Here is a 57,671-nt window from a genome sequence, read left to right on the forward strand (position 1 = left end):
TTTACAATAACCCAAGCTAATGTTGATGATAGAACGCCACTAAAAAAGAAGTCTTTTTTAGATAAAATTTATGGTAAATTATACGCAGACAAAGGTTATGTCGGAAAAGATTTAATGCAATTGCTTTTTGCCGATGGATTGCATTTAATTACGCATATCAAAAACAATATGAAAAATTATTTAATGACAATGAGTGATAAAATTTTACTCAGAAAACGTTCTGTTATTGAAACGGTAAATGATGAACTCAAAAATATTTGTCAAATTGAACACTCTAGACATAGAAGCTTTACTAATTTCTTATCAAATATAGTTGCAGGCCTTATCGCATATAGCTTTTTGCCTAAGAAACCTTCTATAAAATATCAGACTGTAAAGTCTAATCAGTTGACTCTTTATTAATCGAACTCAGGTTAACAGCAAAAATGTAATTACAATTGCTGAAAATAATCGGTTGGTTGTTTTCATAATCTGTTAAAAATTAAAGTTAATATATTGGTTTAATAAATACTACTTTTAAGATTTAAGGGCTAATGATTATGCTATAAATAATTTAGGAATTGAGAGATTATTTTTTGATGAATGAAGTTAAATATACAAAATATTTATTTGAATATTAACTTAATAGAGTTTATAATTGCTCTCGTAGTTTTTTAGGCAGGGTTTTCACAACCATATCATAAGAATGGTTGATAAGCTCCAAAACAAGTTTTGTTTCTAATTCACCTTCATCAATATATAAGGTGTTCCAGTGTTTTTTACTCATGTGATATCCTGGGCGAATGCTACTATATTCTGCTCGTAATTCTTCTGAATAGTCTGGATCTGCTTTTAAATTTACAGCTGCTTCACCTTTTTCCCAACTATCTAATCCTGTAAGCACAAACATTTTTCCTAGTACTTTAAATACCAAAACGTTTTCGTCAAAAGGAAATCCTTCAGAGGTACCTTTTTTACTTAAACAATATTCTCGGAGTTGTTCTATATTCATAAAAAATAATATATATTAATAATGGATTTCTGCCTTCTCAGGAATGACAAAAATTATTTTAAAAGTCGTTCCATTACTTTTTCTGGATGTTTTAAGTCTGTATATCCAAATTGTTTATATAGCTTATGAGCATCAGACGTTTTAAGCATCCATACTTTACACGATTGTAATTTGGGTTCTTCATTAATTGCTTTCATTAGTTGTTTTGAATAACCTTTGCCTCTATATTCAGGAAGTATAAATACATCCATTACATAAGCAAAAACAACATAATCTGTAGCTACTCTTGCGAAACCAATTTGCTTTTCCTCTATATAAACCCCAAAACAAAAGCTATGCGCTATTGATGCTTTTATTTCTTCAATAGTTCTTCCTTTTGCCCAATACGTTGTAGTTAAAAATCGATGAATGACATCAATTTGAAGCTTGTTTTTATCTGTAGATATATTAATCATTATTGCAGCTTCTTTGTTTTACCTTCTTCAATTTTTAATGCTGAATAGTCCAATTTCCAGCCAATAGTTTCAACAATGGTTTCCATAAGCAAAATAGTTTCTAAGGCTTCTTTTTGAGCGACTTGAATGAGTCCGCTTTCTGGAATTTTATCTTTAATGTGTTGCTTTGCTTCTGTATGTAAATCGGTTAAATCGTTTGCCTCAAACCTATTAAAGTAGCCATCGGTTTTATCATAATAATTCAAATTGGTTTCAATAGACAATACTTCGGGTTGCGGAAAATGTTCTAATATTATTTTCTTATTACCATTATCTGATTTAAGTTGAATCTTAGCCAAATCGTAACCCACATAAGCTTTAGCATTAATAACTACCAATGCCTTCTTTTTACTAGAAATAAGTTTCAGGAAACGTTGTTTTACATCTTCATAATGATAAATTTCGGCAAAATCACCTTCAACAGTTATGAATTTACAAACCGTTTTAATTTTATCTAAAAGCAATACAGATTGCGAATTAACCAATTGTTTTTTCTTAAGAGATTTTAAGTAAGTAACAACACCTAAGCTAACCAAAACACCAATAATGATTCCTAAAAATGATTCCATTTACTCAATAATTTTATATAAAATAGGTTTGCTTGGTGTTGCATCATTCTCGAAAGGGGCAATCATAAGATTCAATAAATATTCGCCATCATCAACAGAGTTGGGCACATAAATAAATTCTGTAATAGTGGCATCCATTCTAAGTTTTCCTTTGGTATTCCAAAAGGCATTATGAACCAACAATTTTCCATCATCCTTCTCTTTATCTACCGATGGCAAATCTATTAATAAGTGTTTAATGCCCTTTTCTATCAAATAAGTAGCGACTTCTTCTAATAAAAAAGGTGGGTTTGTATTAGAATATCGTTTGCTTTTTTTCTCCAATAAATTTGGCAAAGTCCTAATAATAATAGCATCTCTTTTTTTATTTCTTAAAGCTGTTTTAATCTGTTTTTTAGATATAAAAAAATCATCCCCATCGTTTTCTGGTGCAACGGTAACAACTTCTGCCACAAAAAAATAATGCTTTAAATTTTTGTTTACAGAATGTATTTCTTTTGTGATATGCCCAACACATTCGGTATGTGTTATATGCGAATGAGGGTTAAAATGGATACTGTTAAAATTGACAACGGCACCTTCTGAAACTTTAATTACCTTACCATCAGACTCTTCTGGAACAATCTGTGGGTCATCTATATACCAAGCATTTATGTTTTTTTTAGACATATCTATCGCTATAGAAATATCTATAGGTTTAGACACATCAATTTGTATTTTTCTTGAATTGTATTGTATTGTTGCGATCATATTCAAATATAATCAAATCATAAATAAATCGGCAGCAATACCATCAACTAAAAATTTTCCTTTTTGAGTTGTTGTTATTCTAATGTCATTACAAGGAGTCTCCGACGAAGTAATCTTTTCAAATAAAACAGATTGACGCACTTCGTTCTCAATGACAAGTAATTTTTTTTTTATAAATTTTTCAGAAGTCTTCTTTAAATGAGTTAAATATTCTTTACCAAAATCGGTTTCAACTTTATATAAAGAAACACCCCAAATGGTACGTAAACCTGTCATAATATATTCGTTATATTGGTCTTTTACAGAAAGTGTTTCAACCGTATTTGGAAGTTTATTATTTTGAATAGACTGAATGTATTTTGAATTATTTGATACATTCCAACTACGCCGTGTTTTACTAAATGAATGTGCCGAAGGTCCAATACCTATATATGGTTTTCCTTGCCAATAACTGGTATTGTGCTTTGAAAAACAGTTAGGTTTACCAAAATTAGAAATCTCGTAATGTACAAAACCTTGTTCGTTTGTTTTTTCTACTAAGTGATTAAAATGCTGTAATGCTAAATTCTCATCAATGGGCGGATAGGTTCCTTTTTTTATAAATGAATCTAATGCCGTTTTTGGCTCGACCGTTAAAGCATAACTTGAAATATGATTGACACCGAAACCAAAAGCTATTTCTAAATTTTCGTTCCATTTTTCTAAACTCATATTGGGAATGCCGTAAATTAAATCGATGGTTATATTATCGAAGTGTTTAGTTGCTTCTTGCAAACATGTTTTGGCTTCATGGGCGTTATGAGCGCGATTCATTTGTTTTAAATCATCTTCAAAAAACGATTGAATACCGATGCTTAAGCGGTTGATTTGTGTATTTGTTAATTCGTTTATTCGTTTATTCGAAAGGTCGTCTGGATTGGCTTCTAATGTTATTTCTGGGTTTTCAATTACTGAATAATTCTTGTAAACCGAATCAATCAATAATTGCAATTCGTCAATGGACAATAAGCTTGGTGTTCCGCCACCAAAATAAACGGTTTCAATGGATTGATTTTTGAGTTCCTCTTTTCGTAATTCTAACTCTTTTACTAGTGCTTGAATCAATTCATCTTTCTTTTTTAAAGAGGTTGAAAAATGAAAGTCGCAATAAAAACATGCTTGTTTGCAAAATGGGACGTGGATGTAGATGGCGCTCATTTAGTTTACAGTATTCAGTTGCAGTTTGCAGTCAGTTAAAAATTCCATATTATATTTAGTAAATCATATTAATAACTTAGAAATAGATCCCTGCCTACGAAGGCATGACAACTAAACGACTTAACAGATAAACAAATCAACTTTTTTTTACTCTTCCTTCGTTCTGCTTTACAAAAGCACTCCAGCCCGAATAACTTTTACCAACAGTAATTTTACCAGAGTTATAAAAATGGCAAACGGCAGCCGCTAAACCATCAGTCGCATCCAAATTCTTAGGCAACGTTTTTAATCCCAACAAACTTTGAAGCATTTTGGCTACTTGTTCTTTACTGGCATTTCCATTACCAGTAATGGCCATTTTTATTTTTTTAGGCAAATATTCTGTAATAGGTATTTCCCTACTTAAACCTGCTGCCATTGCCACACCTTGAGCCCTACCTAACTTAAGCATACTTTGCACATTTTTACCAAAAAACGGTGCTTCAATTGCTATTTCGTCTGGGTTATGGGTATCTATAAGCTCTATAGTGCGTTCAAAAATAAGTTTCAACTTTAAATAATGATCGCTATATTTTTTTAAATCGAGCTCATTAAGCTGCATAAACTCCATGTTTTTTCCAACTACTTTTATAAGTCCGAAACCCATAATAGTTGTTCCTGGGTCAATGCCTAAAATAATTCTTTCTTTACTCATTAATCACAATATTGACAACCACTAAGCGAAATAGAAGCGCCAATAGTTAATGTTAATAGATTTCCGTTAAACGATCCAAATCCATCCGAAATAGAATTAAAATCTTTACCAAATCCTAGTATATAAGAGGCATCAAAATACACCGAAAGTTTATCAGAAACACCATAATGAAACTCAATGCCTGCCATCGCATTTAAAAATGAGGTATCATTCTGAGTATAATTACCTAAAGGTTTAATAGTTGTTAACCCTGGACCAGCATGAACAAATGTAGCTATACGCTGTGGCAAAAAGCCAAACACACTTGTTGCATTATAAACCAATTGAGCATTGAGTCTTGTGTAATTAATTTTAAATTCTGGTGTGTTATTCAAATTTGAAAAACGGTTATAACCAAAATCTAATTTTGCCCCCAACTTAGGCTTAAACATATACTGAATTCCTAAATTAATACTCGGAAAATTTACAGATTTAGCTTCAAAATTAGCAACAAAACCATTTGCCGACGGACTATTAACACCTAACGCAAATTGCGCTTTAATCGTGTTTGTATCACTTTGTGAAAACACAAAAAAACTAAAACTAGTAAAAAGTATTGAAAATAATATCGGTTTAAATTTAAGAGGCATATAATAATATTGGTTTAATTTGCTGTACCCTTTTATAATTATGAATAAAACGTTGCCATACAAAACTAAGCAATTCTTTTTTGTGCTGATTAAATTAAGCATTGTTGTTAGCGCATTTTATTTTATTTATGAAAAACTAACAAATAACGATAGTTTACAATTTTCTGTTTTTGCTGATTTTCTATCAAAAAAGAACCTTTTTACACCAAAAAACATCATTTTATTATTTTTTTTAAGCTTTTTTAACTGGTTTTTAGAAATTTTAAAATGGAAAACCTTAGTATCTTTTGTTAAAAAAATCACTTTTAAAAATGCTCTTGAGCAAAGTTTAGGGGCGCTAACAGCATCATTATTTACTCCAAATAGAGTTGGTGAATATGGTGCTAAAGCAATGTGCTATCCATCAAATATTAGAAAACGTATCGTACTAATCAATCTGTTAAGCAACCTGTTGCAAATGACTGTAACTGTTACTTTAGGTGTTATTGGTTTTTATTTTCTAATAACAACCTATGAGGTGAATTTAGATTATTACAAACTAGCAAGCGTATTTGCAATTAGCTTAATGGTCGTGTTTTTAATAGGCTTTGGTATTAAAAAAAGCAAATTATCAATTAAAGGTTTTTCGTTAGAAAAAGTAAAGCAATTCATTTTAAAATTTCCTAGAGATAAAATCGTGTCTGGGTTTTTATTATCGCTATTACGATACGCTATTTTTTCATTTCAGTTTTACTTTTTATTACAAATTTTTGATATTAATATCACTTACAGAAGTGCGATGATGATGATTACGTCTATGTATTTATTGGCATCAATAATTCCGTCTATATTTATTTTCGATGTGGTTATAAAAGGAAGTGTAGCTCTATATTTATTCGCATTAATTGACGTAAACGAGCTTACTATTTTAAGTATCATTACCATTATGTGGCTATTTAATTTTGTGCTACCAAGTGTGTTTGGCAGTTTTTATGTCCTTAATTTCAATTTACCAAAAAGCGAAGATTAATTATGGTTTTAATTAGCATTATTATAACACTTCTATATTTGCTTTTAATAGGTAGTTTTATTTTTGGTTTTGATAAAGTATCGACTTTCAAATTGAAAAGCATTGAAGCTAAAACAACATTTTCTATAATTATTCCTTTTAGAAATGAAGCTGAAAATCTACCCCATTTGTTAGCTTCAATTAATGCCTTAGAATACCCAAATCATTTATACGAAATTTTTTTTGTTGATGATGATTCGGTTGATGATTCGGTTAAAATTATTAAAAAAGCTCTCGATACATCCCGACTACAACGAGACACTCGCACGGACATTTCGATTATTAAGAATGAAAGAACTTCAAATTCCCCAAAAAAAGATGCCATAACAACAGCGGTAAAACAAGCAAAACATAGTTGGATAATTACAACCGATGCCGATTGCACTTTGCCCAAATATTGGCTGGATAGTTTTGATGAGTTTATTCAAACCACAAACAGTAAATGTATAGTTGCTCCGGTAACTTATGTCTATGAAAATAGCTTGTTAAATCGCTTTCAATTACTCGATATTTTAAGTTTACAAGGCGCAACCATTGCCGGTTTTGGTATTAAAAAACCTTTTTTATGCAATGGTGCAAATTTTGCATATCAAAAAGCATTGTTTTTCGAATTAAACGGATTTGATGGTAATAACAATATAGCAAGTGGCGATGATATTTTCCTGTTAGAAAAAGCTGTTAAAACGTATCCCAAAAACGTAAACTATTTAAAATGCGAACAAGCTATTGTAAAAACGAAAGCACAACCAACTTGGAACACATTAAAAGAACAACGCATAAGATGGGCAGCTAAAACAAGTGCTTACAATAATGGATTTGGCAAACTAATAGGTTTCGTTGTTTTAGTAATGAATGCTTTAATCATTTCGCTTTTACTGCTATGCATATTAAGCATATTCAATATTAAAATTTTTATTTATATTTTAATTATTAAGTTTAATATCGATTTCTTTTTAATCTATAAATCGGCATTATTCTTTAATCAAAAACACATTTTAAGAACTTACATTTTCGGATTTCTAATATATCCTTTTTTTAGTGTTTACATTGCTGTTACTTCTACCTTTAAAGGTTATAAATGGAAAGGTCGAAATTTTGAAAAATAAATGGAATTGATTTATTTTTAGTAGCTTTACATAGAACCCAATATCTTAAAAATCATGAAAAAGATTCTTTTTTTACTTGTGCTTACCACTTGTTCTTTTTCGGTATCTGCACAACAACAATACACTGTTAACGGAAAAAACTATGAACTTAAAACCGCAGTTGAGGGTAATATAGATTTGCTTTGGAATAGTATTGATAAGCAATTTCGGTATTTTGTTAAAACGACTGATGGAAACATTTTTGAATTGATAAACACTAAAAATACAAATAATAAATACCAAGAGGAATACAAAACACAGCTTAGTGAGTTAACCAAAAACACTAGTATTTCGGCAGCCAATTTAAAATTCACATTAAATGACTTAACACAGTTTTTTAAACAGTATAATACGGCTATTGGAGATTCGGCTTACCTTGACGAAAGACCAATACTTAAATCGCGTTTAGGGCTTTTTGGCGGTATAACAAATCATCCTTTTGTTAACAATGAAAATAATTCAACAGTTCCTTTTTTTGGCGCAGAGTTAGAAGTCATTTCGTCTCTTAAAACCTCAAAACACGCTGGCTTTTTTAGCATTGAACACGCATTAGACAATGATGATTTTAAATATACTACAACCCAAATCGCTTTAGGTTACCGATATAGATTTATTAACAACCCATCGTTTAACTTCTATGTAAATACACATTTAGCGACATATAATTTCTCGAAAAACACCATTGCAATGATAGGCTTACCTAATGAAGTTGTAAAAAACTCAACTTTTAAAATTCCTTTTGCTTTTGGATTGGGTGCAGATATTAAAATAAGTAACAGTAGTTTTATGACTTTAGCTTACAACGAATTGTTCGCCATATTTGTAGATAGTAATAGTAATTTTCCAGTAGATTTTGCTATTGGTTATAAACTTAATTTATAACCTTAATTCACTTTAATGATTATAGGTAATTTAAATTCTGTAGTCACTTGTTGTCCGCGTTTTATAGCTGGAAAAATATTGGGGAGCGAATCTAAACTTTTAGTAAGTAAACTTTTAATATTTGGAATTTCGGCAATAGTTACCGAATCTATTTTTGCATCCATTAATTTTAAGTTTCCAGTTTCAGACACTTGAAAATCTAATACCATAGTATCGCTAATATCTTTAGTTACAATAATAATTTCATTTTGTAAAAATTCAGAAATATGTGAGGTTAAAAGGTGTTGAAAACATCCTTTTTTTTCTTCTTTAATAGTTAAAGAATCACAGATAGAAAAACTAGGATACTCATCAACATCGTTCCAATTAAAAGTTTGTAATTCTTCTTTTAAAATCGCTTCAGATGATGTTTTTTTTACTTTAAAATACTCACAAGACGTAAGTATTAAAAATAATAATAAAACGCAAGTTTGCCTCATGGATTAAAACTGAAACCGAAAAGTACAATTTTTTTAGATTTTAATCTTCTTTCTTATCTACTTTAAGAAATTTTTCGTTTTTAAGTTTCGAAATACGATCTTCAATAAAACTGTTCAATTTACTATTTGGGAATTTTTTAGTAAAATCTTCTAGTGCATTAATCTTAGCGTCATAATCGGCATAGTAGGTTTCGAGCGTTATAGCTAAATGCAAATTAGAAAACTCGTTTGTAGGATTTTCTCTCACGGCTTTTTTTAAAGCAGCAATACCTTCTTTATATTTTTTTTGATGATTTAAGACGGTTCCCAATTTCATGTATTCTGCATCTAATGGCTGATCTAATATTGACAATGCTTTCGAGATATAATCTTCTGCACTTCTAAAATCATCTAATTTCTCATAATAAGTTCCAACAACATAGATAGCTGTGGCATCATTGGGGTTGAATTGTAAAGCTAACTTACGGTGTGTTATCGCTTTTTTATATTCATATAATTGTACGTAACACAAGCTTAACTTTTCATGTATAAACTCTGAAGACTCTCCTAGTTCTAAAAGCTTTTCAAACCAAATAATGGCGTTTTCGTATTGCTGTCGCACATAATAATTTTGTGCTTTCAAACTTATTAGTTCCTTATTATTTTTATAAGACGATAAGCCAGTCTTTATATATTCATCTGCTAATTTATTATGTCCTTTTTTAAGATGATATTTAGCAATTTTAAAAATAGCTTTTTGGTGTGTGCTATCTAACTGAAAAGCACTATAAAACCTATTTTGTGCTGTAGAATCTTTTAATTGCTCTAAAGTTAAACCCAACTCGTAATGAAAATTTGGATTTTTATAATCTGTATAAACCAGTTTATTAAAAACTTCTGATGCTTTTTTGAAATTTTCGGTTCTATATAAAAACTTTCCAAAATCATATTTTAACAACGTGTTTTCAGGATTGGTTTCTACACCTTTTTCATAGTTAATTAAAGCTTCGTCGTAATTACCAATAGCGATATATGCTTTTGCGATTTTATGATAAACTTCAGGTTGATTATTGTGCCTATTATATTGTGCAATAGCTTTACTATAATTACCATTTGCAAACAAACTGTCTGCAACGTTTAAAACCGAAGTTTGAGCTTCGGTTTTAAATACTATTATTATAAGAAGAAATAAAATTAATCTATTCATTTTTAATCATGGACTTGGAATATTATTGGCAAAGAGTATAACACATCTACTTTTTTTCCTTTATGCTCACCAGGAATTAATTTAGGTATTGATTTAATCACCCGTATGGCTTCATCTTCTAAACTAGGATGTGGTGCTCTTGACTTTTCAATTACAATTTTGCCTTTTTTTGTTATTTTAAAAACAATATTAATACGTTGCCTTCCTTTTAAACCTAAACTTTTGGCTAAACTAGTATTGAAGTTTTTTGCGACATATTTAGAAATACCATTTGTTGTACAGTTTTTCTTTTCCTTTTCACTTTCTAAAGATTCACATTCAGTCAAAATTGGTGCCTTATCAACAATAGCAAAAGGCGTAGCACCTCCTAAGGTATCATCTGCATAACCAACAATTGCAACCTCTTCTAACATTTGATTATCGTCTGCAACCTCAAAAATAATTGGGAGCGAATACGGTACAGTTACTGCTTTACCCTTTTGCACACCAGGTTTCATTTTAGGTAGTGAAGAAATCACTCTTACAGCCTCTGTCTCTAATGCTGGGTGTGGTGCTCTTGAACGAATTCCGGTAATATAACCTTCCTTACTTATTTTAAAAATAACATTAATACGTTGTCTTCCTGACAAACCTAAATTGTTAGCCAGTTTTGTGTTAAAATTTTCAATTACAAATTTGCTAAGCTTTTCGCTCATACATGCTTTCTTTTCAGCATTAGTAACTAAGTCTTCACAACCAGGATAAACAGGTACATTTTCAATAACAGCAAAAGGAACTTCAACATCTTCTTCTGAAGTATTTTTGTCCTTCTTTTCACCATAAGCAACAATTACAGTTTCATCAACAACTGATTGGTCTTGAACTTGAAAAATTATAGGCAATGAATATGGGACTGTTACATTTTTACCGTTATGCTCACCTGGAATCATTTTAGGCAAAGTTTTAATAACTCGGATAGCTTCAGCTTCAAGGTCTGGGTGTGCCGCTCTAGAACGGATTCCTATAACATTTCCTTCTTCATTAATTTTAAAAATTACATTAATGCGCTGGCGACCTGCTAAACCTAGTTTATTAGCCAAATCTGTATTAAAATTTCGATTTACATGTTTTGCAATGTTTTCAGATATACATTTCTTTTGCTCTTCTCTTAATAAATCTTCACATCCTGGAAATATTGGAACTTGGTCTATTACTGCAAAAGGGACTTCTAAACTGGTTTCATTTAAGGGAATTAATTCTGCTTCTTTAGTTTTCTCAAAATCACTCTTAATTAACTTAACAAACATCTTGTAAGGTGATGATTGAATTTCTTTATAACCTTTAGGAATTTTTTCACGTCTATGATGTATGCTATAAATCATACCCTTTTGATCCAATGTTTCTGTCATCATACCAAAATAATTTGGGTTATCATTCAAAAACGCTCTATATTCATCATGAATTACTTTCATGTCTTTTGGGGTATTTTTAGTCCCGACTAAAGTATGTTTATATTGACTTAAATCTATAACGTCTTTTTGATTTTCAGTTTGAGCCTCTTGAGCTTCTGCCGATGTATAAATCAACATCCCAAAAACCAAAGGGATTAACAGTGCATACTTGATTAAATGAATTTGTTTTGATTTTGCTTTTGATAACATAACGATTCGTTTTTTGATTAATGATTGTTTAAAAAAGGTATTGATGAATGATATATTTTTAGTCTCGAAAACCTGAGCTAATAGGTTTTGATAGTATTCATTTTTATTTTGATGCTTTACCGCATTAGCATCTGCAATAAATTCGTGCAATGTTGCCATTCTGTTTTGATACATATACACAAATGGGTTAAACCAAAATACAATGCGTAACACTTCAAAAAATAATAAATCTAAAGTGTGTTTTTGTTGAGTATGAATAAGCTCATGTTTTAAAATAGCTTCTTTATCTTCTGCTTTAATGCGCTCTCCTAAAAAGATATAATGGAAAAACGAAAATGCAGCATTGCTATTTAATAATTCAACCAACACAATGTTACCGATGGATTGCTTTGGATTTTTAATAACTAACACAAAAATTTTAAACACTTTATACAGAAACAAACAAAACGCTACACATAAACCTATGTAGAATGTAACTTCCCAAAATGACATGGAGTTTTGCTCTAAAACAACGGCATTTAAAATAATTGTATCATTTGGATTTACTAGAGATTGCCCTAAAATAACTTCGGGTAGTGACATTATATAATTTTGTGGCACAACCTCTTTAAAGCGCTGTATCTTTATAAATGGTAATATTAAAGATAGAAAGGCTGTTGCTAAAAGGTACAACCTGTTCCATTTAAAAAACGTTTCTTTTTTTAAAAACACATCGTATGCCAATAGAAAGACAAGTTGAAACGCTATAGTTTGTAATATATAATGTATCATTTTTTATCTTTTTTATTGATTTCTTTTAAAACCGATTCTAGTTCGTTTAAACTAATATCATTCTTTTTCATAAAAAAAGACACCATGCTTTTAAAAGAGCCTTGAAAGTAATTATCGACCAACTTATTTATGGATTGATTGCTGTATTCTTGTTGGGGAATCAACGGAAAATACAAATGTCCTTTCCCCTGCTTTTCGTAATCTACAAAACCTTTGCTCTCTAAAATTCTAACAATTGTAGATACAGTATTGTAAGCAGGTTTTGGCTCTGGAAACTCTTCTATTATAGCTTTTACATTGGCTTTTTTAAGCTGCCAAAGTATTTGCATTATATCCTCCTCTGCTTTAGTAAGTAACTTCATTTTTTAAAATATTTTTTATTCAACTAAACTTTTAGTTAAACAAATATAACTAAAAAATTAGTTTGAACTAATTTTTTAGTTTAAAAATGTAACAACTTGTTTAATTTAGCGTCATACTTTTAAAACACTTTATGGATATTATTTTGGTTATAATTTCTGCTTTATTTATTATTTTGGGAATCATTGGCAGCTTTTTACCTGTATTACCTGGGCCACTAACAAGTTGGTTAGGCTTATTAGTTCTTCATTTAACCGATGCTATCCCAATGGATAAATCGTTTATAATTATTACGCTTATTATTGCTATTTTTATATGGATACTGGATTATATTATACCTGCCATTGGCACTAAACGTTTTGGTGGAACGAAATATGGTATGGTTGGTACAACGTTAGGATTAATAGTTGGATTAATTGCCCCAATTCCTGGAGGTATTATTATTGGTCCTTTTGTTGGCGCACTTATTGGTGAACTATTAAATAATGCCGATTCTAAAACGGCTTTTAAAGCGGCATTTGGTTCTTTTATTGGATTTTTAACCTCAACATTTATTAAGTTTATAGTTGCAATAGTTTATTTAGGATTGTTTATTGGCATTTTATGGGATTATAAAAATGCTCTTTTTTCATTTTAGAAAAACTAAAGTATTAAAATAGAAGAACCCTGTGGGTCTCTCACATCCACAGGGTTTTTGTAAATTGCTATTATCAACAAAAAAATTGAGGGATTAATTAATTTGAAGTGTTGATATTACAAATATATATATAACAAATTGTTTTTAACTGCGGAAAAACCGTAACGGTATTACGGTTAAAATGTAGAATTCAGATATAGTAGGGCGTTTGATGATGAAAATAAAATAAAAAAACTTAAATTAATATTTAATAATCAAAAAGTTTAGAACTTTACTTACACAAAACCTTTGTCTCTAGCTTCTTTTAGTAGTGTTTCGTCTTGTCCGTCTTGAACAGAAAATAATTCTTTAAGCTGTTTTTTTCTTTTTTCAACTGCACTTAATGAGATATCTAAATGAGCTGCGAGATTTTTTGTTTTTACCCCTTGAGATAGTAAGTGAAGTATTTTTCTGTTTTTATCATCAATTATAATATCACTAGTAATCGTTCTTCTTATGTGGTTGTTAACTGTACCACTGTAAAAAGGAGGATTATTAAGTACTGCTTGAAAGGCACTTGCTAATTCACTTGATGTTAAATCGCTTTTAATTAAAAACCCTTCGGGATCTATAGTTTTAATAATATTATGAATACGAAAAGATTCATTGAACATGGTTAGTATTATAATTTTAGCATTTGGTAGAATATTGCGCGCATATTCTGCTAAATCCTCTCCAGATTGCATTAATCCATCAGTAGATGGTGGTAAGCTTATATCTACAAATAATACATTATAAGGTGTGTTATTTTCTACAGCTTTATTCATAAAAGCCAAAGCTTCATCACAATTATTAGCTATATCAATTGATAATTCTTGTTTATCTTTTTTAGTAAATAGTAAAGTGTTTTGATAGCCTTCTATAATCATAGGATGGTCATCAATCATTAATATTTTAATATGCTCTATCATTCAATTGTAATTAACCTGTTTTAATTTTTATTGTTATAGTTGTGCCTTTATTTACTTCTGAGGTTATATTTAAATCGCCTTTAATTTCTTCAACTCTAGAGTTAATGTTTTTTAAACCAATACCTCTTTTAGCTTTATCTACAATAAAACCTGATCCATTATCATTAATAACTAAGCAAAATACATTATTTTTTACTTCAAAGCTAATTTTTACAAGGGTTGCATTAGCGTGTTTATAAATATTTTGTAGTGATTCTTGTATAATTCTGTAAATGTGAATTTTAGTCTTATTTGAAGCTTCTTCCCAATTAATATCATCATTGTGTTTTAACTCGTAATCAAAACCATAAGCTTTTGTTTGCTTTTCCAGCAAGCTTTTTATTATGTCTATAAATCCAGAACCAGACACAAAATCGGTATTTAATTTGTGAGAAACTTTTCTAATATCGTCTTCTATAGTTTTAAGCTCAGAAATATATTGGCTTCTCGTATTTATGACATCAGCGTTAATACCCATATTTAAACTATCCAAACTTAAGCGTGTACCAAACAAACGCCCTAAAACGCCATCGTGTAACTCTTCAGAAATACGCTTTTTTTCTAATGTTCTTGCTTCTTCAATATTATCTTGTTGCGAAAGCATTAGGTTATAAATTTCTTCATTGGTTTTTTGTTGCTGTTGTATAAATTTCAATTCTTTGTTTTTATTTCTCTGGCTAACAACCAAATAGATTAAAAAAGAGGTGATAATTAAGGTTATAGAAATAATTAAAAGCCACATACGCTCTCGTGCAATTCTAATATTTTCTTGTTCAATTTGATTGGTTTCAAAACGAATTCTTGCAAACTTATCTCTTTTAGCTCTTTCGCTTCTTTGTAAGCTATCACTAAGTTTTACATAATTTTTTAAATGCTTGACAGCAATATCTCCCTTTTCAATTTTTGAAAGCAGTAAAAGTGATTTTAATAAATCATCGTTATTATAAGCCTCTGAAATGTTTTTAGCCTTATAAGCATGATATTTAGCTAAACCTTTACTGTTTTTATTGTTATAATATTCTGCTAAATGTTGATGAATTATTATAGAATTATAACTATGGTTAATACTATCACATATTCTTAAAGCTTTTAAATATAACTCAGGTAATTGTTCCGTTTGTTTAGATAGATATAATGTATTCGCATAATTACCTAAAGCCAAGACATAAACATCTGGGTGATTGTTAATTAATTCCTTGTTTGATAAAATTTCATTATACTTTTCTATGGCTAACTCATATTCTCCTGAACGTCTATAAACTTTAAGCATATTATTTAGAGTTAAACCTATGCTTCTTTGAAAGTCTCCTTTTAGTTTCTTTTTTATTTCAAGTGATTTTTCTAAATACTCAATAGCTTGGTCAAACTCTTCTAGTTCATCAAAAACGATCCCTAAGTTATTATAAACATAAGCTTTACGCTCTTTAATTAGGTTGCTTTCATTTAACTGTTCTAATAAAGTTAGTGCTTCAATTGAGGTTACTTCACTACCTGTATAGTCTTTATCATAAGTTTGACAAACTGCAATCCCGTAAAGAGTTATAGCTGTCTCATATTTATAATTGAATTTCCTAAAAACCTTTTCAGCTTTTTGATAATAAAAATAAGCACTATCACTAAGCAAAGAATACCTATATAGTTCTCCAATTTTATAATGTTGATTTGCTACAGAAACTGAATCTGTAAATTTAGCAGTTGACAAATAATCTTGGATAGAATCAATTTTACGCAAATTTTTATTTATTTGCGAATGCATTTCACCTAACGAAATAAATACGATAACGAAGAAAAAAATATATTTCAATATACAAGAAGCTTATTACTTTGTATTCAAATGTATCTATAATTTTTTACTAAAAAAAAAGTCCTAATGCAAATTGCATCAGGACTTTTATATTTTAAGATTTTTATTGTATTAATCTTGTCCACTACCTCCAGTATAAGGAGTTTCTTCAGTTTCAGGAGCAGTTAAAACATCATCTTCATTTAAATCTTGCTTAGTACAAGATGCAAACACAGTTAAAAATAATGCTAGTAATAAAGTAATTTTTAAAGTTTTCATATTAATTCGATTTAGGTTAAAATTATTTTTCTCAGTTTTATTTTAAAATTTAAAATGCTATCGAAGATTTTGAAAAATCAAAACCTTTGATGAGGGAAAAATGGATAATTAACTTAAAAATCGAACGTAAAAAAACGCATAGATTTTTTAAACACTATGAGGGAATTGTGACTATAAAGTCACGAAAATGGATTAATGAAACTTAATGAGCTGAGGGGAATTGATTTGGGTGCTTATTAAGAGCTGCTAAAGTAGGTCAACGTAGTCAAATACTAGAAATATAATCGATAAAGTGACTGCTTTTATCGATTAAACGTCAAAATACACTAATGTTATTAACAATTGACTGTTGAAAACTTATAAAGTAGAGCCGTTTTCGATTAAGCTTGTTTTGACTATTTTAGTTTTAAAATCTGATTGTTCTCCAGACACGTTACGTAATCTTTTAACTAACATTTGTGCTGCATTTGTTCCAATTTCTTTTGCATGCTGTCTTATAGTAGTTAATCGTGGTATGGAATGATTAGACACTGATTGACTTGAAAATCCTATTACCGAAATATCTTTTGGCACTTTAAAACCAAAACTTATAGCCACATTAATAGCAATAACACCAGAAGCACTATCTGCAGCAATTACCGCATCAATGTCTTCATGCTCCTTCATGAAAGCTTTTATCTTGTCTTGAGAATCATCTTCTTTTTTTATATTTAAAACTAATGCTTTATACTCTGAACTTTCCAAAATAGCCTTATTATATCCTCTTTCTCTTAATTTACCTACGCTTAAATCATCAATATTGCTAATAAAGGCTATTTGCTTTCTGTTCTCCTCCAGTAATTTTTTTGTAGCTCTGTAGGTTGCATCAAAGTCGTCAACAATTACTTTATCACACAAAACATCATGGGCGACTCTATCAAACATTACTATTGGCAAACCTTGTTTAATTGTTTTTTTAAAATGCTCAACTTCATTTTTTATTTGTGTTTCTTCTGATACACATAAAATAAATCCATCTACGCTACCGTTTGCTAATAATTGCAAACTTTCTTTTTCTTTTTCTAAAGATTCGTTAGAAATACAAGTAATAATATTATATCCGTGTTGCGTGGCTTCTCGCTCAATTCCAAATAAAACCTTTGATAAAAAGTGATTTAGAATATCTGGTATAATAACACCAATTGTATTTGTTCTATTTTGTTTTAAGCTTAAAGCTACTTTATTTGGCTTGTAGTTATATAAATCTGCAAGTTCTTTAACACGCTTAATCGTTTCTTCTCCAATTTCTTCACTATTATTTAAAGCTTTAGAGACTGTAGATATTGAAACATTTAACTCTTTTGCTAATTGTTTTAAAGTAACCATTCTGTTTATATATTTATTTTATAAAGGATGCAATTTACAAAATTACATAATGCAACATATATAGTCTTGAAATTTGTTGGATGTAGAAATAAAAAAAAGTTCGTCCGGTTAGAAAAGGTATTAAAAAACAATAGCAGCGTTACAAACACTTACTTTTTTCTTCTAAAAAATGAGATTGTAACGCTGCTAATTAATTAAAAAACTAAGTATAGTTTGACTAATTCCTACATACTCAATAATGTATTATAAATGAATAATATCACTTTTATCTAATTCTTACATACTTTTCAAGAATTTCTCTATTAATTCCAGCTTCTTTAACTTCTTCTATTCCTTTTTGAATCAAAGTATCTCCTTTAATTCGAATTGTAAATGGGAACTCATGATTTTTCAATGTCTCTATGCCTATATAATTTAAAACTTCTGTATAATTATTTCCTTTTAAAATATATTTACCTCCTCCTCCATAAAAATTATTTACACTATTATTTTCTTGATTAAAAAAAGCAAAATGAGTATCATTAATGATTTTTATAAAACTAGTATGCGTTAAATCTTTTATTTTTAAAGAATCATTTTCTTTAACTTCAGCATATACCATTTTCCATGTGCCTTTTATTGCATTGTTTGGATTAATGTCTTTTTTATTCGTGCAGTTATGTGATACTAAAATTAAAATAACACCTAAAACTAGTTTTTCTATTTTTTTCATTTATAAAAATTAATTAAAATTTGTAACGTTTAAAAGCCTCAATAGCGGCATAATCTGCCAACCCTAAATCATTATATTTTTTTGCTGTTAACCTGTTTCTGTCTTCAACACGCACCCAAAACTCTCTAGAATCATCTCCTTGAAACATAACACCATCTTTTTGAGATTGATGATAAAAAATGGCATGACGCTTTTTGAGTACTTGATCTGGGCTCATTGGCACTGCCATTTCTATTTGATAAGGCTCCCACTCGTGCCATGCGCCACGGTATAACCATACCCAACAATCGTTCATGTAACTATAGTGTTTTAATTTTTTTAATGCTTCAAACAAACTATCTAAACAAACTTTATGGGTTCCATGTGGGTCTGCTAAATCGCCTGCTGCATATATTTGATGTGGCTTTACGTGGTCGATTAGACTACACATAATATCTATATCATCATCTGAAAGCTTATTTTTCTTTACAGTTCCTGTTTCGTAAAATGGTAAGTCAAGAAAATAAACGTTTGAATCATCTACTCCTAAATACCTCGTGGCTGCAAGCGATTCACTTCGTCTTATCAGTCCTTTTAATTTTCTAACTTCAATAGAATCTATATTGTTATCTGTTTTGCTTTTTAAAAAGTTTATAATGCTATCTGATTCAACAGAATTTGCATTTAACGATTTAGATATTTCTGCAAACTTTAATGCCTCTTCATCAGAAACTGCTATATTTCCAGATGTTTGATAAGCAACATGTACATCGTGACCTTGCTCTACCAGCCTATCTATAGTACCACCCATAGAAATCATATCATCATCTGGATGTGGACTAAATATAATTACTCTCTTTTTTTCTGGAGTTGCTCTTTCTGGCCTATTAGTGTCATCTGCAAATGGTTTTCCTCCAGGCCATCCTGTAATAGTATGCTGCATTTTGTTAAACATTTTAATATTTAAATTGTATGCAGTACCATCTTCAGTTAAAAGACTAGACATTCCATTATCATTGTAATCTTTATCTGTTAATTTTAAAAAAGGTTTATCTGTTAAAGCACTTAACCAAACAACAGCTTTAAGTTTTAAGGTATCTGTCCATATACAAGAGGTTACTAACCAAGGTGTTTTTACTCTAGTTAATTCTGATGATGCATCTTTGTCTAAAACAAAAGTTGTATTATTATGTTCTTGTAAATAGGTTGCGGGTACTTGAGAAGTGATTTCACCCTCAATTGTCTTTTTAAGAATTTTTGCTTTACTTATTCCCCAACCTAATAGCACAATTCTTTTAGCACTTTGCACTGTACCAATACCCATAGTAATAGCTTTTCTAGGCACATTATCAATGCCAAGAAATGCAGGAGCGGCATCTATACGTGTAATATGGTCTAATGTAATGCTTCTGGTACCAGAGTTGAAATGAGAACCAGGTTCGTTAAAACCTATATGTCCCGTTCTACCTATTCCTAAAAGCTGAAAATCTAAACCGCCATGTGCTTTAATTTTCATTTCATAATCTATACAATATTGATATAAATCTTCTGCTTTTACTTTACCATCTGGAATATTAATGTTTTCTGGCAGAATATCAACATGATTGAAAAGATGTTCATGCATGAAATAAAAATAACTCTGAATGTTAGTTCTATCCATTGACAAATATTCATCTAAGTTAAAGGTAATCACATTTGCAAAACTTAAATTTTCTTCTTTATGCATTCTTACCAGTTCTTCATACACTTTTACTGGCGAAGACCCTGTTGCTAACCCCAATACACAAGATTCATTTAATGCGTTTTTCTCTCGTATTAAATTTGCGATTTCTTGAGCTACTAATACTGATGCTTTCTGAGAAGATTCGAAAATAACATTGTGAATTTTTTCAAAACGAGTATCTTCAAATTTCCCAGGTGTTTTATAAATAACACTCTCATAATTGGCAATATCTACTTTCATATTAAAACTTGGTTAGAGTTATTCTTTTTTATAAAGCAAGCAAAAGCTTAACTACAAAAAGATACTAACTTAAAATTGCACTTTACATTTTTATTGTACTAATTAAGATTTGCAACATTAATGTATTAGTAGGCCAAATCGTTTAACTTGTAACTAATATACTACCAAAATATTTGAAATTTTAAACAAAATATATAGACAACATAGTTTTAAAGATAGACAACTACATATTGCAGATAAGTGATTATTTTAATTAAAAATTCAAATTTAATTGATTGAATTCATTCTCAAAAATTTACCAACATTCATATAAATAAACATTTTTTTGCATTTGATTTAAAAAAATAATTTAATTTCACAATTAAAAGATTGTAAATTAAACATCTAAGTATTTTGAGTTTACATCATAAATTTTTATATTGGTATATTATATTTCATATATCATCACATAGTTGCTATTATTCAATACGTTTTTTAAAAAAATTTAACCAACACCATTAATCGCTAATTAATTGTTGTTTGTCATTAAAAACAGGTTGTATATATATTATTTTTTATATCAAGATTATAATTAAATATTTTGCATACTTATACATTATATAATGTTTAACATATTTAAAAACTAATAAATTAACTTAAACCATTTATAAATGATAAAAACAAAAAAACAAAACTAAATTAACCCCTCAAGAATAAATCTTGAAGCAATCAAAATTAAAAACTAATTCAAAAAAATTATGATTCAAAAATTACTAAAACTAATGTTTGTGTTTTGCTTGTTGAGTATGCAAAGCATGCAAGCCCAAAGCACAGTAACAGGAACTATTACAGACAGCAATACAGGAATCCCTCTTGGAGGAGCAAATGTTGTTGTTAAAGGAACTACCAACGGTGTTTCTACAGATTTTGACGGTAATTACAGTATTACTGTTTCCAGCCAATCAGCTATTTTAGTTGTTTCTTACATAGGCTACACTAATCAAGAAATTGCTGTTAACAATCAAACAGTTATTAATGTATCCTTAGTAGAAGACGCTAGCCAATTAGACGAAGTTGTTGTAACTGCTTTAGGTATTAAAAGAGAACGTAAATCTTTAGGATATTCTGTTCAAGAGATTCAAGGTGCTTCTATATCTGAATCAAGAGAGCCTAATATGGTTAATTCCCTATCTGGCAAGATAACAGGTTTACAGGTTATTAAAAGTAGTAACGGTCCAGCTGGATCTTCTAAAATTGTATTAAGAGGGTATAGCTCTTTAACTGGAGATAACCAACCACTAATTGTGGTTGATGGCACACCAATAAATAACTTTACTGGGTCATCTAATGAAGGCTTCTGGAGTCCTTCTGCAGATTTAGGTAATGGAATAGCAGATATAAATCCAGATGATATTGAAACCTTATCGGTTTTAAAAGGTGCTTCTGCAGCTGCATTATATGGTTCACGTGCAGGTAATGGTGTTATTTTAATTACCACTAAAACTGGTAAATCTAGTAAGGGATTAGGCATTTCTTACTCAGCAACTACTGGTTTTCAAAGTATTTTTACCAAACCTGATTTACAGAGTAGTTTCGGACAAGGTTCTGTAGGTGTTTATGATGAATATTCTCAATCTAGTTGGGGACCAAAAATTGCAGGACAAACAGAAACAGGTCCTGAGCAAGGATCGGTTGTTTTTGACAAAGCTTACGATAATATTGGAAACTATTATAAAAATGGATTTAGTCAAAATCATAGTCTTTCAGTACAAAACTCATCGGATTCCGGTTCTTTTTATGCTTCTGCAAACTATTTGGATGATGAAGGTATTTCGCCTTCAGCTACATTAGAACGTTTAAACTTAACAGCAAGAGGTGTTTCTAAATTCGGAAATAATAAGAATTGGACTGCTGATACCAAAGTGCAGTACAATAGAACGGTTGCTAACAACAGACCAAGAACTGGTTTTGGAGCTTTAAGCCAATATCAAACCATAATAAATTTTCCGAGTTCACGTGATATTGAACAGTATTCTGCTGCAGTAGACGAATTTGGTAATCAAATATGGTTTGATCCTAACTCTAATCAAATTAACCCATACTGGGCTAACGAAAGACGTTTAAGTTGGGACTCTAGAGATCGCTTTATAATAACTGGATCTTTAAAACATCAATTTAATGATTGGTTACATGCTGAAGTTAGAGCAGGAGCAGATTTATATACCACAAATACAGAATCAAAGGTATTTGCTGGAACTTCAAGCACTTCTACTTATGGCTTAGGAAAAAACACCTTTATTGAGCAAAATTATAGTACTTTAATAGCAGCTTCTAAAGACAATATTTTTGGTAAATTAGGGGGTTCAGTTACTTTAGGTGGTAACTTAATGTCTACAGAGAATAGTAGTATAAGTAGTAATTCAGGAGAGCTACTAGTTCCTAATTTATTTAGCTTAAATAATGGGGTTGATCCAGCAAGCGTTTCTCAAGGGTTTAGCACTAAAAAAATAAATTCAGCTTATGGACTTTTACAAATAAACTATGATGGTTATTTATTTTTAGATGTAACTGGTCGTAATGACTGGTCATCTGCTCTAAGTGAGGCTAATAGATCGTTTTTCTATTCATCTGTTAGTACATCATTTGTCATTTCTGATATGATAACTAAAAACGGGGGCGATTTACCAAGTTGGTTTACTTTTGGTAAAATTAGAGCATCGTATGCCGAGGTAGGTAATGATTTGAATCCTTACCAATTGTATAACGCATTTTCTATAGGTAATGATCCTTTAGGAAATACAACGGCTACTACAAATAGTATATTAAGAAATCCTGATATTGTAAATGAGCTAATTAAATCTGTTGAGATTGGTTTAGAAGCACGTTTCTTAAATAACAGAGTTGGATTAGATGTGGCTTGGTATAAAACTAACGCATTTAATCAGATAATACCTCTCCCTTTAGACCCATTTAGCGGGTTTAATTCTAAATGGATAAATGCTGGTGACATTCAAAATAAAGGTCTTGAGATAACTTTAAAAACTAGAATTTTAGATAATGATGATGGTTTATCTTGGGATATGGACGTTAATTACTCAACAAACGAAAATATCATTAATGAATTAGATGATGATGTTACCAAATTTAACTTAGGCGGTTTTGATAACTTTAATGTTAGTGCAGATGTTAGTGGAGATTATGGGGTCATAGTAGGGACAAAATTCCAAAGAGTTGAAGACGAAGCTAGCCAATTTTTTGGAAGAATTTTGGTTGATGCTGACGGGTTGCCATTGGCTACAACAGATAAACATGTTTTGGGTTCTCAGCAACCTGATGCATTATTAGGTATTACAAATATGTTTACTTATAAAAATTTTGCCTTCAGTTTCTTATTTAGTGCTAGCATTGGAGGAGAAATTTTCTCTGGAACTAATCATGCCTTACAAAGATCTGGTTTAGGAGCTGTAACAGCATTGAATGGAGAAAGAGCAGATATTGTATTTAATGGTGTTGTAGATGACGGTGCTGGAAATTTAAGTGAAAACACAACTGGAGCTTCGCCACAAAATTACTGGACAGCCATTACAGGACGCTCTGGTAACTTAGGTATTAATGAGGCAAATGTATATGATGCAACACATGTAAGATTAAGAAATGTAAATTTAACTTATACTTTTGATAAAGGATGGTTAGATAGAACTCCTTTTCAAGGATTATCTGTAGGCGTATCAGCCAACAATGTATGGATGATAAAAAATAATCTAAATGGCGTAGACCCTGAGGCAGTAAATGCCACAGCTTCTAATGCTACTGGTTTTGAAAACTTGGCACCACCAACGACAAGAACTGTATTTTTTAATATAGCAGCTAAATTTTAAAAAAGAAAAATTATGAAAAAAGTATTAAGTAAAAAACTGGCACTAATTTGTGCAACATTATTGATTTTTTCTTGTAGTGACTTTGAAGAAATCAATAAAGACCCCTTGGCTGCCACTGCAGAGCAAGTAGAAGTAGAATTTTTTATTAATAATTCTATTGGAGCGGCACAACAAGATCCGCACATAGCAGAACGTGTATTTGTATTATATTGGAAGGATGCTTCAAGAACTTCTAGGTTAGGAGTACTTTCTCATGGACGTTCAAATGATGGATGGACAAATGACTACTTTAATAGTTATATATCTAAATGGTTGTTAAATATTACGACTGCCATTACTGTAGCAGAAGAGAAAATTGCTACAGGAAACGTTAAGGAATATACTGAGAATTTATTGCACATAGCAAGAATATGGAGAGTGTATATTATGAGCGAAATGACCGATGGTTTTGGTCCAATTCCAATAGATGGATTCAAAGGTAAAAATCCTGAATACAATAGTGTAGAGGATGTCTACAATTTCATGTTAGCTGAATTAGAAGATGCTGTTAGTAAAATTGATGATTCAAATACCTTTAAACCAGATGCAGATTTAGATCCAGCTTTTGGATATGATTATGACAAATGGAAAAAATACGGAAACTCTATGAGAATGCGTTTAGCGATGCGTTTATCTGAAGTAGCTCCTGCTCTTGCAAAACAACATTTTGAAGCTGCTGCTAATAGTGGGCAAATTATTGCTACTTCTGGAGATGATATGAGAGTGTTTTCTGGCGGTGGCTGGAATAGCTATACAAACCCACAGTCTAGACAATGGAACCCACACTATATAACTCCTGCTTACAGAAATGCAGTTGTAGGATTAGGCAGTGTTACCTCTATGGATCAATTACCAGTTGAAGATCAAATTAATCTTAAACCTGCTAATTATTTGGGGATGAAATTTGATGATCATTTTTCAATGCTAACTAACGATCCTGCAAAAGGATTCTGGCTTGATGGTTTACCAAACACAATAGACCCTAGATCTTATAAAACGTTTCCAATCCCTGGAAATCTTGATGACCCTAGCTATAGTAATTACCCGACTTGGAGTAGCGCCCATACAGTTAGTGAAAGAAATTTACTTGATGATGCTGGTGAAGTTTTAATGACACTTGACGGTGCCTTTACTTATAATGCAACTGCAGCTGGAAACACTGGTGAACCAGGTTCTAAAAATCAATTAATATCTGCAGGGTCTTGGCCACGTTTAGGGCTTAATTTTAGAGAGGGAGATAGTGAGCGTATCTTTTTTCCATCATGGGAAACACATTTCTTAATTGCTGAAGCTGCTGCAAGAGGATGGAGTACACCATTAACTGGTAAAGAAGCTTATGAAACTGGAATTTCAGAAAGTTTTGCTTATTATGGTGTTTCAGAACATTTAGCGACTTATTTAGCCTCTGAAGATTATAATAACAATGGTACTTCAGTAAGTTGGGATCATACAACAGAACCTCCTGCAAGTGTATCTATGGATTATGTAGATGGTTATACGGGTACTCCTGATACGTTTGATTACACTTATCCAAATAACACTATTTATGAAGGTGGAAATGTTAAGAATGACCTTATAACAAAAATTATCACACAAAAGTTTATAGCGTCAAATGCTTGGATTCCTCTTGAGATATGGAATGATCATAGAAGATTAGGTTTACCATTCTTTGAAAACCCTGCGGTTGAAAACCCATTCCCAGATTTACCACAATTAAATCCTGGAAATGTAATGACAAACCAAGTAAATTTCTTTGGACAGCGTATAAAATATCCTTCTTCTTTTGAAAATAATATCCCAGTTGGACATGCTCAAGCTGTACAATTATTAGGAGGACCTGACACAGTTCATACACCATTGTGGTGGGCTAAGCAAAATTAAAATATAATAATAAAAGTTATATTGTTAAAAGGGAGAATCGATATGATTCTCCCTTTTTTATTTTTATATTTATCATTCATTATTAAAAGTATTATTGTGAAAAAATTTATTATCTATACAATCTTAGGTTTTACACTTATTAATTGCAATCAAAACAAATCCTATAGTAGTTTAAAAACGATAAAAAGTAAGTCTAATAATAGTTCTACGCTTTTTTCTTTAATTCCAAACGAAAAAACAACTTTTACTTTTAAAAATAATGTAGAAGAAACTGGGAATTTGAATTTCTTAAATTTTGGTAACATTTATAATGGTGGTGGTGTTGCAACTGCAGATTTTAACAATGATGATTTAGTAGATGTCTTTTTTATAGCCAATCAAAATTCAAACAAACTGTATTTAAATGAAGGTGATTTTAAATTTAAAGATATTACTGAAACATCTGGTTTAGCAGATGCTCAAGGTTGGTCAACAGGGGTTTCTGTTGTAGATATCAATAACGATGGTTGGCTCGATATTTACATATGTAAGTCAGGAACCAATAAAACAACCTTTAAAAAAGAAAACAAACTATATATCAACCAAAAAAATAATACGTTTATAGACAAGGCTGAAGAATGGAAAATAAACGACCCGGGTTTTAGTACACAATCGTACTTTTTCGATTTTGATAAAGATGGTGATTTAGACATGTATTTGGTAAACCACAGACCAGATTTTGAAAACACTGGACGGCTTAATATGCGTATAGAAAGAGCTTATTCGAGGTTAAGCTCAGATATTTTATACAGAAACGATGGTACTTACTTTACCGAGATTACACACGAAGCAGGTATAGTTAATAAAGCTTTTGGGCTAAGTGCATCAATAGGCGATTTTAATAATGATGGTTGGCCAGATGTATATGTATGTAATGATTTTTTAACTCCAGACAAACTCTATATAAATAATAAAAAAGGTAAATTTACTGACGAAATTTTAGATAGAATTAATCATACTTCTTTTAGTAGTATGGGATCAGACTATGCTGATTTAAACAACGATTTACATCCAGATTTATTTGTATTAGAAATGGCTTCTGAAGATCATGTACGTAGCAAGCAAAACATGGCTACAATGAATACAAGCAATTTTAACAACTTAGTTAAAAATGGTTACAATCATCAATACATGGTAAACACATTACAGCTAAATAGAGGCAACGGAAAATTTAGTGAAATAGCTCAAATAAGTGGTTTAGCTAAAACCGATTGGAGTTGGGCACCATTAATTGCCGATTTTGATAATGATGGACTAAAAGATATTTTTGTTTCTAATGGTATTCTAAAAGATATGGCTAATCAAGATTTTAGAACCGAACTAAACAGAAGATTTTCAAGGGATAAACAACCCAGTTTTGAGGAAATAACAGCTTTACAACCCTCAACAAAACTTAGTAATTATAGTTTTAAAAATGAAGGCAATCTTAGTTTTACTAAAAATCCTAAAAATTGGGGATTAAACGAAAAAACACAATCCAATGGTGCTGCTTATGCAGATTTTGATAACGATGGCGATTTAGATTTAGTTATAAATAATATAAACGATACACCACTACTCTATCAAAATAACGACACTAATAATTTTATTCAAATTAAATTAAATGGCGATGCAAAAAACAAATTTGCCATCGGTTCTAAAATAACCTTAACAGCAAATAATACAAAGCAATATCAAGAATTATATACCAGTAGAGGTTTTATTTCATCTGTTCAAAATATCGTAAATTTTGGAATTAGCGATGCTATAATTATTGATGAAATTTTAATTGAATGGCCTAATCAAAAAATCACTAAACTTACTAATGTTAAAACCAATCAAATCATTTCTGTAAATCAGGAAAGTGCTACTCCGCTCGAAAATAAAAAGATAGAACAACCAAAAACACTATTAAGAAGAAGTAATCCTTCTGAACAAGGCATTGTTTATAAGCATAGCGAAAATGAATTTGATGACTACAAAGAGCAAGTCTTACTACCACATAGCCAATCAACCAATGGTCCTTTTATTGATAAATCTGATGTGAATGGAGATGGTTTAGAAGATTTTTTTATTGGCGGCGCTAAAGACCAAAGTGGCGAATTATATATTCAAAATGAAAATGGCAGCTTCATCAAACAAAGCACTAAAACCTGGCAAGAAGACAAACAATTTGAAGATTTAGGTGTGCTATTTTTAGATTTTGATAATGATAATGACAACGACCTTTATGTGGTTAGTGGTGGTGCCGAATTTGAAGAAAACAGTAGTTTATATCAAGATAGAATTTATATAAACGATGGTAAAGGCAACTTTAGCAAAGGTAAAAATGTACTTCCTAAAATTAATTCCAGCGGGCAAGTTATTAAAGCTTCGGATATTGATAATGATGGTGATTTAGATTTATTTGTTGGAGGAAGAGTGCTACCAAACAAATATCCGTATGCGCCAGAATCCTATATATTAATAAACGAAAATGGTAAATTTTATAATAAAACGAAAACTATAGCACCAGCCATTAAAAATATTGGATTAGTAACTGATGCTATATTTTCAGATTACGACAATGATAATGATGAAGACTTAATTATTGTAGGTGAATGGATGCCAATAACCATATTTGAAAACAATAATGGAACGTTTAAACCAGTAGCAAACGATTCATTAAAAAACACCGAAGGTCTATGGTTTAGTATTGAAAGTGCAGACGTTGATGCTGATGGTGACATGGATTATTTTGTTGGTAATTTAGGATTAAACACAAAATATAAAGCCAGTACTAAAAAACCTTTTCATGTGTTTTGTGATGATTTTGATAATTCTGGAACTTATGATATTGTTTTAACCTCAAATTACAAAGGTTATTTAGTTCCCTCAAGAGGGAGAGAATGCTCTTCGCAACAAATGCCCTTTATTAAAGATAAATTTCCCACGTTTAACGAATTTGCAGAAGCCACTCTTGAAGATATTTATGGCAAAGAGGCTTTAGATAAAGCACTTCATCTTAAAGCACATATGCTAAATAGTGTGTTTTTAGAAAATGATGGCGGTGGTAACTTTAGTATTAAAAGTCTTCCTAAAATGCTACAAATTGCACCAATTATGGATTTTGAGTTTATTGATATTAACAATGATAATCAAAAAGAAATTATAGCTATTGGCAACCATTACAATGCCGAAGTTGAAACCGTGCGTTACGATGCTTCATTAGGTAGTGTTTTATCTTATAAAGACAAAAAATTTAAAATATTAGATATAGATAAAACTGGTTTTATAAATGTTGGCGACTCAAAAGACATCATTACAATAAACAGAAAAAATGGTACCATGTTGTTAATAACCAACAACGATGATAAAGTTAATTTGTTTAATATACAAAACGAATAAGTTAAGATAAATACTAAAAAACACCTCCTATAAAACAAAAAAACAAGCCTGCCTTACAATGAAAAACATCATTTCAATCTTTAAAAATAAAATAAGGCTAACTATACCTCTAAAATATCATATTTTCTTTTGGCTTAGTTATTTTACGTTTAATGTAGTAAGATGGGGCAGTTATTTTAATGATTACACCTATTCATTAAAATCAAATTTAGTTGAATTCCCTATTCATATTATTATAGTGTATTTTAATGTATACTATCTAATTCCAAAGTTTATTTTAACAAAAAAGTACTGGAAATATATAGGTTCCATTTTTGTGATATTAATTCTAGTTTATTTTGTTAGATCTGGGTTAATTTATTTTCTCGTTTCTAAAACTTTATCTCCCGAACTTGGTAGAGAAGTGAAATTTATAGATGTAAATCATTTTATAGTTGTTGCACTAGGTGAACTTTATGCAGTTACTTTTGTAACAGCAATAAAATTACTAGTTGATTGGACTATTGAAAAAAGGAGAAATGAAGATTTAGCTCAGCTTCAAATGAGTACCGAGCTTAAATATTTAAGAACACAAATACAACCACATTTCTTTTTTAATACGTTAAATAATTTATACGCATTAACATTAAAAAAATCAGATAATGCTCCACGATTGGTGCTAAAATTATCAGATATTATGCAATATATTTTATATGAGGTAGTCAGTTCTAAAGCAAATTTATTGCAAGAAATTAATCATATAAATAATTTTATCGATATTGAAAGAATGCGATTTAAAGATCGAATTGAATTTGATATGGATATTACTGGAGAAATAGATAGCATTGAAGTTCCACCATTGTTGTACCTTTCATTTGTAGAAAATTGCTTTAAACACGGACTTAATGGGAATGATAAAGTTAAAGTTAACATGAGTTTTAAAAGTCTAAACAATGGCTATTTAGAATTTAATGTAGCAAATAATTTTAACCCAAAAACCTCTGTAGAAGAAAATCATGGTATAGGAATAGTAAATGCTCAAAGAAGGTTACAATTATTATTTTCCAATGATTTTATTCTTGAAACTAAAGTACAAGGAAATATTTATAATTTATTTTTAAAAATCCCTGTAAGATGAAAATTAAGTGTATCATTATAGATGATGAACCTTTAGCAATAAGTGTTATAGAGAATCATTTAAAAAATTTCGATAATATTGAAGTTATTGAAACCTTTACTAGTCCATTAAAAGCTTTTGGTGTTTTACAGCAATTAAAAATTGACCTTGTTTTTCTAGATATTAATATGCCTCAAATGAGTGGTTTTACTTTTATTGACAACTTAAACATTAAGCCTTTAATAGTTATAACTACTGCATATAGAGAATATGCGGTAAAAAGTTTTGAATTAAATATATTAGACTATTTAGTAAAACCAATACCTTTTAATCGCTTTTTAAAAACAATAAATAAAATATACAAACAAATACACACCAACACTACTTCTGGGGATTCTAGTTTAAATCAAGAACCTCATATTTTTTTAAAAGTTGATAAAAAATTAATTAAAGTTAACCTTAATGATATTTTGTTTATTGAAAGTTTAAAAGATTATATTAAAATAGTAACATCTCTTGGCGATTATGTAGTACACAAATCACTCACCTCCATTTCTGAAGAGTTACCACAATCAAATTTTATACGCGTACACAGATCGTACAATATTTCAATAAACAAAATTGCAGCTTTAGAAGGAAATACCATAGAAATTGCAGGCAGAAGAATTCCCATTGGAAGGAACTATTTAAAGCAAACAAAAGAACGCATACTGAATATTAAAGAAGGGAACGAAAATTAATTTTTAGATGAAGCCACACCTTAATGTTTACTAAAACTATTTAGTTCATCTTTTTTAATCAACATAAAAATTTATAAAATGAGTGCAAAGCAAAGAATTCAATCTGTAGACATACTTAGAGGGTTTACAATTGCTGCAATGATTTTAGTTAACACCCCAGGAACTTGGAGCAAAGTATATGCACCATTGCTTCACGCCAATTGGCACGGACTAACACCAACAGATTTAGTTTTTCCGTTCTTCTTATTTATTGTAGGTATTTCAATTTCGTTTGCCTACAAAAACAAGCCAAAAAATTGGACTACCTATAAGAAAATTATTACTCGTAGTTTAAAGCTTATTGGTCTTGGATTGTTTTTAGCGTTATTTTTACCCTACTTCCCATTTATAAAAGATTTTGAAGCCTTAAGATTTCCTGGTGTATTACAAAGAATTGGTGTTGTGTTTTTAATTTCTGCAGTTTTATTTATGAACTGTAATTGGAAAACGTTGCTAGCTATAGGCTTATCAATTTTAATTGCGTATTGGATACTCTTAGGCTTTATAACTTTACCCAATGGGATTTTACCAACTTTTGATAGAGCGCCAAACAATTGGGCTAACTATATAGATTTAAAAGTTTTAGGTAAACACATGTGGAAACAAGATTATGACCCTGAAGGTGTTTTAAGCACATTACCCGCCATTGTAACCAGTATTTCTGGAATTTTAGTTGGTAGAATACTTTCTAAAGATAATATTAACAAATTGACTTATTTACTAATAATCGCTATATCATTATTGGTTTGTGGTTATATTTTTAGTATTTGGTTCCCCATAAATAAAGCCATTTGGAGTAGTAGTTTTGTATTAGTAACTAGCGGATGGGCGACTTTAATTCTATCTATTATTTATTACCTAACCGATGTGTTAGATTGGAAATTTGGTAGTGTTTTTAAGTACGTTGGCTCTAATGCTATTACTATTTATTTTTTATCCAGTTTTATTTCTAAATGCTTTTATTTAATAAAAGTTAACCCTCAACAAAGTATCCATTCCTGGTTATACAATACTATTTATGTTCAACCTTTTTTAGCAGATAAATTATCATCCTTACTTTATGCTTTAACTGTTGTAATGTTTTATTTAGTCCTGGGATATGTTCTCTTTAAGAAAAAGATATTTATTAAGGTTTAAATTATTTTTTTACTTCTTAAAGCATTTTTATATAATCACCATTAAACTTTATACATTTATTGGCAATAACTTTATAAGCTCACTGTTTTTTATAGTTACTATACTTTATAGTAATCTCAAAAATATTACATATCCTTTTAAAAAGATATACTTTAAATAGAAACAGCGTTAATTTGTTAATTAACGCTGTTTCAAATGACTAACTATATATGAAAATAATTACTATATAGGATTTTGATCCATTAATGGGTTAGCATCAATTTCATCTTGAGGTATTGGCCATGTCCATCTATTATCGCCAACAGGAACCTGCATAATACCATTTGTATATGTTGAACTTTGGTTTGAACCAGTTCTATCCAACGGTAAGTTTAATCGTTTTAAATCATACCATCTAAAACCTTCGCCCCACAGTTCTACACGACGCTGTACCATAATTTCATCTATTAATGCTTGTCCTGTATTAGTTGATAATGTATAAGCACTATCTCTAGTAATGACCATATCGTACAATGCTTGAGCAGCTAAACCATCTTGATTGCTTCTAGCTAAGGCTTCTGCTTCAATTAAATACATTTCGGCTGCACGCATTAAAGGAACATCTACACGGCTATCACTATTACTTACTGCTATAAATTTTTGATTTGTATATGGGAATCTTTTATGGCTAGATAATAATGAAACTCCCGCAGGTAAATTTAAATGATCTCCAGTTGGATCCCATAATGTCTTGCGTACATCTGTAGCAGAAATCATGTCATATAACAAATTGCTAATTGATCTAGGATTACCACGAATTGCTGATGAGCTAAAATTTCTTGATATATAAGCACCATAATTACCAAAACCTTCAGACTGATCTTCAACTATTTGGCTTGCCCACATAAACTCACTATTGTTCTCAGAAAATACTTGAAAACCATTGGCATACGTACCTTCATCCATTAAAGTAAACCCTGCTCTAGCTTCAGCAGCTAATTGCGCAGCCATAGCCCAATTACCTTGTGTTAAAGCGACTCTTGCTTTTAGGCCTTTTGCAATATTTACATTAAAATGAGATTTGTTATTTCTAACATAACCATTTAATAAAACAATAGCATCATCTAAATCTTTATTAATTTGAGTATAAACTTCTTCAACTGTATTTCTCGCTATGGGGTCGATAGAGTTATCTAATTTAATTGGAACTCCTAATTGAGAATTTCCACCTCCTGGTTCGTATCTATCTCCCCATAATCGCACTAAATGGAAGTGACAAAACGCTCTATAAACTAGTGCTTGCCCTTTCACTCCATCTCTATCTTCTTGATCTCCAGTGGCATTATCCACACCATTAATTAACACATTGGCATTTGCCATCCATTGATAAAACATACTCCAATTAGCAGTGTTATAAGCGTTGTCTGGTTCAGAATTTGGTCTCCATCTATAAGAATGCGTCCAATTACTTCTATTAAATACATGATCTTCTCCAGCTTCGTCTATATGCATATTAAAAGCGCCTATGCCTCCTCTACCTTGGCTCCCGTATCTTACATACAGGGCTCTATGTATTCCGTTTAATGCCGTTAAAGCATTATCTGTAGTTAAAACTGCTGCTGCAGATGATACTTGATCAGTAGGATACGTATCTAAGTAGTCTTTTTCACAAGCTGTAAAACAAAAGGAAACAGCTAAAATTCCGATAAAAGAAATTATTATTTTTTTCATTGCTTTTTTTTTAAAATTTAACATTTAATCCTAAAGAAACTATTCTAGATGGTGTATAAACATTTGATGTTGTTCCACTAAAATTCTGTTGTATATTCAAACCTTGTCTTGCATTAATTGAAAATACATTTTCTGCACTTAAATACAGTTGCGCTGTATTTATTCCCATTGAACTTATAAAATTTGAAGGCAAATTATATGAAAAATTAATACGTTTCATATTTAAATAAGAACCATCGACTAACCATCTATCAGATGTAGCATTAAAATTAGTAGTTTCTGATGCGTCTAATCTTGGTATATTTGTTATGTCTCCAGGTTGTTGCCAACGGTCAAGAATATCAACACTTTTTGCTGTTCCGTATCCTCCAGAGCTCATAATACTTTGGTAATTGTAATCTATACTTTCTCCTCCAATTTGGTAAGTAAGCAAAAAGCTTAAATTAAAGTTTTTATATCTAAACGAATTGTTAATAGCTCCTGTTAAATCTGGAATAGCTGTACCTGCATAATGAAATGCTGCATTAGCTTGATTTGTTGTTAATGTATTTCCATCAATAACTCTTATATCTGAACCATTAGCATCAATAGCATCTTCGTTTGCTGTGTATAATGCAGCTCCATCTGCAGGGTCTACACCGTACCAATCTTTTAACCAGTAATCATAAATTGAGCGACCAACCATTAATTTTTTTGATCCGTTTATAATTTCATCTTGTGGTAATTTTGTAAACTCGTTTTTTATAGTTGTTGCATTTAAACCAATGTTCCAATTAAAATTTTCGTTTTTTACAACATCATAATCTAAACTTACTTCAAAACCTCTATTGTATAAAGTACCAATATTTCTTGGAATGTCTTCACTACCACTAGATAATGGTAATGGTACATCAAAAAGTAAATTAGCAGATTCACGATTATAGTACTCAACGGTTCCGTTTAATCTATTCCATAATCCAAATTCTATGGCTACATCATAACTCTCACTAGCTTCCCACTCCAATAAAGGTGCTTCAAGTGATGCTTGTAAAAACCCTGATTCGGACTGATTATTAAAATCTAAATCATACAATCCTTGGTAAGCATACCAACCAATTCCTGAGTTATTTCCTAATTCTCCATATGATGCTCTAAGTTTTAATAAATTTATAGCTTCTATATTTTCAATAAAAGACTCTCTTTCTAACCTCCAAGCAGCACCTACGGACCAAAATTCACCCCAACGAACATCTGATGCAAATTTTGAAGTCCCATCTGTTCTATAAGATGCACTCAAGAAATATTTACCATCATAATCATAATTAAATCGACCAAAGTAGCTTTCGTCTCTTAACAAATCTGTTGCAGACTCTAAATTAGTAGTGGTCACAAAGTTTATTAATTCGTTATTACCATCAGCAATTAACTGCATTCTACTACCAGTAAAGTTATTTACTTTTAGTTGTAAAGATTCATGTGCAGCTAATAATTTAAAATTATGATCACCGAATGATTTAGTGTAATTTAAAAGTTGATTAAATCCTAAAGTTGTTCTTCTGTTATATCTTCTTGAAGCTCTACCTCCAGGCGCACCATCACCAACTAATTTATTCTCAAAATCTGTGGTATACCAGTGACGTTGATTCCAACTTGCATTAACAGTTAGCATTAAATCTTTAGTAAAATTAATATCAAAATAAGTTTTCCCGCTCACAGAGGTGATTTCGTCAATATCATCATTATAATCAATTTCTGCCAGAATATGTCTTCCTCCACTTGCTCCACTGGGTCTATTATCATCTAAATCATAAAGGCGATTCCCGTTATCATCTAATATAAAGTTACCAGCGGCATCATGTTGGTAAATAGGATAAATAGGTGCTACACCTCTTGCAAAACGCACAGGATTAACAAACGAGTTACTTTGTGTACTTCCCGTTTGAGCTTGATTTCCTGTAGATGTCGTAATAGCTATATTTAATCCAGTTTTAAGCCAATCATTAGCTTGATAATTTGCATTAATACGTCCTGAAAATCTTTCAAAATCAGATTTTTTGATGTAACCTTCTTCATCTAAATATCCTAGCGATACATAAAAATCACTATCTTCTGTACCTCCCTGATAATTAATATCATAATTGTGGCGTATTCCTACTCTGGTAATAGCATCAACCCAATCTACATCGTTATATAATAGTCTTGCATTTGGATTAATTTTCCCATCTATTCCTACAATTTGATCATCAGCTACATTATATGGATTATTTAATAATTCTGTAATAATGTTAGACGATGCAAATGTATTGGCTGCAGTAACATCGGCTGCAGAATCTACTCCAGGAACAGCTTGGCTATTTCTCATAGATTCCCACATAATCTCATAATATTTATCAGAACCTAAACGATCATACTCTTGTATGGCACGATCAACAATACTCGTTGATGCATTTAAAGTAAATTGTCCTTTTTTATTCTTACCCTTCTTTGTGGTAATAAGAACAACTCCATTTGCAGCCTTATTTCCATAAAGCGCCGTAGATGACGCATCCTTTAAAATGGTTAAGCTTTCAATATCTGCAGGATTAATTGAATTTATTGAAGCGTAAAACGGAATTCCATCTACAACATATAAAGGATCGCTATCCGCACTAAAAGAACCAAAACCTCTTATACGTATATCTTGTCCTTGACCTGGTTGCCCTCCAGCTGCTGTTACAGAAACTCCGGCTGAAGCGCCTTCAATTGCTGCAGAAACATTGGCTACAGTTATTTTTGAAAGTGCTTCGCTATTTAGTTGTGTAGCAGATCCTGTAAAATCTGCTTTCTTTGCGGTACCATAAGCAACTACTATAACTTCGTCAAGTGCAGTATCAGCAGTCATTTTAACATTAATTTCATTTGATGTTCCAACTTGTACCTCTTGAGTAATCATACCCACATAACTAAACACAAGAATATCTCCATCATTAACTTCAATAGAATAATTTCCATCAAAATCTGTTTGCGCACCCGTTTGAGTACCTTTAATTACAACGCTAGCTCCAGGTAAAGGTAACTGTCCGTCTGTAACTACACCTTTAACAACCCTTTGTTGCACACCTGTATTAGCTAATACTTCTTTAGCTTTTATAATAATTGTATTATTGGCAGCAATAGAAAAAATAAAATCACCTTGTTTAAGGCTTTTATCTAGTAATTGGTTTGCTTGAATAATTCCTTTTTTAATAAAAACTTTCGGAAAGCTCTTAAACATGTCTTCCTGATATATAAATCTATAATCAGTTTGTCTTTTAATAATTTTAAAGACTTCGTCTACGGTTAGTGTTGTATCATCTATGATTTCTATTTTGGTATTTTGCGAAAAAATATCAACGGAAGAAAACCCAAATGACAATGAACACAATAAGAATACAAAAGTTCTCATAATGATAGTTAGAATCCTTTTTCTTATTAAGAAAAAGAAAGTAGTTGGTTTAATTTTCATAAATTTGCATGTTTTAGTTAGTTAACTATTAATTGATTATTACAGACTTAAGAGGAGCAAAGTTGGATACCGCTAAATGTCTACTTTAGCCCTCTTTTTTTATTTTAGTATTATTTTCTTTCCATCTATTTTAAACGAATTTATAAACCCAGATTCTTTAATACTTATTAATATATCTTCTATTTTTTGATTTTTACTTAATATTCCAACAAATTTAATATTCTCAACTTCTTTATCTACAAATACAACATCCATATCATACCACCTAGAGAGCACTTTCATAATGTCTTTTAACGGCTTGCTTTCAAAACTAAAAACACCTTTAACCCAAGAAGTTGCATTGTATACATCAACATTTTCTATAATTATGTTTTTATTAGATAAACTAATTTGAGATTGTTGATTTGCTTTTAAGTAAACATTTTCTGAACCATTGTCTACCTCTACCTTACCCTCAACCAAAGTTGTATATACAATATTTTCATCTTGATATGATTTGATGTTAAATTTGGTACCTAACACTTCTAGCTCTTGCATTCTACTTTTTACATTAAACAAAGCTCCTTTGTGAAGAGTACTAGGAGATACATCAAAAAAGGCTTCTCCATAAATTAATTCCACCTCCCGCTTTTCTCCTTCAATAAAGCTAATAGGGTATTTAAGCTTAGATTCTGAGTTTAACCATACTTTTGTTCCGTCTGATAATTGCAGAAAAAATTGCCCACCTCTTGGTATGGTTAAGTAATTGTAAACTAATTTAGGTTTTGAATCAGCTTTATTATCGTAAATTAATTTATCACCAGTACTTTTTACATTTTTTGTAGAATAATTTTGTCCTTTCTCTAGCACAATATTTTTTCCATCTTCAAGAGTTAGAATAGCTTTGTCTGTTCCTACTTCTATCTTATCACCTGTTGGTAATTTAATTTCTTCTACTTGAGGTTCGTTTCTATTAAACAACCAAGTAGTCGATATTGAAATTAATATTAAAATAGTTGCAGCATATTTAAAAAAGTCTTTTTTATAAAACGGAGTATGTTTTATGCTTTTTAAATTTTTCTCTTTTAATTTTAATTGAATTTTATTAAAAACTTGATTTTTTAACTCGTCTTTTAATTCAATATCAATCGGCCATTCTTTGTTTTCTTGATTTACAAAAAAATTAGATAAAAACTTAATTTCATCATCAGAAATAACTCCAGATTGAAGTTTTCTAATTAATAATTGCAAATAATTCTTATCTTGAGTACTCACGAATTTATCTCTTTTATATATAAGACGAAAAAAAGACGACAATCCCTAAACAAAAATTAGACTATTTTTAATTTTCGCTTATGTAAGTTAATTTTAAACTGATAACTCTTTTAAAAAACTACAAAAAATGACGAAGTATGAGATGTTAATAAGTGATGGCCTAATTATTTTTAAAGCTTTGGTAATGTAGGCTTCTACAGATTTAGTAGAAATGTTTAATTGTTTAGAGATTTCTTTGTGACTTAATTGATTTTCTCTGCTTAACTTAAACACTTTTTTGCACTTTTCGGGCAAAGTATTTACAACCGCATCTATTTGTGCTTCTAGTTCTTTATATATGAGTTTTGATTCTGGAGTTGAAGTTTGTATTTTTATATCAAAGTTTTGCATCACCTCTTCACTAAATGCATTTTTATCTTTTCTAAAAAGATCATATACTTTATGCATAACGCAAGTATACAAATAGCCTTTTAATGTTGTTTTAATTACAAGTACATCTCTTTTTTCCCAAATTTTAATAAATATCTCTTGAATTACATCTTCAGAAATTTCACGTTTCTTTAAGAAGCTAAATGCATAAATAAATAATTGTTCCCAATATAAATTATAAATTAGTTTTAAAGCATCTTCATCACCTTGTTTAAGACGTTCAATTAATTTTTGATCTTTAATTTTCTTAAAACTCATTAGTTAATTTTCATTCGAACTATAACAAATGTAAATAAAATATTTTATTCGATACATTCGTAAAACAAAAAAGCATCCCAATCTTCTATAAAGAAAAAAGGAAAGCTTTCCATTGGAATACCAAATAAACTCTGGTATAACTACGTCCTAGATTTCTCTAGGAACAACACAACGTCATATTAATTGCCAAAAAAAGCCCTAATTTCTCAGAGCTTTCTTTTTGCAATTTTAGCGGTCTGGACGGGACTCGAACCCGCGACCTTCGCCGTGACAGGGCGACATTCTAACCAACTGAACTACCAGACCGTTGCATTATTGCGGTTGCAAATATACATGGCTTTTTTTATATCTCAAATCTTTTTTAGTGTTTTTTGCATAAAAATATTGCTAAACAAATTTTTGACGCTCTACCATATAAGCCGTAAGTACATTATTAAAATGTTTATTAATATCTGCCTCAACATATTTAATTTTATATTGTGCACATTTTAAGCGCAATGCATCAAAATAATTGCTTACCGCTGCATTATAATTTTCTTTAATAGCATCTGCATACAAGTTAATATACTCTTTAGTCTCAACGTCAATAAATCGTTTCGGTTTATTATCAAAATCGAACTTTAACTCCTTTTTCTTATCAAATACATGAAATAAAATAACTTCATGTTTATTATACTTTAAATGACGTAAAGCTTCAAATAGTTTTGTTTCATCTTCCGAAGTTTGAAACATATCGGTAAATAGAAAAATCATAGAACGTCTATGAATTTTTTCTGCTATTTCGTGCAAATATTTATATGTCTCAGTGGTTTTGTTTAAAGATTTAGAAACAACAGCATTACTAAGTTGACCTAGTAACATTTGATGATGGCGTTCGCTGCCTTTCTCTGGCGAATAAAAATCGTAATTATCACTATAAATACTTAAACCTACAGCATCACGTTGTTTTTTTAACATGTGCATTAATGAAGCCGAAGCTAATGCCGAAAACCCTATTTTATTTAGATTGTCTATTGAAAAATTATCCATTTCTGGGTAATGCATCGAGCTACTATTATCTAAAATAATATGACAGCGCAAATTGGTTTCATCATCATAACGTTTGGTATAAAGCTTATCTGTTTTCGCAAACAATTTCCAATCTATATGTCGTGTACTTTCGCCTTGATTATATATTTTATGTTCAGCAAATTCTGCCGAAAACCCATGAAACGGACTTTTGTGCATGCCAGCTATAAAACCCTCCACCACTTGTTTTGCAAGTAATTCTAGGTTATTAAACCCACTAGCCTTATTAAGTTCGTGTTGTAAATTCATGTTTTAGTGTTAGACCGCTTTGCTGTTAGAGTCAGGAAACAAGTTTAAAAACAAGCTCAAAATTCTTCTTTTTCTCTTCTTTTTTTCTATTTTCTAAATAACCGCATCAACAATACCATAAGCAACAGATTCGTCTGCTCCCATCCAGTGGTCTCGATTAAAATCTTTCATTATTTTATCAAAATCCTGTCCGCAATTATCAGCTAATATTTTTGCACTTAATTCTTTAGTTAATACAATTTCTTTTGCTGTAATTTCAATATCACTCGCTTGTCCGCGAGCACCTCCACTTGGTTGGTGTATCATAACACGAGCGTGTGGTTGTATAAAGCGTTTACCCTTTTCTCCTGCCGATAATATAATCGATCCCATAGAAGCAGCAAAGCCAGTACAAATTGTAGATACTGGACTTTTAATAGATTTCATGCAGTCGTAAATAGCAAAGCCAGATGTTACATAACCTCCCGGACTATTTACATATAAATGTATGGTTTCGTTAGACAAAGCATCTAAATACAATAATCTATCAACAACATGTTTTGCAGAATCATCATCAACTTGTCCCCACAAAAACACTTTACGTGCTTCAATTAATTTACTATCAATAGCATCCTGAACTTTATTTTTACTCATAAATATTTATTTTGCATCTAAAATAAAAAAAGGTTCACCATAAATGGCAAACCTTTTCATTTTTCTTTTTAATTATCTACTATAAAAGTGCATCAATAGCATCAGTATAAGCATTTTTAGGAGCTACACCAACCTGTCTACCAACAACTTCTCCATTCTGAAAAACCAAAACAGTAGGGATGTTACGTACACCGTATTTTGCAGCAAATTCTTGATTTGCATCAACATCTACTTTTCCAACAACAGCTTTACCATCGTACTCGCCGCTAATTTCTTCAATAATAGGTCCAACCATTCTGCATGGTCCGCACCAAGCTGCCCAAAAGTCAACCAATACAGGCTTATCGCTTTTTAAAACTGTTTCTTCAAACGTTGCATCTGTTATTTCTAATGCCATAATTTTATATTTTAATCTGTTTTACTTTAAATTTATTTACAAATTTAGTCAAAATATTTTCTATAGCTTACAACCTAACAATTTGTTTTACCTATAGCTACATTAGTTTAGGTTATTTTATTTTTTTTAGGAGCAACCACAACACTTAGACTACGCTCAGTGCAAGTGGTCATGCTATCCAATAATAGTTTTGGCTCGATGCTCGCCTCGCCAAAAGCTAAAGTTTATCCTGAGCGGAGTCGAAGGGCTACTATCCTTTGCGCAATGAAAAACTAGCATAAAATTTAATTAAGCAACCAAAAAGTTGCATTTTAAAAATATTTAATTTAGTTTAGCAACCATAAAGTTGCATTTAAATCAAAAACAAATAATTATGAATGATGTTATTAAAAAAGAAGTTGTCTTTAATCATGCCATAGATAAAGTATGGGATGCTATTTCAAAAGCTGAAGAAATCTCAACCTGGTTTATTCCTGCCGATTTTAAAGCGGAACCTGGATATCAATACACCTTTACTTCTCCTCCTAATGAAAAAGGTTGTACAGTTATAAGTGGCAAAGTAAAAGAAGCAAATCCGTATATGCTTATTTATACTTGGATTGTAGCTGATACAAAAGTAGAAACCACTGTAAAGTGGGAACTTGAAGCAACCCAAGATGGCACAAAATTAACTTTAGAGCATTCTGGAATTACAAATTATGCTGGCGAAACCGCTGTAGCTATGTTTGAAAGCTTTAACGGTGGCTGGGATAATTGTATTTCTGGTTTAACAAGCTATTTAAAACAAGAAGTTAATGCCGGATAAAATAACCAAGCTATTTAAAGCCATTGCAGATCCAACAAGGCGTGACATTTTTCATGCCTTGGTTTTTGCTACCTCTGCATTGTCTATCACTCAAATATCCAATCAATTTGAAATTACAAGACAAGGCGTTACTAAACATATTAAAACACTAGAAGAAGCTGGCTTAGTAAATATCAATACTCAAGGACGAGAACGTTTCTGTAATGCTAACCCGAGTGAACTTCAAGAAGTGAATAAGTGGATTAGATTCTATGAACATTTCTGGGATAATAAACTTGATAGTTTAGGTGACTACCTTAATTCAACAGATTCTTAAATGAGTAATACCTTAAAAAGCTATACACAACAAATTGAAGTTTCAGCTAATTCAAAAGAAACATTTTACGCACTCAATGAAGGGCTTGAGTTTTGGTGGAGCAGAACAAGTAACACAAAATTTTGCATCGGTGGACAATTTACCATTCATTTTGAAAATGGCTATTGGTGGACATTTAAAATCGTGGAATATGTTTTTAACAAAGAACTCATATGGAAATGTATAGATGGAGAACCAGAATTTAATAAAGAATGGATTGGTCATATCCTACATTGGATAATTGATGAAAAAGACTCAAAAACTATTATTAATTTTCATCAAATGGGTTTAACTCCAGAATTGCATTGTTATGATGTTTGCTCTTCTACTTGGGATATGTTTTTAACTAAAAAATTAAAAGCATATTATAAGTTAAATAATATTCTTTTTCAAACTAGAATATATTAAATTAACCCGTTGTGCATTATGATTTAAAAGAAAAAAGTTGTCCATCTTACTGATAATCAGTAACTTGTTTTAGCGATAAAACATTAATTATGAACAACTTAAATGCAAATTACGAAAGAATATTGGAAGTATTAAGAAAAATATCAAAAGAGCAGCTTTTAGCTTATCAAAGACGACAACCCAAACTGAGTGATTTGGAGTTGGTAAGCCTAAGCCTTACATCAGAATATATGGGTATAGATAGTGAGAGTAACCTATTTAGACAACTTCCTGATGTCATTTCATCAAAAATTAACCGCAGTGTTTATAATCGTAGAAGAAGAAAGTTAGCAAATCATATTGATGCAATACGTTTAAAATTGGCTACTCATTTTAATGAATTTGAAGACTATTTCATTGTAGATAGTATGCCTTTAGAGGTTTGTAAGCTATCAAGAAGTTCTCGTTCAAGAATATGTAAAGAAGCTACTTATGTCTTTCCAGACAAAGGTTATTGTGCTTCTCAAAGTGCTAATTATTATGGGTATAAATTACATGCTATTTGTTCTGTTAGCGGTATTTTTCAGAGTATAGATTTGAGTCCGGCATCTGTTCATGATGTGAATTATCTTAAAGATATTAAAGCACAAATTAGCAATTGCACTTTAATTGGTGATAGAGGTTATTTATCCGCAGAAATTCAACTTAACTTGTTTGATACTTGTAACATAAAGCTAAATACACCGATGAGAAATAATCAAAACAATTACAAAAAACAACCGTACATTTTTAGAAAATCGAGAAAGAGGATAGAAACTTTATTTTCTCAACTGTGTGACCAATTCATGATAAGACGCAACTACGCTAAGTCTTTTGAAGGCTTTAAGACCAGAATAATATCTAAAATAACTTCGCTAACTGTAATTCAATACATTAACAAATTTGTCTTTGATAGAAAAATAAACAATATAAAAATCAGCATTATTTAAAATGCACAACGGGTTAAATTATAATTAATAGCTAAAATATTTTATTTAGTTAGGATTCCTTATTATATTAGCATCATAATTAATTTAAAAATATAACATTATGAGTAAATCCATTTTTTATCACGCAGGTTGTCCCGTTTGCATAAGTGCAGAACACGACATTATTAATTTAATAGGAGCAGAAAATGTAGATATTGTGCATTTTGGTGAAGACAACTCAAGAATTACTGAAGCAGAAAATGCTGGTGTAAAATCGGTTCCAGCTTTGGTAACTCCAAACGGAAATGTACTTCATATTAACTTTGGTGCTTCAATGGAAGCAGTAAAAGGGTAATTTTTTAATTCTTTTAGTTAGGAATCCTATTTAAAATAAAAACATAAAACTATGAAAATTTCAGTTTGGGATACATACGTAAAAAGAGAAGATGGTAAATTAATGCATTTTGATATTCTGGTGCCAAATAGTTTAGATGATAAACAAATCATTTTAAATTATGGCACGAGATATTTAAAAAGTAAAGTTTTTAAAACAGAAAGTATATCATCAAAAATTTGCAACTTTTGCCATATCGAACAGGCTACCGATGTTATTGTAAATGACATTAAAAACAAAGGATTTTCGATTATTGAAATGGAAAATTGCAACTTATTTAATTAGGATTACTAACTTTGCCTGTCAACCTAAGGTTGACAGGCATTTTTTATGAGCGATAACATTTTTAATCCAACACATCAAGAAACCAACACCTCTAATAAGATTGTTGCTGGTTTAGAGCGCATTTCTGAAGCCTTTAAAGTATTGCTTTGGGAAAAGGCAAAGCTTTTAGGTTTAAGTCCTATACAAATTCAAATACTCATTTTTATTAATTATCATAAAATAGAATTTTGTAATGTGAGCCATTTGGCTAAAGAATTCAACGTTACAAAACCCACCATTAGTGATGCTGTTAAAGTTTTAGTGAATAAAGGATTCATTAAAAAAGTATATTCTACTTCTGATAGTAGAAGTTATGCGATACAATTATCAGATTCTGGAAAAGCTATTGTTACCGAAACCGAAAATTTTGCACATCCTTTAAAAAAGCAATTAAACGGAATTGATAATGAAGACTTAGAGTCTACCTTTAAAACGCTTAGTAAACTCATTTATAAATTAAATCAAATTGGTGTTTTAACAGTTCAGCGTACTTGTTATGCTTGTAAGTTTTATCAAAAAAATGACAATCAACATTTTTGTAATTTATTGGAAAAGGAATTACATAATTCTGAGATTAGGATTGATTGTGGTGAGTTTGAGCAGAAGGTTTAATCACATAACTCAATCAAAATAAAATAGCCAACCATCAGACAAATCTTTCCGTTCTGAATTCTCTTTATTTATTAAAGTAAGCTTTTTAATTCTTTTATATTTTTTGATTTGTTTTTCTCTCAAGTTTTCTAATGAAAAAAAACTCAGAATGACAAAAACATTATAGCATCAATTCAACTTAAACCTTACATCCTGAGCTTCTAATTCATTTAAAAGCTCTTGACACACTTTAACTTTTTGCTTTCTACTAGGCATGGTTAATTTTATTTTTTCTTTGGTATCATATACTAAAAAGTTAAGGGCTTGATTTCCTGGATGCATATTAATCAACTCTTTTAAAGCTATTATTTTCTGTTCATCTAAATCTTTTATATCAACTTGTATAGACAGTTTCTTTGCATAATTTTCCATCACATCGTGCAATAATTGGAAATTATTAAACTGTAATCGCGGGTCGCTTTTCTTTCCGGTGTCTTTATTTATCCAGCCTTCACGCACAAAGGTTTTTACAAACACAAAACTGTTTTTGAGTAAAAAATGTCTGAATTTTAAATACTCTTCCCCAAAAATTCGGAATTCAAAACTATCGGTATAATCTTCAACAGTAAATAATGCCCAACCTTTCCCCTGCTTACTTACGCGGTGTTGTACATCGGTTACTACACCTCCAAAAACAATTTCTCTGTTAATATAAGGTTCTAAGTTATTAAACATGGCAACAGTACCGTTACAAAACGTTTTCATTTCGGTTTTAAAATCATCCAACGGGTGTCCAGAAATATAAATCCCAACAACTTCACGTTCTTTACTTAATTTTTCCATAGTTCCCCATTCTTCACATGGTGGTACTTCGGGTTCTGCAATTTGTACATCGCTAGATTCCCCAAACAAACTTACTTGTGCAGAGTTTTCGTTTTCTTGGTGTTTATGCGCATACTTAATGGCTTTCTCTAAAAAGGTAATACCATCACCATCATCATGAAAATACTGTGCTCTGTGTGTATCGGACAAACCATCAAAACCGCCTGCTAAGGCTAAGTTTTCAAATGCTTTTTTGTTAGCGGCTCGTAAATCGATACGTTTTGCAAAATCGAAAATAGATTTATAATGTCCGTCTTCTTTTCTGTTATTAACTATCGTCATTACTGCCCCGTGACCGACGCCTTTAATAGCTCCCATACCAAAACGAACTGCATTATCTTTGTTAACCGAAAACTTATAAAACGATTCGTTTACATCTGGACCAAGAACGGGTAATTTCATGCGTTTGCATTCTTCCATAAAGAAGGTAACCTGCTTAATATCGTTCATATTATTCGATAAAACCGCTGCCATATATTCGGCAGGGTAATGTGCTTTTAAATAGGCTGTTTGATAAGCAATCCACGCATAACATGTAGAGTGCGATTTGTTAAAAGCATAACTTGCAAAAGCTTCCCAATCTTTCCAGACTTTTTCTAAAATTTTAGCATCATGCCCGTTTGCACTGGCTTGCTCAATAAACTTCGGTTTCATTTTATCAAGAACCGCAATTTGTTTTTTACCCATCGCCTTACGCAAAACATCTGCTTCACCTTTTGTAAAACCTGCCAAACTTTGAGATAATAACATTACTTGCTCTTGATAAACCGTAATACCATAGGTTTCTTTCAAGTACTCTTCCATCGCTGGTAAATCGTACTCAATATCTTCATCGCCATGTTTTCTTCGAACAAAACTTGGGATATATTCCATGGGCCCTGGTCGGTACAAAGCGTTCATTGCAATTAAATCTTCAAAAACCGTAGGTTTTAAATCACGAAGGTGTTTTTGCATTCCAGGAGATTCATATTGAAAAACGCCAACAGTTTCTCCACGTTGAAAGAGCGCATAGGTTTCTTCGTCATCTAATGGAAAATTATCTGGATCGAGTAAAATATCATGTTTTGCTTTAACGATTTTTACGGTATCTTTAATTAAAGTCAAGGTTTTTAAGCCTAAGAAATCCATTTTTAATAAACCCGCAGATTCTACTACCGAGTTATCAAATTGGGTGACATATAAATCGGAATCTTTGGCAGTTGCGACAGGAACAAACTTGGTGATATCATCTGGGGTTATAATTACTCCGCAGGCATGAATTCCTGTATTACGCACCGAACCTTCAAGCGTTCTTGCTAAGTTTACGGTTTCTGCTTCTAAATCGTCGCCTTCAGAAATATTTAAAAGTTCATTTACTTTTTCTAAATCTTCAGCCCTAAACTTTTTAGCTAATTCTTTTTCATCCAACCCAAAAATCTTTCCGAGTTTGGACATCGTTGGAATTAACTTCGCAATTCTATCGGCATCAAATAATGGCAAATCTAGTACACGAGCGGTATCTCGAATGGAAGATTTTGCAGCCATCGTACCGTAAGTAATAATTTGCGCTACTTGGTTGCTACCATATTTTTCAATAACGTAATCCATCACACGACTTCTGCCTTCATCATCAAAATCAATATCAATATCTGGCATACTAATACGGTCTGGATTTAAAAAACGCTCAAAAAGCAAATCGTATTTAAGTGGGTCTATATTGGTAATCCAAAGGCAATAGGCTACTACAGAACCTGCTGCCGAACCACGACCTGGACCAACGGACACATCCATATTTCTAGCTTCGCGAATAAAATCTTCAACAATTAAAAAATATCCAGGGTATCCTGTGTTTTCAATAACGCTTAACTCAAAATCGAGTCTTTCTTGAATATCTTCTGAGAGGTCTTCGCCATAGCGTTTTTTTGCACCCTCGTAAGTAAGGTGTTTCAAATATGCATTTTCACCTCGCTTACCTCCATCCGTTAAATCATCTTCATGCTTGAATTTTTCAGGAATATCGAAAGCAGGCAATAAAACATCGCGTGCTAATTGATACCCTTCTACTTTATCTACTACCTCTTGAATATTCAAAATGGCTTCTGGCATATCATGAAACAATTGTTTCATCTCCTCAGAAGACTTAAAATAATAGTCTTGGTTTGGTAATCCATATCTATATCCCCGACCACGCCCTATGGGTGTCGCTTGCTTTTCACCATCTTTTACACAGAGTAAAATATCGTGTGCATTAGCATCTTCTTGTTTTCTATAATAAGTATTGTTTGATGCAATTAATTTAACATTGTGTTTCTTCGCTAGATTTATTAAAGTAGGATTAACTCGGTTTTCGTCTTCCTGATTGTGTCGCATCAATTCGACATACAAATCATCTCCAAACTCATTTTTCCACCAAAGCAGAGCTTCTTCAGCTTGATTTTCACCAATATTTAAAATCTTACTTGGTACTTCACCATATAAATTTCCTGTTAAACAAATCAAATCTTCTTTATATTCTTGAATGAGTTTTTTATCAATTCGTGGTAAATAATAAAAGCCATTAACAAAGGCATGCGACGATAATTTAGCCAAATTATGATAGCCGTTTTTGTTTTTAGCTAACAGTACAATTTGATAACCGTTATCTTTTCTAGTTTTATCCAAATGATTTTCGCAAACAAAAAACTCGCATCCAACAATGGGTTTTATTTCTTTTGCAGTGGTTTCTTCACCTTTTCCTTCAGCTTCAGCTATTTTAGCTTTTACACCACTGTTATGTTTGTTTACGGCATTTACAAAGTGAAAAGCCCCCATCATATTTGCATGATCTGTTAAGGCAACCGCTGGCATATTATATTCGGCTGCCGCCGAAACAATATCAGACACACTCATTGTAGATTGCAACACTGAAAACTGTGAATGATTATGCAAGTGCACAAAATCGACATCTTTTAATTCAGAAACATTTTGTTTGATTTCTTCAGTAGAAATGCCACTAGTTTGCGCTTTCTGTAACCGCTCATTAATCTTCGCACTTTCTTTTTTAAGATTGATGTGTTTTAAACCAATCAGTTGAATAGTTTGTGGATTTGCTTCCGAGAATTTCTGGAAATAATCGGGCTGAACATCCAACTGCTCTTTGGTATATTCTCCTAAACGAATTAGTTCAAAAAAACAACGTGTTGTTGCTTCAACATCGGCAGTGGCATTATGCGCTTCGGCAAAAGGGGTATTAAATAAAAACTCGTGTAATTCAGTTAGCGTTGGTAATTTAAATTTACCATAACGACCACCAGGAATTTGACACAAACTTGCCGTATGTTCGGTACAAGTATCTAAAACCGGTAATTCTTGAAGTTGATTTGCCACATTGCCACGTACAAATTCGGCGCCCATAATATTCAAATCGAACTTTACATTTTGCCCAACTACAAATTTTGTTTTCGCTAAAGCTTCGTTAAACTTTTCTAAAACTACAGCTAAAGGAATCCCTTGTTCTTGAGCTAATTCTGTAGAAATACCATGAATTTTCTCTGCATCATAAGGAATATTAAAGCCATCAGGTTGCACCAAATAATCTTGACTTTCAATACAGTTTCCCATGGCATCGTGCAGTTGCCATGCAATTTGTATACACCTCGGCCAATTGTCGGTATCGGTAATGGGTGCGTCCCAACGTTTTGGCAATCCTGTGGTTTCTGTATCGAAAATTAAGTACATTTTTATGTTTAGATGTTTATTATTAAATCGTTTACAAAACGAGAACTTAGCCTATAAAAATACATAGAATTTATACTTTTCTAAAGTGAAGTTATAAACAATTGTAAACAAAAAGTGCAGCCCGATGGGCTGCACTCCTCTTAACCAAAACTAACTAACTTTTATGAAACTAACTCTTCATGCACTTTTTCAGTATTAATTGCCGCTCGAATAGCATTTCTTTGCTTAAATAACATTGTATCAATACTTGGCGGCAAAGCTCTATCTTTTAAAACCTCATTGTATTCTTCAAGACTTGCTTCTTCCCCTCTAATAGCTTCATCTAAAATGGCCTCTTCATTGTTTGATATGAATAGCGATTTTAAGCTCATCCAATTTCTGTGTACTGCACCTTTAAAACTCCCAGAGTCTTCTGGGATTTCACCATAACGTAAAATTTCTGTTCTTAAGCCTTTAGCAAATTCGCTTCGTTCTGAAGCTCTTCGTTTAAAGAAAATTTTTAACGTTGGGCTATCTACATTTTCAGCAGCATTCAAATACCCTTTTTCGGCAACATAATTCTTAATTAATAATTCGTTTAATTTGTTTGAAATTTCTTCTGTATACTTCATATTATCATTTTCATTTTTAAATTTCATGTGTTTGTTTTAACTGCTTCTCAAAGGTCACATGCGACCTTTGATGATTATACTAATTATTAAACACATTCAAATAATTATTATAATCGTGTCGGTTTCAATAATTTCTTTAAAGATGTGTATTGTTTCACATCATTTCCCTTAATATACAACAGAAGACCTCTTTTGTCAAGCGATTTAACAGGGTTTGTGAAAAATTTAAGAAACGTTAACAAATTCAATCTATTTATTATAATTTAGAGGCTTATTTTTATATAAAATCTATGAGACTTTATTTTAGCATTTTTTTAATTGCATTAACACTGTTTAATTGTAAATCGGAAAGCAATCTGTTAAGCACACTTTATATTGGCACTTATACTGATGGCGATAGCAAAGGCATTTATCAATTTCAATTTAATTCTGAAACTGGCGCATTAACCGAAAAGCAATTGGCGACGACTTCTGTAAACCCGTCATTTATAACCTATTCGGCAGATAAAAACTACATGTATGCTGTTAATGAAACTGAAAACGGCACTGTTTCTGCTTTTAAAGTTGAAACAGACAAAACCCTAACATTTATAAATAAAGCTAGCACCCATGGCGAGCATCCTTGTCATATTGCGATTAACGAACAAGGAAACAAAGCTGTTGTTTCAAATTATACAGGAGGAAATTTCTCTTTGCACACTATTAAGGATGATGGCGCATTAAATGAAGCTTTTCAAGTTTTAGAGCATAAAACCGATAGCATTGTTTCGCATGCACATTCTGCTCAGTTTTTTAAAACTGATTTATATGCCACAGATTTAGGCTTGAATGCCGTTTTTAATTATCGATTATCAAACCAAACATATAAATTGATTTCTCCTTCAATTGTTGATTTAGAAAACGAATCTGGTCCAAGGCATTTTTCGTTAACAAACGATGGTAAATATATTTACATTATAAATGAGCTTTCTAGCACAATTACTTCAGCTAAAAAAACAGAAAACGGATTTGAATTTATTGAAACAATTTCAACTTTAGATGATGATTTTAATGACGCAAGTTATTGTGCCGACATTCATTTATCTAAAGACGAACAATTTTTGTACGGTTCAAATCGTGGCGAAAACTCTATTGTTGTTTTTAAGAGAGATGTAACTTCTGGCAAGCTTAATAAAATTCAAAACATAAGTGTTCATGGAGATTGGCCTCGAAACTTTACTATAGACCCAACTGGTAAATTCTTGTTAGTAGCCAATCAAAAAAGTAACAACATTTCTGTTTTTACGATTGATGAAACTAGCGGAAAACTCAGCTTTTTAAACGCCGTAGAATTCCCTTCTCCTGTATGCTTATTATTCTAAATAAAATACTGATAATTAAAAAAATATAGTATCTTTGCGCCCTCATTAATAACCGAGGTCGAGAACCTCAAATAATTAATTATTATGCCAGTAAAAATTAGATTACAAAGACACGGTAAAAAAGGAAAACCTTACTACTGGATCGTAGCAGCAGATGCACGTTCAAAAAGAGATGGTAAATACCTAGAAAAATTAGGGGCTTACAATCCAAACACAAACCCAGCAACAGTTGAATTAGACGTTGATGGTGCTGTAAAATGGCTACAGAATGGTGCACAACCAACTGATACAGCTAAAAACTTATTATCTTACAAAGGCGCTTTACTAAAAAATCATCTTGTAGGTGGTGTTAGAAAAGGGGCTTTAACTGAAGAGCAAGCAGAAGCAAAATTCACAGCTTGGTTAGAAGAAAAAACAAACAAAGTACAAGCTAAAGCGGATGGTTTATCTGAAGCAGAAGCTAAAGCTAAAGCGGATGCCCTAGCTGCTGAAAAAGCTGTTAACGAAGCAAGAATAGCTGCGGCTGCTCCTGTTGTTGAGGAGGAAGCTTCAAACGAAGAAGAATAAAAACATTTATTTTTATACTTTTAAACTCCGATAGACTCTATCGGAGTTTTTTATTTAAACAAATTTTTAAAAGTTTGGTTAAATAATTCCCATGAAGATGGGAATCTCATTAACTTTGGATAAACTTGAAATAGATTACCGCCTTCGCGGGAATGACAAAATAACTTTGCAATGCAAAAAAAAGATTGTTTTTATTTAGGAAAAATTGTAAAAAAATATAGTTTTAAAGGTGAGGTTTTAGCAAAATTAGACACCGATCAACCTGAAATTTACGAACATTTAGACGCTATATTTTTGGAACTTAAGAACAACATGGTGCCTTTTTTTGTTGAAAGTTCTCAACTTCATAAATCTGAATTATTACGTATTAAATTTGAAGATGTAGATACTGAAGCTGATGCGGATGCGATTATGAAAAGTCATTTGTATTTACCGCTTGACTTACTTCCAAAACTTGAAGGTGATAAGTTTTATTTTCATGAAGTTATTGGATTTATTATTGAAGATTTAAACTTCGGGAAAGTAGGTATCCTTAAATCTATAAATGATTCAACGGCGCAATCTCTTTTTGAAATTGATAGAGATGGTATTGAAATTTTAATACCAATGAATGATGAGTTTATTTTAAAAGTAGACCGAGAGAATAAAACTATTTTGGTTGAAACACCTGAAGGTTTGATTGATTTATATTTATAATAAACGTAACGTCATGCTGAATTTATTTCAGCATCACATCTTATAATTATGAGATCCTGAAACAAGTTCAGGATGACAGACATGGGCAAACCTTTTAAATTCAAACAATTCGTAATTAACCAAGACCAATGCGCTATGAAGATTGGCACCGACAGTGTGTTATTGGGCGCATGGATTTCTATTGTCAAAAATCCATTTTCAATTTTAGATATTGGCGCGGGCACTGGAGTTTTATCTTTAATGTTGGCACAAAGAACACATGCTGAACTTATTGATGCTATTGAAATTGATGATAATTCTTATGAGCAATGTGTTGATAATTTTGAACAATCACATTGGGGAGACCGTTTATTTTGTTACCATACTTCTCTTGAAGAGTTTACAGAAGAAATTGAAGACAAATACGACTTGATTGTATCAAATCCACCATTCTATTCTGAAGATTACAAAACAGAAAACAAGCAACGTGATTTAGCTCGATTTACCGATGTTATGCCTTTTGAGCATCTTATTGATAGTGCTTCAAAGTTACTCTCAGATAATGGTACTTTCTCAGTAATTATTCCTTTTAAAGAAGAAGTTAGCTTTATTAATTTAGCTTCAAAAGTAAATCTCTTTCCAAATAACATCTTACATGTAAAAGGAAATCTAACTTCTGAAATAAAACGTAGTTTAATTGAATTTTCTTTCCGCGAAAGCGATATTAAAAAGTCGGAACTAATTATTGAAACTAGGCGCCATCAATACACACAAGACTATATTAATCTAACCAAAGATTTTTATTTAAAAATGTAGAATTCTAAAGAATTTATGTGATATTCTCTAAAATTATTCACCCAAAAATATAGTTAAATCTGGCAAAGAATCTTTAATTTTTAATTTACCCTCTTCGGTTATATTTGTTTTCCAAAGATAGAGCTTCTTTAAACCTGATAATTTTTGCAAGCTTTCAACACTTGAATCTGTGATAGGGTTTCCGTAAATGTTTAGATACTCCAAATGCTTTAACCCTTCCAATTGTTTTAAGCCATCATCAGATAAATTTGTGTTGTTTATTCTTAATTCGGTGAGGTTTTTTAATTGCCCAATATTTGATATTAATTCTTCCTCAACATTAGCATTTGCAATATTTAACCAAGTAATATTATCTTTAGCATGCAATAAAATATTAAATTTATCTTGACTTAATTCTTGTTTATTATATGAAGAATAACTAGCTTCTAATAATGTACTCTTACTAATAATTGGCTTAATTTTAAACCCTTTTAATTTTATTGAATCTATAGTTTGTGGACTAACTTCGGCAACATTTAAACTTTCTAGAAATGTTTTCTTTAACCCAATTCCTACGTCTTGTAAATAGCTTTTAATTCTATCGGTAAGACTTAATTCTATAATTTTTTTATCAAAAGAAACACCTTCATTAATCCACCATTCTATTAATACGGTTTCTTCGTTTGTTAAAGGTGTTCGTCCTTCAGTTGGCATAAATTCTTTATGGTTTATATCTAAAGTTATGCGTCTATAAAGCTCACTTTTTAAGGCATTTCCAGAAACTATAACTTCACCATTTTTGCCTCCTTTTAAAATACTTTTAGGATCTATTAATAACAATTCTCCTTTGGCTTTATCGTTATTATGACAAACATTACATTTCGATTCGAAAATGGGATGAATAACATCCTCATAAACTAAAGCAGAATCTAAAATAGTTACGCGCTCTCTTACTGGTTTTAAACCTGCCATACTTCTAATAGAACTCGGTGCATGTTCAAATAAATAGTTAGAACCATGTGTTAAATTTCCACCATTATGTCCTGCAATAAATAGCAAAATCATAACCAAAGTTACTATAATGGGATAGCCTTTTTTTTTCCAAATTGCTTCACTCTGTTTTCTTTTTATAAAAAAGAGAAGAAACGTAAGTAAGGTCATTATAATTCCTGTCCATTTATGAAGAGTTATAGTGTCTTCATTATAACCACCGTCGGACGCTAACATTAAACCTAAAATAATTGAAAGAACACCAAAGCATGCACCTAATAAAAAAGCATAACTAATTGCAAGATTTAAATCGACCTTTTTCTTTAGTGAAATAAGCTCGAAAAACACCGCTAATATGATAAAGCCAATTGGCAAATGCACAAGCATTGAATGAAATCGACCAAAAAATTGAAATATATCTGCTTCTAAAAAAAATATCATAAACTCTCTACTATCACAAACTATTTATTATAAATATCTTTTCCTCCATTCTTGCATCATATACACATTAATAGCCCATTGATCTACTAATGGTTGTTTGGTGTATGGCATGGTCCACATATAATTTGCTGGCCCAAATTCTGTAGTCATTGTTAATGGTTTGCCTGCTTCCTTTTTTAAATTCACAATTTTATCCCACCAAGCAAAATGGGCATTAACAGCTCGTTGCCACTCTGGAGCTCTTGGTTCTGGAACTTGCGGCCCTTCTTCATGACCTATTCTAGAATGTATATGAGAGGTACGCTTTAACGCTTTAGCTACAGCTTCCTTTTGATTATCTAACAAACTTTCAGCCACCACACACCAATGTGAAATATCTAAGGTTAATTTCAACTCTGAAAGTTCATCTATAAAGTGCTCACAAATATGTGGTGCAAACAACATACGACCTCGATGTGTTTCTTGATATACTGGAACACCCGAGACCTTAGATTCCTGAATAGCAAATTCTATTAACTGCTTACTTTCTTTGAATGAAAAAAAATCTTTTCCAGTATGACAATTTATAAAATCCGGCTTTTTAGCAATCACTTTAAGTAAGTTTTTAGTGTAACTTTCTTGATGCGCTTTAAAAGTATTTCCACCACTTCCAGTTAGAGCTCCGAATCTTAAATTATATTTATCGAGAGCTTCGTATAATGCTTCTTCATCGGCTGTATTATTTGGAAACCAATCTTCTATTCCGTCATAGCCTTCTTTTTTTGCTTGTTTACAGAATTCATCCATTGTCCCATTAAATCCCCATTTTGTAGCATATATTTTAAGATCAAAACCCGCTTTGGGAACAACGTACCTTGGCGAATCCATACTTGTTAAAAATAATCCCGCAGTTCCTGCCGTTGCTGCACTAATAAATTGTCGTCTCGTTTGTTTCATCTTCTAGTTCTTAGTCTTAAAATTACACTAGTAAATCCTTTATTACACGACCGTGCACATCGGTGAGTCTAAAATCTCTTCCTTGAAAATTATAGGTGAATTTTTCATGATTAATTCCCAACTGATTTAATATCGTTGCTTGTAAATCATGAATATGCACTCTATCTTTAATGCCATAATAACCTATTTCATCTGTCTCGCCATAAGACAAACCGCCTTTAATACCTCCACCAGCCATCCATATTGAGTAAGCTTCGGTATGATGGTCTCTTCCATAGTATGGCATAATACGTCCGCCTCTATTTTCGCGCATTGGCGTTCGACCAAATTCACCGCCCCAAACTATTAAGGTGTCATCTAAAAGTCCACGTTGTTTTAAATCTTTTACTAAAGCCGTCATGGGTTTATCTATTGCTTTGCTTTTGGCACTCAACCCTTCATTTAAAGAACCTGCTTTACTATCGCCATGCATATCCCAACCCCAATCATATAATTGTACAAACCGTACACCTTGTTCTACCAACCTTCTTGCTAATAAACAGTTATTTGCAAAAGATGTTTCTCCCTTTTTTGCGCCATACATCTCTCTAATGTAATCTGGTTCTTTAGAAACATCCATAACATCGGGTACAGAAATTTGCATTTTAAAAGCCATTTCGTATTGTGAAATACGCGACAGGGTTTCATCATCATTAA

At 31.2% G+C, this 57,671-nt stretch carries 51 protein-coding genes and 1 tRNA gene (2 of these 52 cut by a window edge); 22 read left to right on the forward strand and 30 right to left on the reverse strand.

What is annotated here, in order from left to right; all coding sequences use genetic code 11:
- Window positions 1–402 carry the final stretch of an IS982 family transposase gene (locus tag RG22_RS06165; protein ID WP_034041773.1) on the forward strand. 492 nt of this gene lie to the left of the window's left edge, so 402 of the gene's 894 nt are visible here — the last part of the coding sequence; the start codon falls outside the window, past its left edge; it ends in the stop codon at window positions 400–402.
- A gap of 229 nt (window positions 403–631) precedes the next feature.
- Here RG22_RS06165 and RG22_RS06170 read toward each other — a convergent pair whose 3' ends face one another.
- The 7 genes from RG22_RS06170 to RG22_RS06200 all read right to left on the reverse strand — a co-directional run bounded on the left by RG22_RS06170 (window position 632) and on the right by RG22_RS06200 (window position 5,324).
- Window positions 632–991 carry an MmcQ/YjbR family DNA-binding protein gene (locus RG22_RS06170; RefSeq protein ID WP_034041775.1) on the reverse strand — a complete coding sequence of 120 codons (360 nt, stop codon included), beginning with the start codon at window positions 989–991 and terminating at the stop codon, window positions 632–634.
- A 53-nt stretch (window positions 992–1,044) separates the two neighbouring features.
- Window positions 1,045–1,446 carry a GNAT family N-acetyltransferase gene (locus RG22_RS06175; RefSeq protein ID WP_034041778.1) on the reverse strand — a complete coding sequence of 134 codons (402 nt, stop codon included), beginning with the start codon at window positions 1,444–1,446 and terminating at the stop codon, window positions 1,045–1,047.
- Complete coding sequence (locus RG22_RS06180) at window positions 1,446–2,054, reverse strand: DUF4230 domain-containing protein (protein WP_034041780.1); 609 nt, start codon at window positions 2,052–2,054, stop codon at window positions 1,446–1,448. Before RG22_RS06180 ends, RG22_RS06175 begins: the two co-directional genes overlap by 1 nt.
- Window positions 2,055–2,804, reverse strand: a complete 750-nt coding sequence (locus RG22_RS06185; RefSeq protein WP_052143657.1) for a cyclase family protein — start codon at window positions 2,802–2,804, stop codon at window positions 2,055–2,057.
- Window positions 2,805–2,816: 12 nt separating this feature from the next.
- Entirely contained in the window at window positions 2,817–4,001 is a 1,185-nt protein-coding gene (hemW, locus tag RG22_RS06190) for a radical SAM family heme chaperone HemW (protein ID WP_034041785.1), read from the reverse strand.
- Between the two features lie 136 nt (window positions 4,002–4,137).
- Window positions 4,138–4,695: a crossover junction endodeoxyribonuclease RuvC gene (gene ruvC / locus RG22_RS06195; RefSeq protein WP_034041787.1), complete on the reverse strand. Its 558-nt coding sequence runs from the start codon at window positions 4,693–4,695 to the stop codon at window positions 4,138–4,140.
- On the reverse strand, window positions 4,695–5,324 hold the full coding sequence (locus RG22_RS06200) for an outer membrane beta-barrel protein (protein WP_034045800.1): 630 nt from the start codon (window positions 5,322–5,324) through the stop codon (window positions 4,695–4,697). Before RG22_RS06200 ends, ruvC begins: the two co-directional genes overlap by 1 nt.
- 40 nt (window positions 5,325–5,364) lie before the next feature.
- On the opposite strand from RG22_RS06200, the gene RG22_RS06205 reads away from it, so the two are divergent.
- The 3 genes from RG22_RS06205 to RG22_RS06215 are packed head-to-tail and all read left to right on the forward strand — an operon-like array spanning window position 5,365 to window position 8,399.
- Entirely contained in the window at window positions 5,365–6,333 is a 969-nt protein-coding gene (locus tag RG22_RS06205) for a lysylphosphatidylglycerol synthase domain-containing protein (protein WP_034041790.1), read from the forward strand.
- Between the two features lie 2 nt (window positions 6,334–6,335).
- Complete coding sequence (locus RG22_RS06210; RefSeq protein WP_034041792.1) at window positions 6,336–7,478, forward strand: glycosyltransferase; 1,143 nt, start codon at window positions 6,336–6,338, stop codon at window positions 7,476–7,478.
- A gap of 54 nt (window positions 7,479–7,532) precedes the next feature.
- Window positions 7,533–8,399 carry a hypothetical protein gene (locus tag RG22_RS06215; protein ID WP_034041794.1) on the forward strand — a complete coding sequence of 289 codons (867 nt, stop codon included), beginning with the start codon at window positions 7,533–7,535 and terminating at the stop codon, window positions 8,397–8,399.
- Window positions 8,400–8,401: 2 nt separating this feature from the next.
- Here the strand turns inward: RG22_RS06215 and RG22_RS06220 are convergent, their stop codons facing one another.
- Genes RG22_RS06220 through RG22_RS06235 form a run of 4 tightly spaced genes read right to left on the reverse strand, consistent with a single transcriptional unit; the run spans window position 8,402 to window position 12,837 of the window.
- Window positions 8,402–8,878 (reverse strand): hypothetical protein, encoded by a 477-nt coding sequence (locus RG22_RS06220; protein WP_034041796.1) that lies wholly within the window; start codon window positions 8,876–8,878, stop codon window positions 8,402–8,404.
- Window positions 8,879–8,918: 40 nt separating this feature from the next.
- Window positions 8,919–10,064 carry a tetratricopeptide repeat protein gene (locus RG22_RS06225; RefSeq protein WP_034041798.1) on the reverse strand — a complete coding sequence of 382 codons (1,146 nt, stop codon included), beginning with the start codon at window positions 10,062–10,064 and terminating at the stop codon, window positions 8,919–8,921.
- A gap of 2 nt (window positions 10,065–10,066) precedes the next feature.
- The gene (locus RG22_RS17600) at window positions 10,067–12,475 is read right to left on the reverse strand and encodes an energy transducer TonB (protein WP_081997682.1); all 2,409 of its coding nucleotides are present in this window, start codon (window positions 12,473–12,475) and stop codon (window positions 10,067–10,069) included.
- A complete protein-coding gene (locus RG22_RS06235) occupies window positions 12,472–12,837 on the reverse strand; it encodes a BlaI/MecI/CopY family transcriptional regulator (RefSeq protein WP_034041800.1) in 366 nt (121 codons plus the stop codon). The genes RG22_RS17600 and RG22_RS06235 overlap by 4 nt, the downstream gene beginning before the upstream one ends.
- A gap of 131 nt (window positions 12,838–12,968) precedes the next feature.
- Here RG22_RS06235 and RG22_RS06240 point away from each other — a divergent pair, with 131 nt between their 5' ends.
- Complete coding sequence (locus tag RG22_RS06240) at window positions 12,969–13,472, forward strand: DUF456 domain-containing protein (RefSeq protein WP_034041802.1); 504 nt, start codon at window positions 12,969–12,971, stop codon at window positions 13,470–13,472.
- Between the two features lie 275 nt (window positions 13,473–13,747).
- Here RG22_RS06240 and RG22_RS06245 read toward each other — a convergent pair whose 3' ends face one another.
- The 6 genes from RG22_RS06245 to nagB all read right to left on the reverse strand — a co-directional run bounded on the left by RG22_RS06245 (window position 13,748) and on the right by nagB (window position 20,542).
- The gene (locus RG22_RS06245; protein ID WP_034041804.1) at window positions 13,748–14,422 is read right to left on the reverse strand and encodes a response regulator; all 675 of its coding nucleotides are present in this window, start codon (window positions 14,420–14,422) and stop codon (window positions 13,748–13,750) included.
- A 10-nt stretch (window positions 14,423–14,432) separates the two neighbouring features.
- On the reverse strand, window positions 14,433–16,193 hold the full coding sequence (locus tag RG22_RS06250) for an ATP-binding protein (RefSeq protein ID WP_162183641.1): 1,761 nt from the start codon (window positions 16,191–16,193) through the stop codon (window positions 14,433–14,435).
- Window positions 16,194–16,376: 183 nt separating this feature from the next.
- Entirely contained in the window at window positions 16,377–16,523 is a 147-nt protein-coding gene (locus tag RG22_RS17860; RefSeq protein ID WP_156113357.1) for a hypothetical protein, read from the reverse strand.
- Window positions 16,524–16,880: 357 nt separating this feature from the next.
- The gene (locus RG22_RS06255) at window positions 16,881–17,888 is read right to left on the reverse strand and encodes a LacI family DNA-binding transcriptional regulator (protein WP_052143659.1); all 1,008 of its coding nucleotides are present in this window, start codon (window positions 17,886–17,888) and stop codon (window positions 16,881–16,883) included.
- 265 nt (window positions 17,889–18,153) lie between these two features.
- Window positions 18,154–18,600 carry a hypothetical protein gene (locus RG22_RS06260; protein WP_034041808.1) on the reverse strand — a complete coding sequence of 149 codons (447 nt, stop codon included), beginning with the start codon at window positions 18,598–18,600 and terminating at the stop codon, window positions 18,154–18,156.
- 13 nt (window positions 18,601–18,613) lie between these two features.
- Window positions 18,614–20,542 (reverse strand): glucosamine-6-phosphate deaminase, encoded by a 1,929-nt coding sequence (gene nagB, locus RG22_RS06265; RefSeq protein ID WP_034041810.1) that lies wholly within the window; start codon window positions 20,540–20,542, stop codon window positions 18,614–18,616.
- Window positions 20,543–21,279: 737 nt separating this feature from the next.
- On the opposite strand from nagB, the gene RG22_RS06270 reads away from it, so the two are divergent.
- From RG22_RS06270 to RG22_RS06295, 6 genes are all read left to right on the forward strand, one after another.
- Window positions 21,280–24,399 carry a SusC/RagA family TonB-linked outer membrane protein gene (locus RG22_RS06270; protein WP_034041812.1) on the forward strand — a complete coding sequence of 1,040 codons (3,120 nt, stop codon included), beginning with the start codon at window positions 21,280–21,282 and terminating at the stop codon, window positions 24,397–24,399.
- Between the two features lie 12 nt (window positions 24,400–24,411).
- Window positions 24,412–26,319 carry a SusD/RagB family nutrient-binding outer membrane lipoprotein gene (locus RG22_RS06275; protein WP_034041814.1) on the forward strand — a complete coding sequence of 636 codons (1,908 nt, stop codon included), beginning with the start codon at window positions 24,412–24,414 and terminating at the stop codon, window positions 26,317–26,319.
- 96 nt (window positions 26,320–26,415) lie between these two features.
- Entirely contained in the window at window positions 26,416–29,724 is a 3,309-nt protein-coding gene (locus RG22_RS06280; RefSeq protein WP_052143660.1) for a VCBS repeat-containing protein, read from the forward strand.
- A 58-nt stretch (window positions 29,725–29,782) separates the two neighbouring features.
- Window positions 29,783–30,841 (forward strand): sensor histidine kinase, encoded by a 1,059-nt coding sequence (locus RG22_RS06285; RefSeq protein ID WP_034041816.1) that lies wholly within the window; start codon window positions 29,783–29,785, stop codon window positions 30,839–30,841.
- On the forward strand, window positions 30,838–31,560 hold the full coding sequence (locus RG22_RS06290; protein WP_034041818.1) for a LytR/AlgR family response regulator transcription factor: 723 nt from the start codon (window positions 30,838–30,840) through the stop codon (window positions 31,558–31,560). Before RG22_RS06285 ends, RG22_RS06290 begins: the two co-directional genes overlap by 4 nt.
- Before the next feature lie 78 nt (window positions 31,561–31,638).
- Window positions 31,639–32,736 carry an acyltransferase family protein gene (locus tag RG22_RS06295; RefSeq protein ID WP_034041820.1) on the forward strand — a complete coding sequence of 366 codons (1,098 nt, stop codon included), beginning with the start codon at window positions 31,639–31,641 and terminating at the stop codon, window positions 32,734–32,736.
- A 222-nt stretch (window positions 32,737–32,958) separates the two neighbouring features.
- Here the strand turns inward: RG22_RS06295 and RG22_RS06300 are convergent, their stop codons facing one another.
- The 8 genes from RG22_RS06300 to trxA form a co-directional block, all read right to left on the reverse strand.
- Window positions 32,959–34,446, reverse strand: coding sequence for a RagB/SusD family nutrient uptake outer membrane protein (locus RG22_RS06300; RefSeq protein ID WP_034045805.1), 1,488 nt, complete (start codon window positions 34,444–34,446; stop codon window positions 32,959–32,961).
- Window positions 34,447–34,456: 10 nt separating this feature from the next.
- Window positions 34,457–37,849 (reverse strand): SusC/RagA family TonB-linked outer membrane protein, encoded by a 3,393-nt coding sequence (locus RG22_RS06305; RefSeq protein ID WP_162183642.1) that lies wholly within the window; start codon window positions 37,847–37,849, stop codon window positions 34,457–34,459.
- A gap of 159 nt (window positions 37,850–38,008) precedes the next feature.
- Entirely contained in the window at window positions 38,009–39,163 is a 1,155-nt protein-coding gene (locus RG22_RS06310) for a FecR family protein (protein WP_052143662.1), read from the reverse strand.
- Between the two features lie 93 nt (window positions 39,164–39,256).
- Window positions 39,257–39,850, reverse strand: coding sequence for an RNA polymerase sigma-70 factor (locus tag RG22_RS06315; RefSeq protein ID WP_052143663.1), 594 nt, complete (start codon window positions 39,848–39,850; stop codon window positions 39,257–39,259).
- A gap of 232 nt (window positions 39,851–40,082) precedes the next feature.
- Window positions 40,083–40,156, reverse strand: a tRNA-Asp gene (locus RG22_RS06320).
- An 81-nt stretch (window positions 40,157–40,237) separates the two neighbouring features.
- Window positions 40,238–41,167 (reverse strand): DUF58 domain-containing protein, encoded by a 930-nt coding sequence (locus tag RG22_RS06325; protein ID WP_034041822.1) that lies wholly within the window; start codon window positions 41,165–41,167, stop codon window positions 40,238–40,240.
- Between the two features lie 93 nt (window positions 41,168–41,260).
- The gene (locus tag RG22_RS06330; RefSeq protein ID WP_034041824.1) at window positions 41,261–41,800 is read right to left on the reverse strand and encodes a ClpP family protease; all 540 of its coding nucleotides are present in this window, start codon (window positions 41,798–41,800) and stop codon (window positions 41,261–41,263) included.
- Between the two features lie 79 nt (window positions 41,801–41,879).
- Window positions 41,880–42,197: a thioredoxin gene (gene trxA / locus RG22_RS06335; protein ID WP_034041826.1), complete on the reverse strand. Its 318-nt coding sequence runs from the start codon at window positions 42,195–42,197 to the stop codon at window positions 41,880–41,882.
- A 373-nt stretch (window positions 42,198–42,570) separates the two neighbouring features.
- On the opposite strand from trxA, the gene RG22_RS06340 reads away from it, so the two are divergent.
- The 7 genes from RG22_RS06340 (at window position 42,571) to RG22_RS06370 (ending at window position 46,042) form a co-directional block, all read left to right on the forward strand.
- Window positions 42,571–43,002, forward strand: a complete 432-nt coding sequence (locus RG22_RS06340; protein WP_034041828.1) for an SRPBCC family protein — start codon at window positions 42,571–42,573, stop codon at window positions 43,000–43,002.
- A complete protein-coding gene (locus RG22_RS06345) occupies window positions 42,992–43,318 on the forward strand; it encodes an ArsR/SmtB family transcription factor (protein ID WP_034041830.1) in 327 nt (108 codons plus the stop codon). Before RG22_RS06340 ends, RG22_RS06345 begins: the two co-directional genes overlap by 11 nt.
- Window positions 43,319–43,765, forward strand: coding sequence for a hypothetical protein (locus tag RG22_RS06350; protein ID WP_034041832.1), 447 nt, complete (start codon window positions 43,319–43,321; stop codon window positions 43,763–43,765).
- A gap of 89 nt (window positions 43,766–43,854) precedes the next feature.
- On the forward strand, window positions 43,855–44,733 hold the full coding sequence (locus tag RG22_RS06355) for an IS982 family transposase (RefSeq protein WP_034040883.1): 879 nt from the start codon (window positions 43,855–43,857) through the stop codon (window positions 44,731–44,733).
- Between the two features lie 100 nt (window positions 44,734–44,833).
- Window positions 44,834–45,067 carry a hypothetical protein gene (locus RG22_RS06360; RefSeq protein WP_034041834.1) on the forward strand — a complete coding sequence of 78 codons (234 nt, stop codon included), beginning with the start codon at window positions 44,834–44,836 and terminating at the stop codon, window positions 45,065–45,067.
- Window positions 45,068–45,118: 51 nt separating this feature from the next.
- Window positions 45,119–45,391, forward strand: a complete 273-nt coding sequence (locus RG22_RS06365) for a DUF2024 family protein (RefSeq protein ID WP_034041836.1) — start codon at window positions 45,119–45,121, stop codon at window positions 45,389–45,391.
- A gap of 45 nt (window positions 45,392–45,436) precedes the next feature.
- Entirely contained in the window at window positions 45,437–46,042 is a 606-nt protein-coding gene (locus tag RG22_RS06370) for a MarR family winged helix-turn-helix transcriptional regulator (RefSeq protein WP_034041839.1), read from the forward strand.
- A 168-nt stretch (window positions 46,043–46,210) separates the two neighbouring features.
- Here RG22_RS06370 and dnaE read toward each other — a convergent pair whose 3' ends face one another.
- Together dnaE and RG22_RS06380 are read right to left on the reverse strand one after the other, a co-directional pair.
- Window positions 46,211–50,599, reverse strand: a complete 4,389-nt coding sequence (gene dnaE, locus RG22_RS06375; RefSeq protein WP_034041841.1) for a DNA polymerase III subunit alpha — start codon at window positions 50,597–50,599, stop codon at window positions 46,211–46,213.
- 161 nt (window positions 50,600–50,760) lie between these two features.
- Window positions 50,761–51,210: a ferritin-like domain-containing protein gene (locus RG22_RS06380; protein WP_034045813.1), complete on the reverse strand. Its 450-nt coding sequence runs from the start codon at window positions 51,208–51,210 to the stop codon at window positions 50,761–50,763.
- A gap of 290 nt (window positions 51,211–51,500) precedes the next feature.
- On the opposite strand from RG22_RS06380, the gene RG22_RS06385 reads away from it, so the two are divergent.
- The 4 genes from RG22_RS06385 to RG22_RS06400 all read left to right on the forward strand — a co-directional run bounded on the left by RG22_RS06385 (window position 51,501) and on the right by RG22_RS06400 (window position 54,629).
- The gene (locus RG22_RS06385) at window positions 51,501–52,571 is read left to right on the forward strand and encodes a lactonase family protein (protein ID WP_034041843.1); all 1,071 of its coding nucleotides are present in this window, start codon (window positions 51,501–51,503) and stop codon (window positions 52,569–52,571) included.
- 84 nt (window positions 52,572–52,655) lie between these two features.
- Window positions 52,656–53,138 (forward strand): 30S ribosomal protein S16, encoded by a 483-nt coding sequence (locus RG22_RS06390; RefSeq protein WP_034041845.1) that lies wholly within the window; start codon window positions 52,656–52,658, stop codon window positions 53,136–53,138.
- A gap of 171 nt (window positions 53,139–53,309) precedes the next feature.
- Window positions 53,310–53,834, forward strand: coding sequence for a ribosome maturation factor RimM (gene rimM / locus RG22_RS06395; protein ID WP_034041847.1), 525 nt, complete (start codon window positions 53,310–53,312; stop codon window positions 53,832–53,834).
- Window positions 53,835–53,915: 81 nt separating this feature from the next.
- A complete protein-coding gene (locus RG22_RS06400; protein ID WP_034045816.1) occupies window positions 53,916–54,629 on the forward strand; it encodes a tRNA1(Val) (adenine(37)-N6)-methyltransferase in 714 nt (237 codons plus the stop codon).
- Window positions 54,630–54,662: 33 nt separating this feature from the next.
- Here the strand turns inward: RG22_RS06400 and RG22_RS06405 are convergent, their stop codons facing one another.
- The 3 genes in view from RG22_RS06405 to RG22_RS06415 are tightly spaced (at most 27 nt apart) and all read right to left on the reverse strand, a layout consistent with a single transcriptional unit that may run on beyond the window.
- Complete coding sequence (locus RG22_RS06405; RefSeq protein ID WP_034041849.1) at window positions 54,663–56,039, reverse strand: DUF2231 domain-containing protein; 1,377 nt, start codon at window positions 56,037–56,039, stop codon at window positions 54,663–54,665.
- Window positions 56,040–56,066: 27 nt separating this feature from the next.
- Window positions 56,067–56,975, reverse strand: a complete 909-nt coding sequence (locus RG22_RS06410; protein WP_052143664.1) for a sugar phosphate isomerase/epimerase family protein — start codon at window positions 56,973–56,975, stop codon at window positions 56,067–56,069.
- A gap of 22 nt (window positions 56,976–56,997) precedes the next feature.
- Window positions 56,998–57,671, reverse strand: partial view of a DUF1501 domain-containing protein gene (locus RG22_RS06415; protein WP_034041850.1) — the 3' end only. It continues 793 nt past the right edge of the window; the window shows 674 of its 1,467 coding nt (coding positions 794–1,467); the start codon falls outside the window, past its right edge; its stop codon occupies window positions 56,998–57,000.

The sequence above is a fragment of the Wocania ichthyoenteri Th78 genome, from assembly GCF_000789235.1.
GTDB classification, from domain to species: domain Bacteria; phylum Bacteroidota; class Bacteroidia; order Flavobacteriales; family Flavobacteriaceae; genus Wocania_A; species Wocania_A ichthyoenteri.

Excerpts from the sequence above, each read along its gene's own strand:
- RG22_RS06170 (WP_034041775.1), bottom strand. The coding sequence starts at position 991 with ATGAATATAGAACAACTCCGAGAATATTGTTTAAGTAAAAAAGGTACC.
- RG22_RS06175 (WP_034041778.1), bottom strand. The coding sequence starts at position 1,446 with ATGATTAATATATCTACAGATAAAAACAAGCTTCAAATTGATGTCATT.
- RG22_RS06180 (WP_034041780.1), bottom strand. The coding sequence starts at position 2,054 with ATGGAATCATTTTTAGGAATCATTATTGGTGTTTTGGTTAGCTTAGGT.
- RG22_RS06185 (WP_052143657.1), bottom strand. The coding sequence starts at position 2,804 with ATGATCGCAACAATACAATACAATTCAAGAAAAATACAAATTGATGTG.
- hemW (WP_034041785.1), bottom strand. The coding sequence starts at position 4,001 with ATGAGCGCCATCTACATCCACGTCCCATTTTGCAAACAAGCATGTTTT.
- ruvC (WP_034041787.1), bottom strand. The coding sequence starts at position 4,695 with ATGAGTAAAGAAAGAATTATTTTAGGCATTGACCCAGGAACAACTATT.
- RG22_RS06200 (WP_034045800.1), bottom strand. The coding sequence starts at position 5,324 with ATGCCTCTTAAATTTAAACCGATATTATTTTCAATACTTTTTACTAGT.
- RG22_RS06205 (WP_034041790.1), top strand. The coding sequence starts at position 5,365 with ATGAATAAAACGTTGCCATACAAAACTAAGCAATTCTTTTTTGTGCTG.
- RG22_RS06210 (WP_034041792.1), top strand. The coding sequence starts at position 6,336 with ATGGTTTTAATTAGCATTATTATAACACTTCTATATTTGCTTTTAATA.
- RG22_RS06215 (WP_034041794.1), top strand. The coding sequence starts at position 7,533 with ATGAAAAAGATTCTTTTTTTACTTGTGCTTACCACTTGTTCTTTTTCG.
- RG22_RS06220 (WP_034041796.1), bottom strand. The coding sequence starts at position 8,878 with ATGAGGCAAACTTGCGTTTTATTATTATTTTTAATACTTACGTCTTGT.
- RG22_RS06225 (WP_034041798.1), bottom strand. The coding sequence starts at position 10,064 with ATGAATAGATTAATTTTATTTCTTCTTATAATAATAGTATTTAAAACC.
- RG22_RS17600 (WP_081997682.1), bottom strand. The coding sequence starts at position 12,475 with ATGATACATTATATATTACAAACTATAGCGTTTCAACTTGTCTTTCTA.
- RG22_RS06235 (WP_034041800.1), bottom strand. The coding sequence starts at position 12,837 with ATGAAGTTACTTACTAAAGCAGAGGAGGATATAATGCAAATACTTTGG.
- RG22_RS06240 (WP_034041802.1), top strand. The coding sequence starts at position 12,969 with ATGGATATTATTTTGGTTATAATTTCTGCTTTATTTATTATTTTGGGA.
- RG22_RS06245 (WP_034041804.1), bottom strand. The coding sequence starts at position 14,422 with ATGATAGAGCATATTAAAATATTAATGATTGATGACCATCCTATGATT.
- RG22_RS17860 (WP_156113357.1), bottom strand. The coding sequence starts at position 16,523 with ATGAAAACTTTAAAAATTACTTTATTACTAGCATTATTTTTAACTGTG.
- RG22_RS06255 (WP_052143659.1), bottom strand. The coding sequence starts at position 17,888 with ATGGTTACTTTAAAACAATTAGCAAAAGAGTTAAATGTTTCAATATCT.
- RG22_RS06260 (WP_034041808.1), bottom strand. The coding sequence starts at position 18,600 with ATGAAAAAAATAGAAAAACTAGTTTTAGGTGTTATTTTAATTTTAGTA.
- nagB (WP_034041810.1), bottom strand. The coding sequence starts at position 20,542 with ATGAAAGTAGATATTGCCAATTATGAGAGTGTTATTTATAAAACACCT.
- RG22_RS06270 (WP_034041812.1), top strand. The coding sequence starts at position 21,280 with ATGATTCAAAAATTACTAAAACTAATGTTTGTGTTTTGCTTGTTGAGT.
- RG22_RS06275 (WP_034041814.1), top strand. The coding sequence starts at position 24,412 with ATGAAAAAAGTATTAAGTAAAAAACTGGCACTAATTTGTGCAACATTA.
- RG22_RS06285 (WP_034041816.1), top strand. The coding sequence starts at position 29,783 with ATGAAAAACATCATTTCAATCTTTAAAAATAAAATAAGGCTAACTATA.
- RG22_RS06290 (WP_034041818.1), top strand. The coding sequence starts at position 30,838 with ATGAAAATTAAGTGTATCATTATAGATGATGAACCTTTAGCAATAAGT.
- RG22_RS06295 (WP_034041820.1), top strand. The coding sequence starts at position 31,639 with ATGAGTGCAAAGCAAAGAATTCAATCTGTAGACATACTTAGAGGGTTT.
- RG22_RS06300 (WP_034045805.1), bottom strand. The coding sequence starts at position 34,446 with ATGAAAAAAATAATAATTTCTTTTATCGGAATTTTAGCTGTTTCCTTT.
- RG22_RS06305 (WP_162183642.1), bottom strand. The coding sequence starts at position 37,849 with ATGAGAACTTTTGTATTCTTATTGTGTTCATTGTCATTTGGGTTTTCT.
- RG22_RS06315 (WP_052143663.1), bottom strand. The coding sequence starts at position 39,850 with ATGAGTTTTAAGAAAATTAAAGATCAAAAATTAATTGAACGTCTTAAA.
- RG22_RS06325 (WP_034041822.1), bottom strand. The coding sequence starts at position 41,167 with ATGAATTTACAACACGAACTTAATAAGGCTAGTGGGTTTAATAACCTA.
- RG22_RS06330 (WP_034041824.1), bottom strand. The coding sequence starts at position 41,800 with ATGAGTAAAAATAAAGTTCAGGATGCTATTGATAGTAAATTAATTGAA.
- trxA (WP_034041826.1), bottom strand. The coding sequence starts at position 42,197 with ATGGCATTAGAAATAACAGATGCAACGTTTGAAGAAACAGTTTTAAAA.
- RG22_RS06340 (WP_034041828.1), top strand. The coding sequence starts at position 42,571 with ATGAATGATGTTATTAAAAAAGAAGTTGTCTTTAATCATGCCATAGAT.
- RG22_RS06345 (WP_034041830.1), top strand. The coding sequence starts at position 42,992 with ATGCCGGATAAAATAACCAAGCTATTTAAAGCCATTGCAGATCCAACA.
- RG22_RS06350 (WP_034041832.1), top strand. The coding sequence starts at position 43,319 with ATGAGTAATACCTTAAAAAGCTATACACAACAAATTGAAGTTTCAGCT.
- RG22_RS06355 (WP_034040883.1), top strand. The coding sequence starts at position 43,855 with ATGAACAACTTAAATGCAAATTACGAAAGAATATTGGAAGTATTAAGA.
- RG22_RS06360 (WP_034041834.1), top strand. The coding sequence starts at position 44,834 with ATGAGTAAATCCATTTTTTATCACGCAGGTTGTCCCGTTTGCATAAGT.
- RG22_RS06365 (WP_034041836.1), top strand. The coding sequence starts at position 45,119 with ATGAAAATTTCAGTTTGGGATACATACGTAAAAAGAGAAGATGGTAAA.
- RG22_RS06370 (WP_034041839.1), top strand. The coding sequence starts at position 45,437 with ATGAGCGATAACATTTTTAATCCAACACATCAAGAAACCAACACCTCT.
- dnaE (WP_034041841.1), bottom strand. The coding sequence starts at position 50,599 with ATGTACTTAATTTTCGATACAGAAACCACAGGATTGCCAAAACGTTGG.
- RG22_RS06380 (WP_034045813.1), bottom strand. The coding sequence starts at position 51,210 with ATGAAGTATACAGAAGAAATTTCAAACAAATTAAACGAATTATTAATT.
- RG22_RS06385 (WP_034041843.1), top strand. The coding sequence starts at position 51,501 with ATGAGACTTTATTTTAGCATTTTTTTAATTGCATTAACACTGTTTAAT.
- RG22_RS06390 (WP_034041845.1), top strand. The coding sequence starts at position 52,656 with ATGCCAGTAAAAATTAGATTACAAAGACACGGTAAAAAAGGAAAACCT.
- rimM (WP_034041847.1), top strand. The coding sequence starts at position 53,310 with ATGCAAAAAAAAGATTGTTTTTATTTAGGAAAAATTGTAAAAAAATAT.
- RG22_RS06400 (WP_034045816.1), top strand. The coding sequence starts at position 53,916 with ATGGGCAAACCTTTTAAATTCAAACAATTCGTAATTAACCAAGACCAA.
- RG22_RS06405 (WP_034041849.1), bottom strand. The coding sequence starts at position 56,039 with ATGATATTTTTTTTAGAAGCAGATATATTTCAATTTTTTGGTCGATTT.
- RG22_RS06410 (WP_052143664.1), bottom strand. The coding sequence starts at position 56,975 with ATGAAACAAACGAGACGACAATTTATTAGTGCAGCAACGGCAGGAACT.